Annotated in this window: 63 protein-coding genes and 1 other RNA gene (2 of these 64 running past the window's edge); 12 read left to right on the forward strand and 52 right to left on the reverse strand. The window is 37.7% G+C overall.

Annotated elements, in window-relative coordinates; genetic code table 11:
* From rpsN to rpsL, 18 genes are all read right to left on the reverse strand, one after another.
* A protein-coding gene (rpsN, locus tag BN8061_RS01995) for a 30S ribosomal protein S14 (RefSeq protein WP_068596029.1) crosses the window boundary here: on the reverse strand, positions 1-29 show its beginning. It extends 241 nt beyond the left edge of the window; the window shows 29 of its 270 coding nt (coding positions 1-29); its start codon is at positions 27-29; its stop codon lies beyond the left edge, outside the window.
* Positions 30-34: 5 nt separating this feature from the next.
* Positions 35-595: a 50S ribosomal protein L5 gene (gene rplE / locus BN8061_RS02000; protein WP_068596031.1), complete on the reverse strand. Its 561-nt coding sequence runs from the start codon at positions 593-595 to the stop codon at positions 35-37.
* A 2-nt stretch (positions 596-597) separates the two neighbouring features.
* On the reverse strand, positions 598-912 hold the full coding sequence (gene rplX / locus BN8061_RS02005) for a 50S ribosomal protein L24 (RefSeq protein ID WP_068596033.1): 315 nt from the start codon (positions 910-912) through the stop codon (positions 598-600).
* A 14-nt stretch (positions 913-926) separates the two neighbouring features.
* Positions 927-1,295 carry a 50S ribosomal protein L14 gene (rplN, locus tag BN8061_RS02010; protein ID WP_068596034.1) on the reverse strand — a complete coding sequence of 123 codons (369 nt, stop codon included), beginning with the start codon at positions 1,293-1,295 and terminating at the stop codon, positions 927-929.
* Positions 1,296-1,303: 8 nt separating this feature from the next.
* Positions 1,304-1,561 carry a 30S ribosomal protein S17 gene (gene rpsQ / locus BN8061_RS02015; RefSeq protein ID WP_094745825.1) on the reverse strand — a complete coding sequence of 86 codons (258 nt, stop codon included), beginning with the start codon at positions 1,559-1,561 and terminating at the stop codon, positions 1,304-1,306.
* A gap of 15 nt (positions 1,562-1,576) precedes the next feature.
* The gene (gene rpmC, locus BN8061_RS02020) at positions 1,577-1,771 is read right to left on the reverse strand and encodes a 50S ribosomal protein L29 (protein ID WP_068596036.1); all 195 of its coding nucleotides are present in this window, start codon (positions 1,769-1,771) and stop codon (positions 1,577-1,579) included.
* A gap of 19 nt (positions 1,772-1,790) precedes the next feature.
* Positions 1,791-2,210, reverse strand: coding sequence for a 50S ribosomal protein L16 (rplP, locus tag BN8061_RS02025; protein WP_068596037.1), 420 nt, complete (start codon positions 2,208-2,210; stop codon positions 1,791-1,793).
* A 30-nt stretch (positions 2,211-2,240) separates the two neighbouring features.
* On the reverse strand, positions 2,241-2,960 hold the full coding sequence (gene rpsC / locus BN8061_RS02030; RefSeq protein WP_068596038.1) for a 30S ribosomal protein S3: 720 nt from the start codon (positions 2,958-2,960) through the stop codon (positions 2,241-2,243).
* Position 2,961: 1 nt separating this feature from the next.
* On the reverse strand, positions 2,962-3,381 hold the full coding sequence (rplV, locus tag BN8061_RS02035) for a 50S ribosomal protein L22 (protein ID WP_068596039.1): 420 nt from the start codon (positions 3,379-3,381) through the stop codon (positions 2,962-2,964).
* A gap of 9 nt (positions 3,382-3,390) precedes the next feature.
* Complete coding sequence (gene rpsS, locus BN8061_RS02040) at positions 3,391-3,669, reverse strand: 30S ribosomal protein S19 (RefSeq protein ID WP_068596040.1); 279 nt, start codon at positions 3,667-3,669, stop codon at positions 3,391-3,393.
* Positions 3,670-3,672: 3 nt separating this feature from the next.
* Positions 3,673-4,497, reverse strand: a complete 825-nt coding sequence (gene rplB / locus BN8061_RS02045; protein ID WP_068596041.1) for a 50S ribosomal protein L2 — start codon at positions 4,495-4,497, stop codon at positions 3,673-3,675.
* A gap of 15 nt (positions 4,498-4,512) precedes the next feature.
* Complete coding sequence (gene rplW, locus BN8061_RS02050; RefSeq protein WP_068596043.1) at positions 4,513-4,797, reverse strand: 50S ribosomal protein L23; 285 nt, start codon at positions 4,795-4,797, stop codon at positions 4,513-4,515.
* 7 nt (positions 4,798-4,804) lie between these two features.
* Positions 4,805-5,434 (reverse strand): 50S ribosomal protein L4, encoded by a 630-nt coding sequence (gene rplD, locus BN8061_RS02055; RefSeq protein WP_068596044.1) that lies wholly within the window; start codon positions 5,432-5,434, stop codon positions 4,805-4,807.
* A complete protein-coding gene (rplC, locus tag BN8061_RS02060; protein WP_068596045.1) occupies positions 5,425-6,054 on the reverse strand; it encodes a 50S ribosomal protein L3 in 630 nt (209 codons plus the stop codon). Before rplC ends, rplD begins: the two co-directional genes overlap by 10 nt.
* Positions 6,055-6,337: 283 nt before the next feature.
* The gene (gene rpsJ, locus BN8061_RS02065; protein WP_068596046.1) at positions 6,338-6,643 is read right to left on the reverse strand and encodes a 30S ribosomal protein S10; all 306 of its coding nucleotides are present in this window, start codon (positions 6,641-6,643) and stop codon (positions 6,338-6,340) included.
* Between the two features lie 11 nt (positions 6,644-6,654).
* Positions 6,655-8,778 (reverse strand): elongation factor G, encoded by a 2,124-nt coding sequence (fusA, locus tag BN8061_RS02070; RefSeq protein ID WP_068596047.1) that lies wholly within the window; start codon positions 8,776-8,778, stop codon positions 6,655-6,657.
* Between the two features lie 5 nt (positions 8,779-8,783).
* Positions 8,784-9,260 (reverse strand): 30S ribosomal protein S7, encoded by a 477-nt coding sequence (rpsG, locus tag BN8061_RS02075; protein ID WP_068596048.1) that lies wholly within the window; start codon positions 9,258-9,260, stop codon positions 8,784-8,786.
* Between the two features lie 12 nt (positions 9,261-9,272).
* Positions 9,273-9,656 (reverse strand): 30S ribosomal protein S12, encoded by a 384-nt coding sequence (rpsL, locus tag BN8061_RS02080; RefSeq protein ID WP_013598459.1) that lies wholly within the window; start codon positions 9,654-9,656, stop codon positions 9,273-9,275.
* Positions 9,657-10,103: 447 nt separating this feature from the next.
* Here rpsL and BN8061_RS02085 point away from each other — a divergent pair, with 447 nt between their 5' ends.
* Positions 10,104-12,413, forward strand: a complete 2,310-nt coding sequence (locus BN8061_RS02085) for an inorganic phosphate transporter (RefSeq protein ID WP_068596049.1) — start codon at positions 10,104-10,106, stop codon at positions 12,411-12,413.
* A 160-nt stretch (positions 12,414-12,573) separates the two neighbouring features.
* Here the strand turns inward: BN8061_RS02085 and BN8061_RS02090 are convergent, their stop codons facing one another.
* Genes BN8061_RS02090 through BN8061_RS02105 form a run of 4 tightly spaced genes read right to left on the reverse strand, consistent with a single transcriptional unit; the run spans position 12,574 to position 16,584 of the window.
* Positions 12,574-14,289 carry a phospho-sugar mutase gene (locus BN8061_RS02090; RefSeq protein WP_068596050.1) on the reverse strand — a complete coding sequence of 572 codons (1,716 nt, stop codon included), beginning with the start codon at positions 14,287-14,289 and terminating at the stop codon, positions 12,574-12,576.
* A gap of 4 nt (positions 14,290-14,293) precedes the next feature.
* Positions 14,294-15,001 carry a GIN domain-containing protein gene (locus tag BN8061_RS02095; protein ID WP_068596052.1) on the reverse strand — a complete coding sequence of 236 codons (708 nt, stop codon included), beginning with the start codon at positions 14,999-15,001 and terminating at the stop codon, positions 14,294-14,296.
* A gap of 18 nt (positions 15,002-15,019) precedes the next feature.
* Entirely contained in the window at positions 15,020-15,982 is a 963-nt protein-coding gene (locus BN8061_RS02100; RefSeq protein ID WP_068596054.1) for a glycosyltransferase family 2 protein, read from the reverse strand.
* Positions 15,982-16,584 (reverse strand): DUF4199 domain-containing protein, encoded by a 603-nt coding sequence (locus BN8061_RS02105; RefSeq protein WP_068596057.1) that lies wholly within the window; start codon positions 16,582-16,584, stop codon positions 15,982-15,984. The genes BN8061_RS02100 and BN8061_RS02105 overlap by 1 nt, the downstream gene beginning before the upstream one ends.
* A gap of 234 nt (positions 16,585-16,818) precedes the next feature.
* Here BN8061_RS02105 and ffs point away from each other — a divergent pair.
* The 3 genes from ffs to yidC all read left to right on the forward strand — a co-directional run bounded on the left by ffs (position 16,819) and on the right by yidC (position 20,485).
* Positions 16,819-16,917, forward strand: an RNA gene (gene ffs / locus BN8061_RS02110) — signal recognition particle sRNA small type.
* Between the two features lie 75 nt (positions 16,918-16,992).
* On the forward strand, positions 16,993-18,642 hold the full coding sequence (locus BN8061_RS02115; RefSeq protein WP_068596059.1) for a CTP synthase: 1,650 nt from the start codon (positions 16,993-16,995) through the stop codon (positions 18,640-18,642).
* Entirely contained in the window at positions 18,620-20,485 is a 1,866-nt protein-coding gene (yidC, locus tag BN8061_RS02120) for a membrane protein insertase YidC (RefSeq protein ID WP_068596060.1), read from the forward strand. The genes BN8061_RS02115 and yidC overlap by 23 nt, the downstream gene beginning before the upstream one ends.
* A 200-nt stretch (positions 20,486-20,685) precedes the next feature.
* Here yidC and yajC read toward each other — a convergent pair whose 3' ends face one another.
* From yajC to nusB, 3 genes are read right to left on the reverse strand one after another with little or no spacing between them, the layout of a single operon-like run.
* On the reverse strand, positions 20,686-21,006 hold the full coding sequence (gene yajC / locus BN8061_RS02125; RefSeq protein WP_068596062.1) for a preprotein translocase subunit YajC: 321 nt from the start codon (positions 21,004-21,006) through the stop codon (positions 20,686-20,688).
* 19 nt (positions 21,007-21,025) lie between these two features.
* Positions 21,026-21,475 (reverse strand): DUF1573 domain-containing protein, encoded by a 450-nt coding sequence (locus BN8061_RS02130; RefSeq protein ID WP_068597862.1) that lies wholly within the window; start codon positions 21,473-21,475, stop codon positions 21,026-21,028.
* Between the two features lie 32 nt (positions 21,476-21,507).
* Complete coding sequence (gene nusB / locus BN8061_RS02135; protein WP_094745890.1) at positions 21,508-22,428, reverse strand: transcription antitermination factor NusB; 921 nt, start codon at positions 22,426-22,428, stop codon at positions 21,508-21,510.
* Between the two features lie 93 nt (positions 22,429-22,521).
* Here nusB and BN8061_RS02140 point away from each other — a divergent pair, with 93 nt between their 5' ends.
* The 3 genes from BN8061_RS02140 (at position 22,522) to BN8061_RS02150 (ending at position 25,581) form a co-directional block, all read left to right on the forward strand.
* Positions 22,522-24,282: an ABC transporter ATP-binding protein gene (locus tag BN8061_RS02140; protein WP_068596068.1), complete on the forward strand. Its 1,761-nt coding sequence runs from the start codon at positions 22,522-22,524 to the stop codon at positions 24,280-24,282.
* 78 nt (positions 24,283-24,360) lie between these two features.
* Positions 24,361-24,732: a PUR family DNA/RNA-binding protein gene (locus tag BN8061_RS02145; protein ID WP_068596070.1), complete on the forward strand. Its 372-nt coding sequence runs from the start codon at positions 24,361-24,363 to the stop codon at positions 24,730-24,732.
* A 336-nt stretch (positions 24,733-25,068) separates the two neighbouring features.
* The gene (locus BN8061_RS02150) at positions 25,069-25,581 is read left to right on the forward strand and encodes a transposase (RefSeq protein ID WP_456293448.1); all 513 of its coding nucleotides are present in this window, start codon (positions 25,069-25,071) and stop codon (positions 25,579-25,581) included.
* Here BN8061_RS02150 and BN8061_RS11725 read toward each other — a convergent pair.
* Entirely contained in the window at positions 25,496-25,777 is a 282-nt protein-coding gene (locus BN8061_RS11725) for a GlsB/YeaQ/YmgE family stress response membrane protein (protein ID WP_235802665.1), read from the reverse strand. The two genes, BN8061_RS02150 and BN8061_RS11725, sit on opposite strands and share 86 nt — an antisense overlap.
* 156 nt (positions 25,778-25,933) lie before the next feature.
* Here BN8061_RS11725 and glmM point away from each other — a divergent pair, with 156 nt between their 5' ends.
* Genes glmM through BN8061_RS02170 form a run of 4 tightly spaced genes read left to right on the forward strand, consistent with a single transcriptional unit; the run spans position 25,934 to position 31,057 of the window.
* Complete coding sequence (glmM, locus tag BN8061_RS02155; RefSeq protein ID WP_068596072.1) at positions 25,934-27,322, forward strand: phosphoglucosamine mutase; 1,389 nt, start codon at positions 25,934-25,936, stop codon at positions 27,320-27,322.
* Positions 27,323-27,379: 57 nt separating this feature from the next.
* Entirely contained in the window at positions 27,380-28,756 is a 1,377-nt protein-coding gene (locus BN8061_RS02160; protein WP_068596074.1) for a tetratricopeptide repeat protein, read from the forward strand.
* A 47-nt stretch (positions 28,757-28,803) separates the two neighbouring features.
* The gene (locus BN8061_RS02165; protein WP_068596075.1) at positions 28,804-29,385 is read left to right on the forward strand and encodes an acyl carrier protein phosphodiesterase; all 582 of its coding nucleotides are present in this window, start codon (positions 28,804-28,806) and stop codon (positions 29,383-29,385) included.
* Positions 29,386-29,428: 43 nt separating this feature from the next.
* Positions 29,429-31,057 carry an acyl-CoA carboxylase subunit beta gene (locus BN8061_RS02170; RefSeq protein WP_068596077.1) on the forward strand — a complete coding sequence of 543 codons (1,629 nt, stop codon included), beginning with the start codon at positions 29,429-29,431 and terminating at the stop codon, positions 31,055-31,057.
* Positions 31,058-31,061: 4 nt separating this feature from the next.
* Here BN8061_RS02170 and BN8061_RS12010 read toward each other — a convergent pair whose 3' ends face one another.
* The 25 genes from BN8061_RS12010 to BN8061_RS02290 all read right to left on the reverse strand — a co-directional run bounded on the left by BN8061_RS12010 (position 31,062) and on the right by BN8061_RS02290 (position 55,601).
* Complete coding sequence (locus BN8061_RS12010) at positions 31,062-31,610, reverse strand: sugar transferase (RefSeq protein ID WP_068596078.1); 549 nt, start codon at positions 31,608-31,610, stop codon at positions 31,062-31,064.
* Positions 31,611-34,118: an exopolysaccharide transport family protein gene (locus BN8061_RS02180; protein WP_068597864.1), complete on the reverse strand. Its 2,508-nt coding sequence runs from the start codon at positions 34,116-34,118 to the stop codon at positions 31,611-31,613.
* Between the two features lie 5 nt (positions 34,119-34,123).
* On the reverse strand, positions 34,124-34,942 hold the full coding sequence (locus BN8061_RS02185; protein WP_068596080.1) for a polysaccharide biosynthesis/export family protein: 819 nt from the start codon (positions 34,940-34,942) through the stop codon (positions 34,124-34,126).
* Positions 34,932-36,041 (reverse strand): glycosyltransferase family 4 protein, encoded by a 1,110-nt coding sequence (locus BN8061_RS02190; RefSeq protein WP_068596083.1) that lies wholly within the window; start codon positions 36,039-36,041, stop codon positions 34,932-34,934. Before BN8061_RS02190 ends, BN8061_RS02185 begins: the two co-directional genes overlap by 11 nt.
* On the reverse strand, positions 36,028-36,774 hold the full coding sequence (locus tag BN8061_RS02195; protein WP_068596085.1) for a glycosyltransferase family 2 protein: 747 nt from the start codon (positions 36,772-36,774) through the stop codon (positions 36,028-36,030). Before BN8061_RS02195 ends, BN8061_RS02190 begins: the two co-directional genes overlap by 14 nt.
* The gene (locus tag BN8061_RS02200) at positions 36,765-37,877 is read right to left on the reverse strand and encodes an EpsG family protein (RefSeq protein WP_068596091.1); all 1,113 of its coding nucleotides are present in this window, start codon (positions 37,875-37,877) and stop codon (positions 36,765-36,767) included. The genes BN8061_RS02195 and BN8061_RS02200 overlap by 10 nt, the downstream gene beginning before the upstream one ends.
* Entirely contained in the window at positions 37,878-38,867 is a 990-nt protein-coding gene (locus BN8061_RS02205) for a glycosyltransferase family 2 protein (RefSeq protein ID WP_068596093.1), read from the reverse strand. It lies immediately after the preceding gene.
* The gene (locus BN8061_RS02210) at positions 38,868-39,932 is read right to left on the reverse strand and encodes a glycosyltransferase (protein WP_068596095.1); all 1,065 of its coding nucleotides are present in this window, start codon (positions 39,930-39,932) and stop codon (positions 38,868-38,870) included.
* 3 nt (positions 39,933-39,935) lie between these two features.
* On the reverse strand, positions 39,936-40,484 hold the full coding sequence (locus tag BN8061_RS02215; protein WP_068596096.1) for a serine O-acetyltransferase: 549 nt from the start codon (positions 40,482-40,484) through the stop codon (positions 39,936-39,938).
* Position 40,485: 1 nt separating this feature from the next.
* Complete coding sequence (locus BN8061_RS02220; RefSeq protein ID WP_068596097.1) at positions 40,486-41,631, reverse strand: glycosyltransferase; 1,146 nt, start codon at positions 41,629-41,631, stop codon at positions 40,486-40,488.
* A complete protein-coding gene (locus BN8061_RS02225) occupies positions 41,631-43,139 on the reverse strand; it encodes a hypothetical protein (protein WP_068596098.1) in 1,509 nt (502 codons plus the stop codon). The genes BN8061_RS02220 and BN8061_RS02225 overlap by 1 nt, the downstream gene beginning before the upstream one ends.
* Positions 43,140-43,167: 28 nt before the next feature.
* Positions 43,168-43,761, reverse strand: coding sequence for an HAD-IB family hydrolase (locus tag BN8061_RS02230; RefSeq protein WP_068596099.1), 594 nt, complete (start codon positions 43,759-43,761; stop codon positions 43,168-43,170).
* 2 nt (positions 43,762-43,763) lie between these two features.
* Positions 43,764-44,489, reverse strand: coding sequence for an SDR family NAD(P)-dependent oxidoreductase (locus tag BN8061_RS02235; RefSeq protein WP_068596104.1), 726 nt, complete (start codon positions 44,487-44,489; stop codon positions 43,764-43,766).
* A complete protein-coding gene (locus tag BN8061_RS02240; protein ID WP_068596113.1) occupies positions 44,486-45,817 on the reverse strand; it encodes an FAD-binding oxidoreductase in 1,332 nt (443 codons plus the stop codon). The genes BN8061_RS02235 and BN8061_RS02240 overlap by 4 nt, the downstream gene beginning before the upstream one ends.
* 6 nt (positions 45,818-45,823) lie before the next feature.
* Positions 45,824-46,690 (reverse strand): decaprenyl-phosphate phosphoribosyltransferase, encoded by an 867-nt coding sequence (locus BN8061_RS02245; protein ID WP_068596115.1) that lies wholly within the window; start codon positions 46,688-46,690, stop codon positions 45,824-45,826.
* A gap of 178 nt (positions 46,691-46,868) precedes the next feature.
* A complete protein-coding gene (locus BN8061_RS12110; protein ID WP_235802666.1) occupies positions 46,869-47,282 on the reverse strand; it encodes a hypothetical protein in 414 nt (137 codons plus the stop codon).
* A 24-nt stretch (positions 47,283-47,306) separates the two neighbouring features.
* Positions 47,307-47,798 (reverse strand): SGNH/GDSL hydrolase family protein, encoded by a 492-nt coding sequence (locus tag BN8061_RS12115; RefSeq protein ID WP_235802667.1) that lies wholly within the window; start codon positions 47,796-47,798, stop codon positions 47,307-47,309.
* A gap of 3 nt (positions 47,799-47,801) precedes the next feature.
* A complete protein-coding gene (locus tag BN8061_RS02255; protein WP_068596117.1) occupies positions 47,802-49,247 on the reverse strand; it encodes an MBOAT family O-acyltransferase in 1,446 nt (481 codons plus the stop codon).
* 13 nt (positions 49,248-49,260) lie between these two features.
* On the reverse strand, positions 49,261-50,184 hold the full coding sequence (locus tag BN8061_RS02260) for a glycosyltransferase family A protein (RefSeq protein ID WP_068596119.1): 924 nt from the start codon (positions 50,182-50,184) through the stop codon (positions 49,261-49,263).
* Positions 50,174-51,349, reverse strand: a complete 1,176-nt coding sequence (locus BN8061_RS02265) for a glycosyltransferase (protein WP_068596120.1) — start codon at positions 51,347-51,349, stop codon at positions 50,174-50,176. The genes BN8061_RS02260 and BN8061_RS02265 overlap by 11 nt, the downstream gene beginning before the upstream one ends.
* Positions 51,342-52,370 carry a glycosyltransferase gene (locus BN8061_RS02270; RefSeq protein WP_068596122.1) on the reverse strand — a complete coding sequence of 343 codons (1,029 nt, stop codon included), beginning with the start codon at positions 52,368-52,370 and terminating at the stop codon, positions 51,342-51,344. The genes BN8061_RS02265 and BN8061_RS02270 overlap by 8 nt, the downstream gene beginning before the upstream one ends.
* Positions 52,367-53,173: a glycosyltransferase family 2 protein gene (locus BN8061_RS02275; RefSeq protein ID WP_068596124.1), complete on the reverse strand. Its 807-nt coding sequence runs from the start codon at positions 53,171-53,173 to the stop codon at positions 52,367-52,369. The genes BN8061_RS02270 and BN8061_RS02275 overlap by 4 nt, the downstream gene beginning before the upstream one ends.
* A gap of 5 nt (positions 53,174-53,178) precedes the next feature.
* Positions 53,179-54,030, reverse strand: coding sequence for a glycosyltransferase family 32 protein (locus BN8061_RS02280; protein WP_068596125.1), 852 nt, complete (start codon positions 54,028-54,030; stop codon positions 53,179-53,181).
* A gap of 21 nt (positions 54,031-54,051) precedes the next feature.
* Positions 54,052-55,026: a hypothetical protein gene (locus BN8061_RS02285; protein ID WP_068596127.1), complete on the reverse strand. Its 975-nt coding sequence runs from the start codon at positions 55,024-55,026 to the stop codon at positions 54,052-54,054.
* A 20-nt stretch (positions 55,027-55,046) separates the two neighbouring features.
* The gene (locus BN8061_RS02290; protein WP_068596128.1) at positions 55,047-55,601 is read right to left on the reverse strand and encodes an acyltransferase; all 555 of its coding nucleotides are present in this window, start codon (positions 55,599-55,601) and stop codon (positions 55,047-55,049) included.
* A gap of 79 nt (positions 55,602-55,680) precedes the next feature.
* Here BN8061_RS02290 and BN8061_RS02295 point away from each other — a divergent pair, with 79 nt between their 5' ends.
* The gene (locus tag BN8061_RS02295; RefSeq protein WP_068596129.1) at positions 55,681-56,451 is read left to right on the forward strand and encodes a class I SAM-dependent methyltransferase; all 771 of its coding nucleotides are present in this window, start codon (positions 55,681-55,683) and stop codon (positions 56,449-56,451) included.
* 339 nt (positions 56,452-56,790) lie between these two features.
* Here BN8061_RS02295 and BN8061_RS02300 read toward each other — a convergent pair whose 3' ends face one another.
* On the reverse strand, positions 56,791-57,671 hold the 3' portion of the coding sequence (locus tag BN8061_RS02300) for an IS1595-like element ISBbi1 family transposase (protein WP_005807145.1). 28 nt of this gene lie beyond the right edge of the window; the window shows 881 of its 909 coding nt (coding positions 29-909); its start codon lies beyond the right edge, outside the window; the stop codon is at positions 56,791-56,793.

A 57,671-nucleotide genomic window follows, 5' to 3' on the forward strand; every position in this document is an offset into this window, starting at 1 on the left:
TCGCGCGCTTTCATTGATTCTTTTGCCATAACTATTATTGTTCTTTAGTGAATGGTAATCCAAACTTAGTTAATAATGCTTTTGCTTCTTTGTCTGTGTTCGCAGAAGTTACAAAGGTAATATCTAATCCTTGAATTTTCTTGATTTTGTCGATATTAATTTCAGGAAAGATGATTTGCTCGGTAATCCCAAGGTTGTAATTTCCTCTTCCGTCGAAACCTTTCGCGTTGATTCCTTGGAAGTCGCGTACACGTGGTAAAGCTGCAGTTACCAAACGATCTAAGAATTCGTACATTTTCTCACCGCGTAAAGTTACTTTTGCACCGATTGGCATTCCTTTACGTAATTTGAAAGCGGCCTCATCCTTTTTAGATACAGTACCTACTGCTTTTTGACCTGTAATCAATTCCAACTCTTCGATTGCGTAGTCTACAATTTTTTTGTCTGCTGTTGCAGCACCCAAACCTTGTGACAAGACAATTTTCTGTAGTTTTGGAACTTGCATGATCGATTTGTAACCAAACTCTTCTTTGAGAGCTGCTACAATTTCTTCTCTATATTTTGCCTGTAGGCGAGGTGAATAATTTGTACTCATCGTTAAATAGCTTTACCTGTTTTTTTAACAATTCTTGTTTTCTTTCCATCCTCCACTTTGTAACCTACTTTCGCAGCTTTACCAGTTTCTGGATCTACCAAAGCCAATTTACAGACATAGATTGGAGCTTCTTTTTCGATCACTCCTCCTTGTGGGTTTTGTGCGCTTGGCTTTACACGTTTTTTTGCGATGTTCACCCCTTCAACAATTGCTTTTGCTTTGTCAGGGAATACACGCAATACTGTACCTGTTTTCCCTTTGTGAGAACCAGATAATACAACTACGTTGTCTCCTTTTTTAATTTTTAACTTTGCCATGTTGAATTGATATTTTATAATACCTCTGGGGCTAATGATACAATTTTCATATATTCTTTGTCACGTAATTCACGTGCCACTGGACCGAAAACACGTGTTCCACGCATTTCGCCTTGTGTATTCAATAACACACACGCGTTATCATCGAAACGGATGTATGAACCGTCTTTTCTGCGAACTTCTTTTTTAGTTCTTACGACAACAGCTTTCGATACTGCTCCTTTTTTTACGTTACCCGATGGGGTAGCTTCTTTGATGGCTACCACGATTTTGTCTCCTAAAGAGGCGTATCTTTTTCTAGTTCCGCCTAATACGCGGATTACTAATGCTTCGCGAGCTCCTGTGTTATCTGCAACTTTTAATCTCGATTCTTGTTGTAACATAACTTATATTATTTAGCTCTTTCTATAATTTCTACTACTCTCCATCTTTTGTTTTTAGACAAAGGACGGGTTTCCATAATACGCACGGTATCTCCTTCGTTGCATTCGTTGGTTTCGTCGTGCGCGGTGTACTTCTTAGTTTTCAACACGAACTTTCCGTAGAAAGGGTGTTTTTGTTTTTTGGTCTCGGCTACAACAACAGTTTTATCCATTTTGTTTGATGTAACTAAACCAATTCTTTCTTTTCTTAAATTTCTTTCCATCAGTTCAAAATTTAGTGATTACTGTTGTTTTTGTTTTTCTGTTAGAATCGTCATTAGGCGTGCGATGTTTTTACGTGCATTTCTAATTTCGATTGGATTTCCGATTGGAGAAATTACGTGAGTCATTTTCAGGGACTCGTAATTTGCTTTTTCTTCAGCAATTTTTGCTTGTAATTCCTCTAAGCTAAGATTTCTAATATCTGCTGTTTTCATTCTTGTACGTTTTTAAATATTAGTTTTGGAAATCTCTTGCGACAACAAACTTGGTTTTCACTGGCAACTTTTGAGCTGCAAGGCGCAATGCTTCTGTTGCAACTTCTAGTGGAACACCTCCTACTTCGAAAAGGATACGTCCTGGTTTTACGGCTGCTACCCAATATTCTGGCGCACCTTTACCTTTACCCATACGTACCTCTGCTGGTTTCTTGGTAATTGGTTTATCTGGAAAGATTTTGATCCATAACTGTCCTTCACGTTTCATGTAACGAGTAGCGGCGATACGTGCTGCCTCGATTTGACGAGCGGTGATGAATGATTCTTCTAGTGATTTGATCCCGAAAGTTCCGTAAGCTAATTGGTTTCCTCTTTGCGAGTTCCCTTTCATCTTACCTTTCTGGGTTTTTCTATATTTAACTCTTCTCGGTGATAACATAATCTACTTGTTTTTCGTAGTTAAACTTAATTAACGTTTTCTGTTGTTTGAACGTTCACCTCCTCTTCTGTTGTCGGATCTCTTTTGTTTCTTTTGCAATCCAACTAATGGAGATAACTCTCTTTTCCCGTATACTTCACCTTTCATAATCCATACTTTGATCCCTAAGCGACCGTAGGTTGTATGAGCTTCTGAAATGTGATAATCGATATCTGCACGGAATGTTGATAAAGGAATACGTCCGTCTTTATATGTTTCTGAACGTGCCATCTCTGCTCCGTTTAAGCGACCAGAGATTTGAATTTTGATTCCTTCTGCATTCATACGCATAGCCGATGTAATGGCCATTTTGATAGCTCGACGGTAAGAAATACGATTTTCGATTTGTCTAGCGATACTATCACCTACTAAGATGGCGTCTAATTCTGGTCTTTTGATTTCGAAAATGTTGATTTGAACCTCTTTTCCAGTGATTTTTTTCAACTCTTCTTTCAATTTATCAACTTCTTGTCCTCCTTTACCAATGATGATACCTGGACGAGCTGTGGTTACAGTAACTGTAACTAATTTCAAAGTACGATCTATATAAATACGAGAAACTCCGGCTTTTGATAAGCGTGCACGTAAGTATTTACGTACTTTTGCATCTTCAGCAATCTTGTCACCGTAATCATTTCCACCGTACCAGTTAGAATCCCATCCTCTGATGATTCCTAAACGATTTCCGATTGGATTAGTCTTTTGTCCCATATTATTGATCTTCTACTTTTTGTTTATCTTCTTTAGTTCCTAAAACGATTGTCACATGGTTTGAACGTTTTCTGATGCGATGCGCTCTACCTTGTGGTGCAGTACGGATACGTTTCAATTGACGTGCGCTGTCTACGGCGATCGTTTTTACGTATAAACCTGCTTCTTCTACATCTGCTCCTTCGTTTTTTACTTGCCAGTTTGCGATAGCGCTCAATAGCAATTTTTCTAGGCTGATAGAAGCGTGTTGTTTAGAATATTTTAAGATTCCTAAAGCTTTTTGAATTTCAACTCCACGGATTACATCTGCCACTAATCTCATCTTGCGAGGAGAAGTTGGTACATTATTTAATTTCGCAAAAGCTATCTGCTTGTTAGCTTCTTTGATTTTTTCGTTACTTAATCTTTTTCTAGATCCCATGGCCTTCTACTATTTTTTTCCTTTGTTTTTAGCTCCGGCATGACCTCTAAAAGTACGTGTAGGAGCAAACTCACCTAATTTATGACCTACCATATTTTCTGTCACATATACTGGGATGAATTGTTTCCCGTTGTGTACAGCGATCGTTTGACCTACAAAGTCTGGAGAAATCATAGATGCTCTAGACCAAGTTTTGATCACGTTTTTGCTACCCGATTCTACGTTAGCCAAAACTTTTCTTTCTAATTTATAGTGGATGAATGGTCCTTTTTTTAATGAACGTGCCATAAATTATTTTTTTCTTCTTTCTACAATATATTTGTTAGACGCTTTCTTTTTCGAACGGGTTTTGTAACCTTTCGATGGTATACCTTTTCTAGAACGTGGGATACCTCCGGTTGCTCTACCTTCACCACCTCCCATTGGGTGATCTACTGGGTTCATAACCATTGCTCTTGTTCTTGGACGGCGACCTTTCCATCTAGATCGACCTGCTTTACCAGAAACTTCTAACTGATGATCTGAGTTGGAAACAACTCCGATAGTTGCTTTACACTCCACTAAAATCATTCTCACCTCTCCACTTGGTAACTTCACGATGGCGTATTTACCATCACGTGCTACTAATTGAGCATAAGTACCTGCACTTCTAGCCATAATAGCTCCTTGTCCTGGGCGCAACTCGATGCACGAGATCACGGTACCCAAAGGAATATTTTTTAGCTTCATTGTGTTACCTACTTCTGGTTCTACTGCGTCACCTGTAAAAATTTGCTGACCAGCTTTTAGACCATTTTGAGCAATCACATAACGTTTTTCACCGTCTTCATAGGCAACCAACGCGATGAAAGCTGTTCTGTTTGGGTCATACTGGATAGACTCTACAGTTGCTACTCCGTCTTTGTTGCGTTTGAAATCGATGATACGATATTTTTGTTTGTGACCTCCTCCGATATAACGCATTGTCATTTTACCAGAGTGGTTACGTCCACCCGATTTAGATTTACCTTCTACCAATGATTTTTCTGGTTTAGCACCTGGTGTTAAGACCGTAAAATCATTAACGATTCTAAAACGTTGTCCCGGGGTGATAGGTTTTAATTTTCTTACTGACATTTTTTAAATCTTATATTATCCGAACAACTCTATTTCTTGACCTTCAGCTAACTGAACGGTCGCTTTTTTCAACTTATTTGTTTTACCAATTTGGAAACCTGTTTTGGTGTAACGGGTTTTCATTTTTGGTGCAGAAACCAAAGTATTCACTTTTACTACTTGAACACCGTAAGCTTTCTCTACAGCTTCTTTGATCTGTAATTTGTTTGCTTTAGTATCTACATAAAACGAATATTGCCCTAACGCTTCGATATTGTTAGTCGCTTTTTCTGAAATTACTGGTTTTATTAATATTGCCATTTTCGTTTTATTTTCTTAAATTTTCTTGAATAGCTTCTAATGAACCTTCTAAAAACACAACTTGTGATGCATTAATCAGGTCGAAAACATTGATTTCGCTATTATTTACTACTTTAGCTTTTGGCAAGTTACGTGACGATAGGTACACGTTTTTGTTTGCTTCTCCTAAAATAAACAAGGCTTTTTTGTCTTCGATTCCCAAACCTTTCAACACATTAATGAAATCTTTTGTTTTTGGAGCTTCGAATGTGAAGTCTTCTACAATTTTGATTTCATTGTCTGCTAATTTTTGAGACAAAACAGATTTTTTTGCTAATCTTTTTTGTGCTTTATTCAATTTGAAAGAATAGTTGCGTGGTCTTGGACCAAAAACACGTCCTCCCCCTCTGAATACTGGAGATTTGATAGAACCTGCACGTGCTGTACCTGTCCCTTTTTGTTTTTTGATCTTTTTGGTAGAACCTGCTACTTCATTTCTTTCTTTAGCTTTATGTGTTCCTTGTCGTTGAGCAGCCAAATATTGTTTAACTTCTAACCACACAGTGTGTGTAGAGGGCTCAACACCGAAAATCGCTTCGTCTAACGAAACTTTTCTTCCGGTTTCTTTTCCTTGGATATTTAATACTGCTACTTCCATCTTCTAACAATTACGTATGAATTTTTAGGACCTGGGACTGCACCTTTTACTACTAAAAGATTCTTCTCAGCATCTACTTTTACTACTCTCAAATTCTGAACGGTTACTCGTTTACCTCCCATTCTTCCAGCCATACGCATTCCTTTGAATACACGAGATGGATCCGAACCAGCACCGATAGACCCTGGCGCTCTCAAACGGTTGTGTTGCCCGTGGGTTGATTGCCCAACTCCACCGAAACCATGACGTTTAACCACACCTTGGAATCCTTTACCTTTTGAAGTACCTGTGATACTTACAAATTCTCCTTCCGAAATCAAATCTACTTTAACTTCGTCTCCTAGGTTTAATGAATCTACGAATTCATCACCATAGAACTCAACCAATTTGCGTTTTGGTGTCGTCCCTGCCTTCTTGAAATGCCCTTTCAGTGCATTCGAAGTGTTTTTTTCTTTTGCGTCATCGAAACCAAGTTGGACACTTTTGTATCCATCTTTCTCTAAGGTTCTGACTTGTGTAACCACACATGGTCCAGCTTCTACGATGGTTACCGGAATGTTTTTCCCGTTTTCATCGAACAAGCTTGTCATGGCGATTTTTCTACCAATGATACCTGACATTTGTTTTAATTAAGTTAATAATTGTTTTATAATTCTATTTCAGGCAGTTGAAGTTATGATAACTTTTAGAGATTCCCTGCCTAAAATTAGCATGCAAAGATAAGAATTTATTTAAAGCATACAAATTTTATCTAAGTTATTTTCTTTGAATTGCTTAAGATATTTTTCAGTCGATTCAAATGAATTTGTAAAAACCACAAAATCAACACTTTAGCAAATATGATTAGGTTATAAAAAAAATCCGTTCGTTGCGAACGGATTTTGTTTATGATTTAAAGTATTACTACACTTTAATCTCTACTTCTACACCACTTGGCAATTCCAACTTCATCAATGCGTCTACTGTTTTGGCAGAAGAAGAATAGATGTCCAACAATCTCTTATGAGCTGTTAATTGAAATTGTTCACGCGATTTTTTGTTTACGTGTGGTGATCTCAAAACTGTAAAAATTCTTTTGTGAGTTGGCAACGGAATTGGTCCATTGACAACTGCACCTGTTGATTTTACAGTTTTCACTATTTTATCAGCTGATTTATCAACTAAGTTGTAATCGTATGATTTTAATTTTATTCTAATTTTTTGACTCATTTCTACAATAATTAAGCGTTACCTTTAGCTTTTTCGATTACTGCTTCTGCGATATTTGCAGGAGCTGGTGCGTAATGATCGAATTCCATAGTAGAAGTTGCACGTCCTGAAGATAATGTACGTAATGAGGTTACATATCCGAACATTTCTGCTAATGGTACTAATGCTTTGATTACTTTAGAATTGTTTCGATCATCCATACCTGACACTTGACCACGTCTTCTGTTCAAGTCACCCACGATATCACCCATGTTTTCTTCTGGTGTCAACACCTCCAATTTCATGATTGGCTCTAGGATTTGAGCTCCTGCTGCTTTTGCAGCTGCTTTGTATCCTAATTGTGCAGCCAACTCGAACGACAATTGGTCAGAATCCACTGGATGGAAAGAACCGTCTTTCAAGATTACTTTCATCGAATCCATTTCGAATCCAGCCAAAGGTCCGTTTTTCATTGCAGCTTTGAAACCTTTCTCGATAGAAGGGATAAACTCTTTCGGTACGTTACCTCCTTTGATTTCTGAGATGAATTCCAATCCTGTTTTTCCTTCGTCTGCAGGTCCCATTTCGAAAATGATGTCGGCGAATTTACCGCGTCCACCAGATTGTTTTTTGTATACCTCGCGGTGGTCTGCAACTTTAGAGAACGATTCTTTGTACTCTACTTGTGGTTCACCTTGGTTAACTTCTACTTTGAACTCGCGTTTCAAGCGGTCTACAATGATATCTAAGTGCAACTCACCCATTCCAGAGATTACAGTTTGCCCAGAAGCTTCATCTGTTTTTACTTGGAAAGTTGGATCTTCTTCGGCCAATTTTGCCAAAGCCATTCCCAATTTATCAACGTCGGCTTTTGTTTTTGGTTCTACTGCAATACCAATTACTGGATCTGGGAAGTCCATAGATTCTAATACGATAGGATTTTTCTCATCACAAAGAGTATCTCCTGTTTTGATGTCTTTAAATCCTACTGCAGCTCCGATATCACCAGCTTCGATACGCTCGATTGGTTCTTGTTTGTTTGCATGCATTTGGAAGATACGAGAGATACGTTCTTTGTTGCCAGAACGTGTGTTCAATACATAAGAACCTGCATCTAATCCACCAGAATATGCACGGAAGAATGCTAAACGTCCAACATAAGGGTCGGTAGCAATTTTGAATGCTAAAGCTGCGAAAGGCTCGTCTACAGAAGGTTTTCTTGACGCTGGTTCATCTGTTTTTGGGTCTGTTCCCGGAATCGCTTCTTTATCTGTTGGTGAAGGTAAATAACGACAAACAGCATCTAACATGAACTGAACTCCTTTGTTTTTGAAAGACGATCCACAAGTCATTGGGATAATCGACATATCCAAAGTTGCAGCACGTAATGCGTTGTTGATTTCTTCTTCTGTGATAGAGTTTTCGTCCTCCATGTATTTCTCCAACAAATCTTCGTCGTAAGCAGCTACTTCTTCGATTAGTTGTGCACGGTATTGTTTCACATCGTCTACCATGTTTTCTGGGATATCTACGATATCGAATGTCATACCATAGTTGTCATCGTGCCATACCATTGCACGGTTTTTTACCAAGTCTACTACTCCTTTGAAGTCTGCCTCGTCACCGATTGGCAATACGATTGGCACAGCATTAGACCCTAACATGTCTTTTACCTGCTGACATACTCCTAAGAAGTTAGCTCCTTGACGGTCCATTTTATTTACGAATCCTAAACGTGGAACTTTGTAGTTGTCTGCTAATCTCCAGTTGGTTTCAGATTGTGGCTCTACCCCATCAACTGCAGAGAACAAGAACACCAATCCGTCTAATACACGTAAAGAACGGTTTACCTCTACGGTAAAGTCAACGTGACCAGGAGTGTCGATAATGTTGAAGTGATACGCTTTGGCATCTGGCAATGGTTTTCCTTGCTCTGTTGGGAAAGTCCAATCTACAGTAACTGCAGCAGAGGTAATGGTAATACCACGTTCAGCCTCTTGCTCCATCCAGTCGGTTGTTGCAGATCCCTCGTGCGTTTCACCAAGTTTGTGGTTTTTACCTGAGTAAAATAAGATACGTTCTGTGGTTGTAGTTTTCCCTGCATCGATGTGTGCAGCGATCCCAATATTTCTTGTATATTTTAAATCTCTTGCCATTGTTATTAGAATCTAAAGTGTGAGAATGCTTTATTTGCTTCAGCCATTTTGTGGGTGTCTTGACGTTTTTTGAACGCAGCACCTTCTTCTTTAGCAGCAGCGATGATCTCACCAGCTAATTTCTGAGCCATTGATTTTTCATTACGTTTGCGAGCGTAAGAGATTAACCACTTCATAGCAGTTGAAATTTTACGGTCTGGACGAATTTCCATTGGAATTTGGAATGTAGCACCCCCTACACGACGAGAACGTACCTCTACGTGTGGCATAACGTTTGACAATGCGTCTTTCCAAATTTCTAATGCCGATTTCTCTGCATCTTCTTTGCGTTGCTCTACGATATCTAATGCATCATAGAAAATCTTGAACGCTACAGATTTTTTACCGTCTAACATTAAGTTGTTTACGAAACGTGTTACTAACTGATCATTAAATTTAGGATCTGGAAGTAAAGGTCTTTTTTTAGCTCTTGTCTTTCTCATTGTTCCTTAAATTTATTTTTTAGCCTCTTTAGGACGTTTCGCTCCATACTTACTTCTACGCTGTGTACGTCCGTTTACACCAGCGGTATCAAGTGCTCCACGTACAATGTGATAACGAACACCTGGTAAGTCTTTTACTCTTCCTCCTCTTACCAATACTATCGAGTGCTCTTGAAGATTGTGTCCTTCACCGCCGATGTACGCATTCACCTCTTTCCCGTTGGTCAACCTTACACGCGCTACTTTACGCATAGCCGAGTTTGGTTTCTTAGGGGTAGTCGTGTAAACACGCGTACATACACCGCGACGTTGTGGACATGACTCCAAAGCAGCCGATTTACTCTTCTTGGTTAGGGTTTTTCTACCTTTTCTAACTAATTGTTGAATTGTTGGCATACTAATAAAATATTCCTTTTTTTAATTAAATTTCCCATTTTTGGGCATGCAAAATTACAAAAATTATTTTCTAAAAAAAATGTTTTTAAATTTATTTCTATTGATTATCAATTGTAATGTGTAGAAAAAAGCATTTCCGAAGCTTCTCACAAATGTTTACTGAGACCTTAGGATGCTTCGATGAAAAGATTTTTAAAAAAGATTACAAAAAAACGCTTCATCAAAAAACAATATCGCATCCAATTGTTTAGGAAAAACATCACCAAATACTTCAAACTGATTTTCATCACATAATACCCTTCATTACTTTTGGATAGATTTACATTAAATAAACACTTATCCATTATTTCATAACATTTTATTAACATTAATACAAAATAATGATTCGACATTTGCTCAAAATTTTAACGCTACAATTCGATAAGTTTAGCAACTAAAAATCCCTTTATGGAAAACATCTTTATTATTATCCTCATCACATTGGTACTTTTAGCAATTCTAGACATTATGGTTGGTGTAAGTAACGATGCTGTAAACTTCTTGAATTCTGCTATTGGTTCTAAGGCAGCAAGTTTCAGAACCATCATGATTATTGCTTCTTTTGGTTTACTAATTGGTGCTATCTTCTCTAGTGGTATGATGGAGATCGCCCGGAGCGGAATTTTTGTACCGTCGATGTTTAGTTTCTACGATGTAATTCTGATTTTCCTCTCGGTAATGATTGCAGATGTTATCCTGCTCGATTTATTCAATTATATCGGTTTCCCTACTTCTACCACGGTTTCCATTATCTTCGAACTCTTGGGTGCGGCAACTTGTTTGGCACTTATAAAGGTGATCGGTGGTGACCAAGCGTTGCACACAGTAGTAGATTATATCAACACCGAAAAGGCGTCCGAAATTGTCATCAGTATTGTATTGTCTGTTTTCCTATCTTTTATCATAGGTTCGGCGGTACAATATATCACCCGTTTTATTTTCACCTTCAATTCAGAAGCGAGAATAAAACGTTACGGAGGGCTTTTGGGAGGAGTTGCCATTACCGCTATCTCTTTTTTCATTTTGATAAAAGGAGCTAAAAACCTAACCTTTATTAACGATGCTTCAAAAGCATGGATTGCCAACAACCAACTTCTTTTGATCGGAATAAACTTTGTTTTCTGGAGCATTTTTTCGCAGATTCTCATATTTCTAAAGGTAAACATCCTTCGCATTATTATCCTTATCGGAACCTTTGCTTTGGCTTTGGCTTTTGCAGGAAACGACTTGGTAAACTTCATCGGTGTGCCAATTGCGGCATTACAATCATACGATTTTTACATGGCGTCTGGAGCAACCGACCCAAATACTTATATGATGAGCGAATTGGCGAACAACAATGTGAAAGCGCCAGCATATTATTTGGTGATTGCGGGTGTCATCATGATTTTTACGCTTTGGACTTCTAAAAAGGCGAGAAATGTAATTCAGACAGAATTAAGCCTCAGTAAACAAGATGAAGGTGTAGAAAAATTCAGTCCGAACTTGCTGTCGCGCGTCATCGTGAGAGGTGTAATATTGTTGGGTAATTTCATAGATAAGATCCTACCAAAATCTTTTCAGTTGCGTATAGAAAAGCGTTTCGAAAATCCGAAAAAACAAAAAACCCTTCAAACCGAAACTACAGACGAAGAAGCTTTTGATATGATTCGGGCTTCGGTAAACCTTTTGGTTGCCTCTATTCTAATCTCTATTGGTACTTCGTTGAAGCTTCCGCTTTCTACGACCTATGTAACCTTTATGGTGGCGATGGGAACCTCTTTCGCAGACCGAGCTTGGGACAGAGATAGTGCAGTTTTCCGTGTGGCTGGAGTTTTCAATGTGATTGGCGGATGGTTCATGACTGGGATTACGGCGTTTGTGATGGCGGCTATCATTGCCCTTACGATGTTCTATGGTGGCGTAATTGGAATTTTGGGAATGATTATCGTTTTGGGAATCCTCCTTTTCCGTTCGCACAAAAGTTACGAAGACAAAAGCAAGGCGAAAGAAGAAGTTTTGGTTAGCTTTACAGAAGAAGACATCAACTCTATACAAAAGATTTTAGCCAAAAACAAGAAACAAATCGGCAAGGCTTTGTCTAAATCAGCAGACAGTTTTGCTTTATCGGTAAAAGGAATAGAGCACGAAAATCTCGGATTTTTATCAGAAAACAGAAAGAAGATAAAGAAACTGATGTTTTCTGTAGAAGAACTGAAAATTAATTTCTACCGAATACTACGCACCATGGATCTTTCGAATATCAACTCGAGCAAGATTTTCGTGCAATCGTTCGGATACATTCAGAACATTGTTATCAGTATCAATTTCATCAACAATTCTATCCATACCTATATCTTCAACAACCACAGACAGTTGAAACCCGAGCAGATAGAAGACCTGAAAGCCATCAATTCTGCCTACAAAAGACTGATGTTTTATATTTCTAAGCGATTTTTGGACGATGATTTGAGCAGTCTGACCGACGTCGAAAACCTGCGCAATTCTTTTGAAGAAGTCTTGAATGTTGCCATCAGCAACCAGATAGAACGAATTCAGCAACAAAACATTAGCCAAAAAAGTTCTACCCTGTATTTCACTATTCTTACCGAGATAGAATATACCGTAGAGCGAGTAGAAAAACTCATCAAGCTCTACAAAGGAATAGATGCACAAATCGACGCACAATTGGAAGCGCAAAGCGATGAGCAAATCCACGAGCAAAACAATGAGCAATAGCAGTTGTTGACATAACATCCGAAACAGTTGCTTTAATTGCAATTGATTTCGTTGACGCTTATTGCTGGTGTTATTTATATAATAATAAGGTTGTCCTAAAAATAAAGAAAGCCAATCAAACGATTGGCTTTCTTTATTATATCATCTCGATGGTATCTGCTCAATATTGCTGAAAATCGGCTTTCAACTGCTCTATTTTAGCAACCAATTTCGATTTTACTTCCGTATAATCTTCTGGCTTTTCTAAGGTATCGTTCACCGAAAAATAAAATTTGATTTTGGGTTCTGTTCCAGAAGGTCTGCAAGCCACTTTGCTACCGTCTTCGGTATAAAAAATCAAAACATTAGACTTCGGCACCTCGATGGTTGTCTCTTCACCAGTGCGTAAGTTTTTAGAAATAGAGGTGAGATAATCATCGACTTTCACAATGGATGAACCCGCAATCTCTTTTGGAGGATTCGCCCTGAAATCGACCATCATCTTGGCAATGAGTTCTGCACCCTCTTTACCAGGTTTTACAAGCGCAATCAAATCTTCTTGATACGCTCCAACTTTGGTATAAATGTCGATCAACTTTCGATACAGTGAACTCCCTTTTGCTTTTTCGACAGCGGCTATTTCAGCAATCAGTAAAGACGAGGTGACCGAATCTTTATCGCGTACAAAATCACCAACCATAAATCCGAAAGATTCCTCACCGCCGCCAACAAACTTCAACCTTCCTTCTTCTCTACGAATCATGTCTGCAATCCATTTGAATCCCGTAAGCCCTACCAAACATTCTACGCCAAATTGCTTGGCAATAGCATAAAATATATCGGAGGTCACAATCGTAGAACCAATGAATTCTTTACCTGTAATTTTCCCGAGTTGTTGCCATTGTTCTAGCAAATAATACGTGAGCAATGTATTGGTCTGATTTCCGTTGAGCAACACCATTTTCCCGTCCAAATCTCGTGTAGCAACGCCCAAACGGTCGGCATCTGGATCTGTACCTATCACCAAATCGGCGTTTAGTTCATCTGCCAGTTTCAATGCCATTGCCAAGGCTTCTGGCTCTTCTGGATTGGGAGATTTTACGGTTGGAAAATTTCCGTTTGGCTCTTTTTGTTCTTCAACCAAATGAAAATCTTTGAAACCTGCTTGCTCAAATGCTTTTGGTGTGATGGCAATCGAAGTTCCATGAATGGTTGTAAAAACGATGCGAACGTCTTCTCGCCCTGTTTTGTTGAAGGTCGAATTCTCGATTGCTGCATCTATGAATTTTTGATCAACCTCTGCTCCAATATAGGTAAGCAATGCATCATTACCGTCGAATTTTATAGCAGTTGGCTCAACTTTTCCTACCTCGGCAATAATCGCTTTGTCGTGCGGTGGAACAATTTGTCCGCCATCGTTCCAATAAACTTTATAACCGTTGTAGATTGGCGGATTGTGCGAAGCGGTGAGCACAATACCTGCGTCGCATTTGAAATGTCTTACTGCAAAAGACAATTCTGGAGTAGGTCGAAAACTTTCGAAAAGATAGACTGCTATGCCGTTTGATGTTAGAATATTGGCAACAATCCGAGCAAAGGTATCCGAATTGTGACGAACATCGTAGGCGATTGCGACCGATTTTGTCTTGTCTGGAAATTGTTGATTCAGGTAGTTTGCCAAACCTTGAGTTGCTGCGCCCAAGGTGTATTTGTTGAGGCGATTGGTTCCAACGCCCATTATACCTCGCATTCCGCCAGTACCAAATTCCAAATCGCGATAAAATGAGTCGTCTAATTCGTTCGGGTCATTGTCGATCAAATGCTGAACTGCATTTCGCGTTTCTTCGTCGTAGGCTTCGCTGAGCCAAGTTTTTGCTCTATCTAAACTTGTATTCATGCTTTTATTTCTTGATTACTTGTGCCTGATCAGATACTTTGGTGTCTTTACGAGGGTCGCCAATATACTGTATCAAAGCGGTGCCGCTCGCCTTTCCTATCAAAGCGCTTTTGGCATTTACAATAAAGTTTACATTGTCTTCTGCTAAGAATTCGGTGTCGTACGCTACAAAATTACCCAAATCCAAATTTGACTGATCATAAGCTTTGACCAACAATTTGTTTACTGCTCCTTGTAAATTGATTTGAGATTGATTCTGAGCTTTGATTTCTACTTCATTGGCAATGATATAGGCTTCTTCTATACGCGCCTGATCTTTTATTTTTAAATCCAATTTATCTACATTCAGCGTGCCGCTCACCTTCACATCGGTAAGTCCGGAAATTTCAAGATCTTCAAGTTCTTTGGTCACATAGAGGTATACACGATAATTGTTGTAAGTGTCGACTTCTTGCGTTTCGGATATCAAAACAATATTTCCTTTCGAATTGATTTTCAGATTATCGATGATGTTTTGATGGCTTTCGACCTCTACTCTGTTTTCGTTCCCTTGCAGTATTGTGACTTGGCAGTTACAGTCGACTTCGATTGATTTTATGTGCTCGACTGCAACCTGATGCTTGATGTCGCCTGGTCCCTCGCCATCGATAGACGAGCTACAAGCTGTAAATGAGACCAGAGCTACTGTTGAGAGTAATAGTTTTTTTATCATGTTGGTTGTTTTTTATAATTAATATATGTTGATTTGATCTTTGATGGCGTACATTTTTTTGTCTGATGTTTTACGAATAATCAACTCGCCAAGAAAAGCTGCTAAAAACAATTGAGTTCCTAAAACCATCGAAATCAACGCAATGTAAAAATACGGATTATCGGTAACCAAACGTGCAGGCGTCTTGGTGATGTAGACTTTCATCAATTTGTCCAACCCAATATACGCGGCGCAGAAAAATCCCATCACAAACATGACAGAACCCAAAAGTCCGAAAATATGCATCGGTCGATTGCCAAATTTGGAGATGAACGACAAGGTGATCAAATCTAAAAAGCCATTTACAAATCTGCTGGTGCCGAATTTCGAAACGCCGTATTTTCTTGCCTGATGCCGCACTTGTTTTTCGATGATGTTGCCATAACCATTGTATTTTGCCAAAACCGGAATATAACGATGCATATCACCATACAACTCCAAACTTTTTGCCACCTCGGCACGGTAAGCTTTCAGACCACAATTGAAATCGTGCAACTGCAAACCCGAAGTTTTACGCGCTACTGCATTGAACAATTTCGAAGGTAGGTTTTTTGTGAATTTCGGATCTTGGCGTTTTTGTTTCCACCCCGAAACAATATCGGCTTGCTTGTTGATCAGCATGCTGTAGAGATTCGGGATTTCTTCAGGAAAATCTTGCAAATCGGCATCCATCGTAATGATCACCTGGCCTTCTGCTTGGGCAAATGCTGCACTTAGCGCCTGCGATTTTCCGTAGTTTTTTCTGAAACGGATTGCCTTTATTTCTGGGTTGAATTTCGACATGTATTCGATTACCTGCCACGAGTCGTCTGTGCTACCATCGTCTACAAAAATCACTTCGAAGTTATAATCGTACTGATTGCATATTTTTTTGATACGTGAAAACAATTCTTCCAAAGAATCTTGTTCATTCAACAACGGTATTACGATAGATAGTTGCATTAGTAAACTCGTTTTTTAAGAAACTGTGAAAAGAACACCGATATGACGATGTAAAATAATAAAACAAATGGATAAAACGTAAAAAATATCTTAAAAGAAAACAAGTTACGATTCAAAATATTGTTTTCGTCACTCACTTTTTCTATTTCTTCTTTGATTGCAGGATCATTATTAGCAATAAAAGTATCCAAAAGTCCTTCTTTCAAAGCGTCTTGAGCCCATTCGCCAACCGTATTGAAAAAAATAAAAATCACGATCAAACTCAACGTTCCGCCAAGAAACAACGGAATAAAACTCTCGCGCATTCCTTCTCGAAAAGTCATCAAATCTTGCACTGTTGTTGCATTTTCTGCCTTCTTTCTGGACAAGGTAAACACTTTGTAGAACGAATATCCTCCGTACAATGGTACTACTAAAAAGGAAATGATTGCGATCGAGATGGTATAATATTGCTGAGGAGTAATGGATGCATTGAAAGTATAAATGGTATAAAAACCAAAAAACAATAGCAGTGTGAGCCCGGCTAATATGAGCCCATCTTTATAGTAAGCAACAAATTGATTCATCGCACAAAGATAAGGATTGTGTGGATAATAAAGCATTTTTGACAAATTTTATCATCGACCAACCGAGCTGTTTGTAGCAGGGCTTTCCAGCATCTTACCGATGATTCTTTTACTGGAGTTTGATATTTCAGGATTGGTTATTTTAGGTATGAAAAGCGAAGTTCAATAAATTACATCATCTAAAATCATAAAATTCAAGCAGTTGCAGAAGTGAATTTAAATTTTCTTTAGAAAGACTTTTGTATTCTGATATTATTCGTAAATTTGCACCGGCAAGTCCTACACAACCAGCTCCTGTAGACCCCTCCAGGACGGGAACGTAGCAAAGGTATACGGTCGTAGCGGTGTGATGTAGATCGCTTGCCACTTTTTTTTTAATTTCACTTCAACTATTTTTTTACCCCTATTTTTATTCGTAATTTTGCGTCCATTGATTTGTATTCAATGGAAAAAAACACACCAAAGTTCATTTTTGTTACAGGTGGTGTTACATCTTCTTTAGGCAAAGGGATTGTAGCTTCATCGTTGGGTATGCTTTTACAAGCAAGAGGATACCGTGTAACTATTCAGAAATTAGACCCTTACATCAATGTCGATCCAGGAACGCTCAACCCATACGAACATGGCGAATGCTATGTAACAGAAGATGGTGCAGAGACCGATTTGGATCTTGGCCACTACGAGCGATTCCTCAACCGCCCTACTTCACAAGCCAATAGTGTGACAACGGGACGTATTTATCAGACCGTGATCGACAAAGAGCGTCGAGGAGATTACTTGGGCAAAACGGTGCAAGTAATTCCACATATTACAAATGAAATCAAACGCCGCATAAAACTGCTTGGTAATACAGGCGATTACGATATTGTCATTACCGAGATTGGGGGAACTGTAGGTGATATCGAATCTTTGCCCTATATAGAATCGGTGCGCCAATTGACCTGGGAGTTGGGCGAAAAAAATTCGATCGTTATCCATCTCACACTTGTTCCTTACCTTACAGCATCGGGCGAGTTGAAAACCAAGCCCACTCAACATTCGGTAAGAACTTTGATGGAAAGCGGGATACGTGCAGATGTTTTGGTTACGCGTAACGAGCACCATTTGCCTAAAGACTTGAAGGCGAAGTTGGCACAATTCTGTAACGTGAAAAAAGAAAACGTAATCGAATGTTTGGATGCCGATTCGATTTATGGTGTGCCTTTTTTGTTACATGAACAAAACTTTGACGAGGTTGTGCTGAAAGGACTTGACTTGGCGCACGACCAAACTCCAGACTTTAGCGATTGGAATAAATTCTTACAAAAATCAATGCATCCGAGCAATGAAATCGAAATTGCGTTGGTCGGAAAGTATGTTTCGCTACACGACTCATACAAATCCATCACCGAAGCTTTTACCCATGCAGGCGCAGCTGTCGACACAAAAGTAAAGATACGTTGGGTCTATTCTGGTGACATTACAGAAGAAAATGTAGGCAATCTCTTGGCCGATGTCCATGGTATTTTGATCGCTCCTGGTTTTGGAGATCGCGGAATTGCAGGTAAAATAATCGCCGCAAATTATGGTCGAAGACACCAAATTCCAACCTTGGGTATTTGCCTCGGAATGCAGATAATGGCAATCGAATTTGCCCGAAATGTTTTGGGTTACGACAAGGCCGATTCTACCGAAATGGACACCCAAACTCCAGCACCAATAATTTCGCTGATGGATAGCCAAAAAAATGTAACCGACAAAGGTGGTACGATGCGTTTGGGCAATTGGGCTTGTGAACTTTTGCCAGACTCTAAAATCTATTCGATTTACGGTACAGACATCATCAAAGAGAGACACCGTCATCGTTACGAATTCAACAACGAATACAAACAAGAATTTGAAGATCAACACTTCAGACCAACGGGTATAAACCCAGAAACCGAATTGGTAGAAATCTTGGAGTACGAAAATCATCCTTTCTACATTGGTGTACAATTTCACCCAGAATACAAAAGTACTGTAGTTGCTCCTCATCCACTTTTTATTAGTTTTATAGAAGCAGCAAATCATCACTCATTAAACGAAAAGATAAATGCAAAACGAGAAAAAATTTGATTTTAACCAACTCATCGGTTTCATACTAATCGGTGTTTTATTTTTGGGATACTATTGGATGACCAAGCCAACCGAAGAAGAATTGGCACAAGCCAAAAAAGAGTTGGCACTGAAAGAACAACAGCAAGCCACTGCAACACAGGCTCAACAACCCAATAACACTGCCAACGCAACAATAGATTCGGCACAAATAGTGACCGAGGTAAAAAACATCAGCCTTGAAAACGACAAAGTGAAAATCGACCTCAATGGGTTGGGCGGACAAATCGGCTTGGTCGAAATAAAAAATCATTTGGCTTACGATTCTACCAAAGGTAAAGACGCACAACCTCTTTATCTGGTAAAAGACGGAAACAACCGTTTCAACCTTAGCTTCAAAGACAAACAAGGTAGAATCATCAATACTGCCGACTTGCCATTTAGTTCATCTGTTCAGCAAAACGGAAATGCTTCTATCGTTACCATGACGGCAAAAATCAACGGCGGTGAAATCAATTATATTTATACCTTCGATAATACCTATGGGGTAAATTTCCAAGTCAATACGCGTGGTTTGAGTACAATGACCAGCGATCAACAAGTCGCGTTGGATTGGTCTCTGAATGGCTTCAGTTTAGAAAAAGGAAAAGATCAAGAACATTATTGGTCGCACACCTACTATCGATTGAAAGATAATAAAGATGTAGAATACGAATTGTTTGGAGCCGACAAGTGGACCGAAAAAGAAAGCATCGATTGGATAGCCTTCAAACAACAATTCTTTGCCTCTATTTTATCGTTTGACGAAGGTTTGAAAAACACCTCTGCAAGCTCGGAAAACATCCCGGTTGACGACCCAAAATACAACAAAGCCTTCAAATTCAATGCTAATTTGGATTTGAAAGCTGGCGAATTGAATCATCAGTTTACATGGGATTTTGTTCCGTTGGATTACAAAGAACTCAAAACCTACAACGACAAAGACTTTCAAAACATAGTCTCGTATGGTTGGGGAATCATCGGTTGGTTGAACAAGTTTTTCTTCCTCAACATCTTTCAATGGTTAGCCAACTTAGGGCTGAAATATGGTTGGGTAATCTTTTTGATGACTATTGTGGTAAAATTGGTTTTGTCACCAATCATGTACAAACAATACCGTCAAAGTGCAATGATGAAAGTTTTACGACCAGAGTTGAACGAGTTGAACGAGAAGTACAAAGACCCAAAAGATGCCATGAAGAAACAGCAAGAAACCATGGCAATCTACCGCAAAGCAGGCGTAAATCCGTTGGCAGGTTGCTTGCCCGCATTGTTGCAAATTCCGATATTCTATGCCTTGTTCCGTTTCTTCCCCAATGTGATCGATCTTCGCGGTAAACCTTTTTGGTTTGCAGAAGACCTTACGGCATTCGACTCTGTGATTCAGATTCCTGATTGGATTCCGTTCCTTAACGGTCACTTGAGTATTTTTGCCATGTTGTACATTGTTGCCATGCTGGTCTATTTCAAAGTATCGGGGTCTATGGACAATTTTGGGAATATGCCACAACAAGAAGGAATGCCAAATATGCAATTCATGAAATACATGATGTATGTAATGCCGATTTTCTTCTTTGTTTTCCTCAACAATTATGCTTCAGGTTTGTCTTGGTATTATTTGGTGTCGAATGTCATCAACATTTTCATTATTCTTTATATTAAAAATGTTATGATCAATGAAGAAAAAATTCATGCCATTATTCAAGAAAATAAAACCAAACCTAAAAAAGAATCTAAATTCTCTCAACGCATGCAAGAAATGATGAAAAAAGCACAAGAAATGCAGGCAGAACAAGAGCGAATGAAGAGACAAAACAAAAAATAAGTTGATTTTCTGTTTATATTTTTTAGCCTTATCCTGTTTGCGATGAGGCTTTTTTGTTGTAAAAATTATTCGAAAAAGTTTTGAAAAACTCCTATGAAAAAAAAATTTCTTCCTCTAATAACGCATTAAACCCCAATCTTTAAAACACAAAAAAACCTCCAAACGGAGGTTTCTTTTATCTCGATAAATGTTTAGACTTATTATTTTTCCGAAGCAGTTTTGTAGCGTGCAACGGTAAGTTCTTTAGAAATGGCTGAGCGTTCCATTTTTATTTTTCCGGCTCCAGTTTCCAAAATAATATGATCGTCATACAGCTCTCCTACTCGCCCATGAATACCCGAAGTCGTGACCACATTATCACCTTTTTTTATTTCTTGTTGAAATAGTTTTTCTTTCTTTTGACGTTGCATGGTTGGGCGAATCATGAAAAAATACATGATGAGAAACATACCACCAAAGAGAATAAGCGTCGACCATCCCGAGCCTTCTGTTGCCGTTTGCAAAAATATAGTTTGTAGCATTATTGAATCGATTTAGTGATTATTCTACCACGTTTGCAGAAATTGTAAAGGTTTCTTGCCCCGTTGCTGTATTGGTGTTCATCGTTACGGTTTTTTGCGTTTTACCAGCAACAGAACCAGCTGTAAATTCAACTTTGATAGAGTCTTGCCCACCAACTGGAATTGGTTTGCTTGGAATTTCTGGAACGGTACAACCACAAGTAGCCGATGCGTCTTTGATGATCAAAGGACTTTTACCATCGTTAGAGATCACGAAATAGTGTTCCTTTTTCTCGTTCATTTTCACATCTCCGAAATCAAAATTACTTTCTTTCAAGGTCAAGATCGGAGCGTTTGCAGGATCAACCACAGCCTCGGCAATTGCCGCTTGTTCTTCTTCTGTATATAAATCTGTCGCACTTTCTTTTTTACATGCTGTAAAACCTAAAGTTACGCCTAAGATTCCTACTAAAATTACGTTGTGTTTCATTTCTCTGAAATATTTATTTTGTTCAAATATAATCAATTCTCGATAAGCCCTCTACCAAATTTGTTAATTTGATTTTCATTTTTCAATTTCTTTAGAGACTTATCCAGTATTCCATTGACAAAGATTCTACTTTTTTCGGTCGAATAATTTTTTGCCAATTCGATGTATTCATTTATCGATACTTTGGTTGGGATGCTCGGAAAGTATTTGAATTCGGTAATGGCCATTTCTAAAATGATCAGATCGATGGCTGCAATACGATCGAGTTCCCAATTTTCGGCCAATTCGCCAATGATTTTTTTCGTTTCGGACTGATGTTGTAAAACGCGCCGAAACAAATCGCTCACAAACTGCTCATCATCATCGTCTTTATAAACCTTGAACAAGCGCAGGTTTTCGTGGCTCTTTGCCGTAAACGATTGTATCGTATTGTATACCATAGTGTTGGCTATATGCAAATCATCTGCCCAATAAATTTGGATGCCTTCGAACCAGTCGCTCAAACTATCATTATCGGCTATGAAATCGATAAAAAATTTGGTAATAAACTCTTTATCTTCGGTTAACGATGAATTGGGATTTGCCATATAGTCTTTGTACAAATCACTTTCTACCAAACTCTTGAAAATGTTGTTTGGATAGGTATCGTAGATATCCCAAGTCAACTGGCTGTTGTTGGCATTGTAGGTTTGCAACTCGTTGTTGATTGACAAAAAATGTAGAATACGATTGTTTACAAATTTCAAGTTAGGATTCAAATCCTCTTGCGTTGGAAGGTTTTTAGTTTTGGCGATCTCAATTTTATTTTGAGCGATGTCTTTTTGGATTAGCAAGGTGTTCAATAGGTAAATATACAGGTCGTAAATTTGATCGATGCCCTGCAACATATTCTTTTCAACTATTCGCTGATTAGCATCTAATCCTTGGCAATTGAATGCATAAATATTTTGCATTACCTTTTCTCGAAGTTGTCTCCTTCCCAACATAATTTCAATGATATAACGTCTAAATTTTGGCAAAGGTACGTAAAATTGTAATTTTGCCTAGTGAAAGCTTTAAAGAAATTAAACAAATTTTTGTGGAATTACAAATGGAAAATCATTTTTGGTTTTCTATTGGTGCTGGCTTCCAACTTCGTAAACGTCTATTCGGTAAACTTCATCGGGAAAGCCTTGGATTCTGTGCAAGAGTTGTTGACCAATTTTAGCGAGTCGGGCGCTTTGGACATCGAACAGTTGAAACACGGTTTGTTGATGACCGTGCTGATGTTTGTTGGACTTAAAATACTTGCGGGCGCCATCACGATTGGCACCAGACAAATGATTATTGTGACTTCTCGCCTCATCGAATATGACCTGAAGAATGTAATCTATGATCATTACCAAAAACTTTCGCTTATCTTCTACAAAAAGAATAAAACAGGCGATTTGATGAACCGTATCACCGAAGACGTGGCATTGGTGCGCCAATATCTCGGCCCTGGAATCATGTATCCGATGGATTTGATTACGCGAACCTTGATTTTATTCTCTTTCATGGTGCAAATCGATAAACAATTGACGCTATACACATTAGCACCACTACCACTATTATCGTTCATCATCTACAGGGTCGCGATAAAAATCAACGAAAAAAGTAAAACATTACAAAAACAACAATCGGTGATTTCTTCTTCGGTACAAGACACCTTTGCTGGTATTCGGGTAATTAAATCCTTCAATACCGAAAACTTCATCATGAACAAGTACGAAGAAAATGCAGATGATTATCAAACCAAAGCGCTATCGCTATCGCAAACGCAAGCAGCTTTTGGTCCTATCATGGTAATTGTGGTAGGATTGAGTAATTTGGTCATTCTCTACATTGGCGGACAAAAATACATGCAAGGCGAGCTCACCATCGGCGTGATCGGTCAGTTTTTCATGTACCTCAATATGCTCATTTGGCCTTTCACTTCACTGGGTTGGATTACCATGATTGTGCAGCGCGCAGAAGCTTCGATGGCTCGAATAAACGAATTCCTCGATCAAGATTCAGAAATCAAAAATCGTACAGAAAATCCTACCCCAATAAAAGGCGAAATTGAATTCAGAAATGTAAGCTATACATACGAAAACACCGGCATAAAAGCCTTGGATAAAGTTTCGTTTAAAATCAACAAAGGCGAAACATTGGCGGTCATTGGTAAAACAGGTAGCGGCAAATCGACCATTGCCTTGCTCGTTGCCCGCATGATACAACCCGATAGCGGCGAAATCTTACTCGATGGCACCCCCATCGAAAGCCTGAATTTGCATTCTCTACGAGAAGCCATTGGTTATGTACCTCAAGAATCATTTTTGTTTTCAGACACCATCAAAAACAACATCTTGTTTGGAACAGACTCAGAAGACGAGGCGAAAGCCGTCTATTATGCCAAGCAAGCTATGGTGCACGACAACATCATCAATTTCGAAAATGGATACGACACCATTGTAGGGGAAAGAGGCGTAACGCTTTCAGGTGGACAGAAACAACGCATTTCGATTGCGAGAGCCTTGGTAAAAGAGCCTAATATTTTGATTTTTGATGATTCGTTATCAGCAGTTGACACCGACACCGAAGAATTGATTCTGCATAATCTAGCATCTGAAATTGAATCGAAAACCTGCATCATCATCACGCATCGCATCTCATCGGCAAAAAATGCTGACAAAATTTTGATATTGAATGATGGAAAAGTAGAAGCATTTGCGAGCCCCAAAACCTTGATGGAATACGATAATTACTACGCTACCTTGTACCACGATCAATTAAAAGAAGTTTAAATTTTCATAATTTTTCTTGTTTTATGTTAAAATTTTTATAGATTTGTTAAAATAGATACAACAAATACCACTATAAACATGAGCGAATTTGATAAAAATGAGAGTGTAGATACAGACGGTATCTATTCGAAGGTTTTAAGAGCTGGGCGCAGAACTTATTTTTTTGATGTAAGAGAAACAAAAGCCGGTGATTATTATCTTACCATTACCGAAAGCAAGAAAAACACAACCGAAGACGGTAAATTTCAGTACAAAAAACACAAAATTTACCTTTACAAAGAAGATTTTTTGAACTTCAAAGAAATGTTAGACGATACGACTTCTTACGTGTTTCAAGAAAAAGGTGAAGTGGTGATATCAGAAAAACATCAACACGATTACAACCCGAGAGCTGAGGCAAACGCTAGCGTTACCGAAGATTTTACGAATATAGATTTCGACGATATTTAAAATCGAGAAAATGGATACAAATGAAGCCGTCTCACAACTGAGGCGGTTTTTTTATATAAATAATGGATTGATTATTAGGTGATTAATATAGAATTCACTATATTTAACTACTTAATTTTCAGCGAAATGAACTATAGAATTAAAGAATATAACCAATCCCAAAACTGGTTATTTCCACCTTCGATAGAAGAATTAATTCCGACTAATCATCCAGTAAGAATCGTAAACAACGTAGTTGAGAAGATAGACTTAAAACCTCTTTTAGAAACTTACAGTCGGGAAGGTCATCCTAGTTATCATCCTAAAATGATGCTCAAAGTGATGGTTTACGCTTATATGGACAATATTTATTCCAGTAGAAAGATCGAAAAAGCCCTCAATGAGAACATAAACTTTATGTGGCTTTCTGGTAGAGAAAGCATCGACCATAATACGATAGCCCGATTTCGAAGCAATAAGTTAAAAGCCGTATTCAAAGACATCTTCAAACAAGTGGTATTGCTTTTGGCAGAAGAAAAATTAGTGAGTCTCAAACGAGTTTATACAGACGGCACCAAAATAGAATCGGTAGCTGGAAGATACACCTTTGTCTGGGGAAATTCCATCAAGACCAATCGGGAGAAAATGATCAAACAATTAGAGGATATGTGGCAATACGCGCAGTGCGTTGCTGATGAAGAAGACCAAGATCCCGAGCCACCGGAGTTCAAAAAACTTGATCCTGAAAAAGTCCANATTTATTTTAGCATAATCATTTGCCCAATTAGCGTGCGAGTTTCTTGTAGACAAAAAGCAACAACAAAGCACCTACAACCGCTACAAAAAATCCTCCCAAAGACCATTTATTAGGGTCGTAATCGAATATCAAAGTACTCAACCAACCACCTACAATAGCTCCAAGAACACCGATTACAATCGTCACAATAACCCCACCTGGCTCTGGACCAGGCGAAATCATTTTTGCAATTATCCCTGCGATAAGTCCGAAAACTGCCCAAGAAATCAAGTTCATGATTAAACCAAAAATTAAAGCTGAAATTAACATATTTATAGTATTTTAGTGTTATAATTAGTTATATATCAAAAAACATTCCTAAAGTTTTAAAATTTTATTTTATTTTATAATTTTCTATAAACCATTATGTTATAATTAGAAATCCCTTAACTTTGAAACTCAAATCAAGACCAAAAAGTATATAAAATGACTTTAATAAAATCCATTTCTGGAATTCGTGGTACAATTGGCGGACGAACTGGCGACAACTTAACCCCAATAGACGCTGTAAAATTTGCAGCTGCTTACGGCGCTTGGCAAAAAGCTAAACAACCCAACAAACAATTGAAAATTGTAATTGGCAGAGACGCTCGAATCTCGGGCGAAATGATCAGTCAGTTGGTTGCCCAAACCCTAATCGGACTCGGGATAGATGTGGTAAATCTAGGATTATCGACCACGCCAACTGTAGAAGTAATGGTTCCAAAACTGCAGGCAGACGGAGGGATAATTCTCACAGCTTCGCACAATCCAAAACAATGGAATGCACTGAAACTGCTCAACGAAAAAGGAGAATTCATCTCTGGAGAAGACGGCAAACACATTTTGGAAATCGCCGAGAAAGAAGACTTCAGTTTTGCAGAGGTAGATGACCTAGGTACACTCGAATATTATGAAACCGCAATTGATGAACATGTCGAAATGATTTTGAATTTACCCCTAGTCGACCGAGAAAAGATAGCGTCAAAGAAATTCAAGGTGGTCATCGATGCTGTAAACTCTACAGGCGGAATTGCAATTCCTAAACTTCTAGACAAACTTGGAGTAGAATACGTGAAACTTTATTGCGAACCTACGGGGCATTTCCCACACAACCCAGAACCGTTGAAAGAACACCTGACCGATATTTCGGCTAAAGTAGTAGAAGAAAAGGCAGATTTCGGAATTGTTGTGGATCCCGATGTAGATCGCTTGGCCATCATCAACGAAGACGGCTCGATGTTTGGCGAAGAATATACCTTGGTAGCTATTGCCGATTATGTGTTGAGCAAAACCCCTTCTGCGACCGTGTCGAACCTTTCGTCTTCACGAGCTTTGCGCGACGTTACCCAACAACACGGGCAAGCCTATCAACCTTCGGCAGTTGGCGAGGTAAATGTAGTAGAAAAGATGAAAGAACTCGGAGCAAAAATCGGGGGCGAAGGAAACGGAGGTATCATTTATCCAGAGTTGCATTATGGTCGCGATTCTTTGGTAGGCATCGCTTTGTTTCTCACTCATCTTGCCGAGCAAGAAAAGTCTGTAAAAGCTTTGCGCGACAGCTATCCTGCTTATTTCATGGCGAAAGAAAAAATCGAACTCACACCAGATATCGACGTGGATGATTTATTAGAAAAAATTCAGCTTGTCTATCAAAACGAGGAAATCAACACGGTAGATGGCGTAAAAATCGATTTCCCAAACGAATGGGTACATTTACGAAAATCTAATACAGAGCCTATCATCCGTATTTATACCGAAAGTACGTCAGAAGAAAACGCGCAAGCACTTGCTCAGAAAATGATTTCTTCGATCAGAAACATTATTGATAAGTAGTTGATAAATCTATTTTCGGTATTGTTTTTTAATGCAATAAAGCTATACCTTTAGCGTATGGATGAAGAACAATTCAATAATGATCTCATCGAGCAATTCGAAAGCATGATCGAGAACAACGAACAACATTATTTCGATACCGAACAGCTTTGTGAGATCATTGGCTTTTATTTGGAAGTAGGCGATAACGATTATCTGCTGAAGGCGATACAATATGCCTATACTTTGTATCCAGAAAATATCGATATCCAGATAAAAGAACTCGAATTTTTTGTGCAGACCAATCAGTTGCACCGCGCCTCTGAACGCATACAAGAACTACAAGAAATCGTCAACAGCGATGTAGACTATTTGCTGGCAGTAGCAAAATTTTGGAGTCTGAATGGTGAAGCACGAAAGGCAATTTCTTTCTTCGAAAAAGCACTCGAATCTGAAGAAGATTTGGATTATATCTACAATTGTATCGGAAACGAATATTTGAATTTGGATGAAGCCAGCTTAGCATTATTCTATTTCAAAAAAGCGCTAAAAGTAAATATCCATAATGATTATGCTTTTTATTCGGCCATGCAATGTTTCGAAGAGTTGCACCTGATCAACGAATCGATCGAATTCTTATTGCAAATCATCGACGAAGATCCCTATTACGAAGCAGCTTGGATGCAACTCGGAATTCAACATCTCGCTCAAAAGAATTTTGAAGAAGCCTACAAAGCATTTGATTATGTGACGGTTATAGATCCGCACAGCATCTCGGGTTATACCCAAAAAGCCTATTCGCTAGAGCAATTAGAAGACTACGAATCGGCCATCAAAGAATACGAAGAAACCTTGGCTTTGGATGACACGGCAGCTTTCACCTATTTGCGTATCGGCGAATGCTATCGAAAACTCAACAAACCTTACAAAGCCCTGAAATCTTTTCATCAAGCCATACAAGACGATCCGCAATTAGACAAAGCTTGGATTGCCACATCGGATTTGTACGAGTCGCTTGGCAACTTTCAAGACGCTTTGTATTATTTAGACCGAGCAATAGACCTCGACAGCGCAGTGCCAGAGTACTGGAAAAGACATGCTTATCTCAATATACAACTCGGTAAATATGAAGAAGCCGCGAACGATTATTACAAAATGGTAGACCTAGAACCGCTTAATTTTTATAATTGGATCGGATTGGTCGAAACGCTCATTGTAATAGGCGACTTCAAACGAGGAATACAGGCGGCAAAAAAAGGCTTGCAAAACTTTCAACGGGCCGAATTGTATTATCAATTGAGCAATTGTTACTATCTCGATCAACAAGAAGAAAAAGGCTTAGAAGCTTTTCAGAAAGCCATGGAACTAGACGAATCTTTGCGATTGGAGATGTACAAAAAATATCCTTACCTGAAAAGAAAAACATCGAACCAACAAGATAATCTGAATTCTTAACATTAGCACAACCCGATTTTACTTAACTTGAGGACAAATTCTACGAAATGAATTATGTGGCTCATCAAGTTTTATCGTTTTCTCGACCAGCAATACAATTGGGAAATTTGTTGGGTGAAGTCGTGAAAGGTAGAAAATATGAGCATTACCCTTCCGAGGTTCAGCAAGGTATTCTGTTGCATCGGTTTATCGACACTTTTACCGATTCGCATCCGCTTGTGCATCAATCGACCAAATTGCTACATCATCAGCAAGGCAAATATGCCCCAATTGTGGTAGATGTGCTATTCGATTATTTTCTGATTAAACACTGGGATAAATTTGTGAATGAAGAATTTAGCCTATTCAAAAACAATTGTTATACACTTTTCCAAGCCAATACAGTCCTCTATCCCACCCGATTGAATGAAATTCTGCATTATATGTTGAAGTATGATTGGTTTCTGACCTATTCGACCTTAGAAGGCGTGAGCAAAACACTGAAAAACATTAGCAAACGCACCCGTTTCGAAAATCAACTGAGCCACACCGAAGAGATTATCCAACAAAATTTAGAGAACATAGAAGAAAACTTTTTGCTATTTTATCCCGAATTGGAGAAGAATTGCCATGAATTTCTTTTTGGATAAGGTCAAATTTTCTTAGCTTTAGCCGAACAAACAAAATTGAGAAATGGACCTTACATTCAACAAAAGAGAAGATTACAACAAGCTTGAATTGGGTAAACTTAAACGTAAACTTGCAGAAGTCTATCTGGGTGGAGGACAAAAGAAAATAGATTCACACAAATCAAAAGGAAAACTTACCGCCCGTGAACGAATCAATTATTTATTAGACCCCAAAAAACCAAGTATAGAAATTGGCGCTTTGGTAGGCGATGAAATGTACGAAGAACATGGCGGTTGCCCATCTGGAGGTGTAGTGGTAAAAATAGGCTACATAGCTGGTAAACAATGTATTGTAGTTGCAAATGATGCAACTGTAAAGGCAGGTGCATGGTTTCCGATTACGGGAAAAAAGAACCTAAGAGCACAAGAAATTGCGATAGAAAACCGATTGCCTATCATCTATTTGGTAGACAGCGCAGGTGTGTATTTGCCTATGCAAGATGAAATTTTCCCAGACAAAGAACATTTTGGTCGAATCTTTCGTAACAACGCCATCATGTCTTCTATGGGAATTACACAAATCGCTGCTGTAATGGGAAGTTGCGTGGCCGGAGGAGCCTATTTACCAATCATGAGCGACGAAGCCATGATTGTAGATAAAACAGGCTCTATATTTTTGGCAGGAAGCTATTTGGTAAAAGCTGCTATTGGAGAAGATATTGATAACGAAACACTTGGAGGCGCAACCACCCACTGCGAAATCTCTGGTGTTACCGATTACAAAGCGAAAGACGACAAAGATGCTTTGGATCGAATAAAATCCATCGTAGGTAAAATTGGTGATTACGAAAAAGCAGGTTTCAACCGAATAGAATCGGCAAAACCAGCACTCGATGAAAACGAAATTTACGGAATTTTACCCATCTCTCGTGCCGAGCAATACGACATGTATGAAATCATCAAACGATTGGTAGATAATTCTGAAATTGATGAATACAAAGCAGACTATGGTAAAACCATCATTTGTGCCTATGCTCGCATCGATGGTTGGGCTGTAGGTATTGTTGCCAACCAACGCAACATCGTGAAATCTAAGAAAGACGGAATGCAGTTTGGTGGCGTAATCTACTCAGACTCTGCAGACAAGGCAACACGTTTCATTGCAAATTGTAATCAAAAGAAAATTCCGTTGATATTCTTACAAGACGTTACCGGTTTTATGGTAGGATCAAAATCTGAACATGGCGGGATAATAAAAGATGGTGCAAAAATGGTAAATGCCGTATCGAATTCTGTAGTTCCGAAATTCACAATTGTGGTAGGAAACTCTTACGGAGCAGGCAATTATGCCATGTGCGGAAAAGCCTACGATCCACGCCTGATTGCCGCTTGGCCTTCTGCACAACTGGCTGTAATGGGTGGTGAACAAGCTGCAAAAGTATTGTTGCAAATACAAGAAGCAACCTTAAAAGGAAAAGGTATTGAATTGGATGAAGTTAAAAAAGAAGAACTATTGGCGGAAATTACCAATCGATATACCAAACAGACAAGTCCGTACTATGCTGCTGCTAGACTGTGGACAGACGCTATTATCGATCCTCTGGATACTCGAACCTGGATATCGATGGGTATCGAAGCTGCGAATCACGCTCCAATTGAAAAACCATTCAATTTAGGAGTTATCCAAACCTAATTGACTAAAAAATTGTTTTGATCATATAGCCTATGTCGGACCAAAAACTCTGGTTTTGCACATAGGCTTTGTTGATTTTTACCTTATCGGGCCAAATCACTTCATCGTTGTATTTCTGCGGGTTTTCTTGCTCGGCAAGCAATTGTTCTTCGTTTCGGTATTTGAGTTGCACCGGCCCTGTTAGCCCTGGTTTTACAGTCAGTATTATTCGATCATCCCCCTGCAATTTGTCGGCATAGCCCGCTATATCTGGGCGAGGCCCTACAAAGCTCATATCGCCTATGAGCACATTATAAAGCTGTGGCAACTCATCCAACTTGAACTTGCGGATAAACTTCCCGAATTTTGACATATGGTGTTGATGATTTGCTGTACGCAGGCTTCGTATTTTGTAAATGGTAAAAAGTTTTGCCTGATAGCCTACCCGTTTTTGAAAAAAAACACCAAACTGTCTTGTATCAATCGTTGCTAGAATAATCAATAAAACAATTAATCCCGCTAATAAAATTAACAGGATTAATGCAAGCGTTTTATCGAATATGATTTTCAACATCTATCGTTTAGATTTTTTACTGAATTGCGAAAAGAATCGTTTGATTATCCCAACCCAATTGTTTTCATAATATTCATCTTCTTCGAAATAGCCGTAGCCATAACCATAACCATAGTTTACACCATAACCATACTCTGAGCCATAGCCATATCCATAGCCCATTTTCACTTGGTAATCGTTGAGCACAATCCCAATATTGGTCAGTTCTCCATCTTTATACCTAGAGTCGATCACTTTCAGGAAGTTGCGTTCCGAATAATTATGGCGGCTGATGTATAAAGTTGCATCGGCAAATTTCATCAAATCATACGAGTCAGAAACCAAGCCAATTGGCGGCGAATCGATGATGATATAATCGTAAATGTCTTTTAACTGATGAATCATTTGCTCCATCTTGCTACTCAGAATCAATTCTGAAGGGTTGGGCGGAATTGGTCCAGCTGTGATAACGTCAAGATTTGGTAATTCTGTTCGCTGGATCACCTCTTGGATGTCGATATCTTCAACCAGATAATTGGTTACCCCAACGTAATTGTTGATTTTGAAATCATCGAAAATTTTCGGCTTACGCAAATCCAAACCAATCAACAATGTTCTTTTATCACCCGCTCCAAATACCGAAGCGATATTCATCGAAACAAAGGTTTTCCCCTCACCACTGATAAATGAGGTAACCAAGATTGTTTTATTGGTAGGGTGAAGATTAGGTTTTTTGTATAAAAACTTAATATTCGATCGCACAGCACGAAAACTTTCCGAAATTCCAGATTTTGGACGATTGATAACAACCAGAGGGCTAAAGTTTCCTAAATTCCCGATCATACCTAATAGTGGAATATCGGTGCGTGTTGTGATATCTTTTATCACTTTTACCTTCGTATCGAACAACTCTCGCAACACTACATAAACAAAAGGTAGTAAAAATCCGATCAACAATGCTTTCAAATAATTGCCTTTGTGATCTGGGTAAATAGGTCTCTGACCTAAATTTTTAGCCTCATCCACTATTAAGATATCAGAAACATTTGAGGCGATTTGCAATTCGGCATTATTCAATTGGGTCATTAAATTATTGTATACCTCGTCATTAATTGCAAAACCTCTGTTTGCTTCTAAGAAGTTAAATTCTTGTTGAGGTAAAAATTGTGCTTGGTATTCGTATTCACTTAATTTGCTTTCAATATCGCGCAATTCGGTGTTCAATTTTTGTCTATGCGCCCTCACCACATTGTCGATCGAGTTTCTAGCCTCTCGAATCTTTTCATCAATCAATCTTATCTCCTCTGCTTGAGGCTGGTAAATCATCAACATCTCTTTCTTTTGATTTTCCAAGCTTTCGATCTCATTCACATAAGACATATAATACGCAACGTCTAAGCCTGCAATATTCAGCGCAATCATGTTGTTGACGCTATTGTTTGCTTTTGGAATGAGAGAGTTCAAAGAATTGATCTTGTCGATCATCATCACCCGTTGGCGATCCAACTCGGTGATGCCCGAAATGATCTCCGATTTCTTACCAGGGAAATCGTAAATACCTTCAGCTTGTTGCAAGGCAGTGAGATTGTTCGAAGCACTATCGAGCTTATTTTTCACACGACTCAATTGATCTTTGATGTAATTTTTTGTCTTATTTGCCGCAAGATTTTTCTCAGCTAATTCATTACGCATCAATACTTTTAAGGAATTATTGATGACATCAGTGGCTTCATTTAAGTTTGTTGCCGTTTTCTTTACCGATACTATATTCGAACCATTTTGAATAGGTGCAATGGTAATATTCTGAGCCGCACGACTTATTGCCTCATTCAACGTAACCAGCTTGTATGAATATTTATAGTCTGGTAGATAAGCTATATGATTTTTCTTGACCTTGAACCGATAGTTAGTCCCTTCTATCCATTGATTGTATTTTGCCACCATTGGAGTTTTTAGATATCCTTTTCGATTGATAATCGAATCGTGCTGATAGTTATAAACTCGTCCTGTTCCAGTCGCTCTCGAAATCTTAAACGTCGTCTCATTGACGGGCTCAATATAGATTTCTTGATTGATGATTTGATTATGGGTAGTATCAATTTCGATGTTATAGGGCGCATCTAATTTATAGGAGTCCGATTTTTTTAATCTTCCTTCTTCATAGTAAAACACATATCCTTGCGTTTCTTTTACCACAAAGTTATTATGTGTTCTAGAAGACATGACGTAGGACAATGTTTGGACTCTATTATTTGAACCTCCCCAAATGAAATTAATCGAATTAGAAGCGCTGGCAGCCGAATTACTGTTGATTCCACTACCTACACGAAATGTTGCAGACGACTGATAAACATTACTGAAATGCCAATTGTTGAGGTAATAGGCTATCCCTAACGCCAAAAGAATGGAAGCAACAAATAATGGCCAATGATTGATAAGTCGAGGAATCAACCGCTCAAAATCTAACGGTAATGCTTGCGTTTTTTGACTGTTTTTAATAACCGTATTTGTTTTATTCGTTTCCTGCATGTTCATTATAATTTATCAAAAAACAAATACACTCCTAAAACTGTTGCCAATACACCCATAACTGTAGTCACGACAGACAGTGGATTCAATCCTACGCCCCAAACTTTTTCTTTGCGTGGGTTGATTACGATGATATCGTTGTTCTGAACCCAATAGTACTCAGAATTCATTATCGACTCCTTGGTCATGTCAATAAATACCTGTTGAGTACCTTGAGGAGTTGTTCTTATCACGCGAATATTCTTCAGATCTTGGTAGATATTTCCATTTCCGCCGCCTGATCTACTCAAAGCTTCTAACATAGAAAGTGTTCTACGGTTAGTAGAGTAAGTCCCGTTTGCACCTTCACCGACTATAGTATATTCAATACCAGCCAACTCTACATCTATAAAAGTTCCTTCTGGTGTATAAATTTTATAAAACTCTGTTTTGATCTTCTCTCGAGCTTGTTCGATAGTAAGCCCTTCTAAATGAATTTTACCAATCCTAGGCAACTCTATCGTTCCATCTTCTCGCACGTATACCCCTCTATTTGTATTTGTATTTGTATTTGTATTTGTATTTGCTCCTCCAGAAGTAGAATTATTTACGATAAAATCACTTAAAATCCCCATTGAGCTTGGCTCTCTCGAAGAGACTTTAATCAGAATATTATCGTATTTCTGAATGTGATATGTTGGTCTATTAAAGTCTATCATTCCTTTCTGATCCAATTTCAATCGCTCATCTGGCTGTATCAACTGAATGTCTTTTAGCGATATACAGGATTGAATTGACAGTAAGAACAGAAATAAAAAAATCGGATTAAATAATTTATTTTTCATTAAGGCTTAGTTTTAACTTTTTCTTTTTCACTAGGTAATGTATAATGGCTACAAAACTAAAAGATAATATCAAAGATAACAAGAAAAAAAGATTGGGCTCCATTCTCCGTAAAAGAAAGCCTAATACAATGAACACCACATTCACTACACCAATGAGCAGACTGGTTTGTTTATGATTCAACCCTAAAAAAATCAGTTGATGATGGATATGATTCTTATCTGGACGGAGAGGGTGTTTCTTGTTGAGTAAACGAATGGTAATGACCGAAACTGTATCAATAATCGGGATCGCAAAAATATACAATCCAATAACGGGTGCAGTCGTAAGATGAAAATTTGGCTGTGAACTGATGTAAAGGAATCTAATCAACAAGAACGTTAGTATAAACCCTATTACCATCGATCCCGTATCACCCATAAAAATTTTATACTTTTCTGATAAATTGAATCGTAAAAATCCCAACAAAGCAGCAAGTACTGCTACTGCTAATGCACCTGCTGAATAATCGTACAAACGATAAAAAATAATAATAAAAGTAGCGCAAATAATAATACCAACTGTACCTGCAAGCCCATCAATCCCATCGATAAGATTATAAGCATTATTGAGGATAATAAATACAAAAACAGTGAACAATACACTGATCAGATAGGGCAGTTCGTAAACACCAAATAAACCGCCAAATGTTGAAATTTGAATTCCAGATCCAAAAATGATCAACAACGAACTGATGATTTGGGCATATAATTTTTTATCAGGAGCCACGACTAATAAATCATCCATCAACCCTACAAAAAACAAAATGGTAATGGACGACAAAAAGAACGAATAATTGTAATTAATTTCTGATGAAAAGATAGAATAAGCGATTACCAATGCAAAATAAATAGCAACGCCACCTAAAGTAGGAATTTTCTGGAAATGAGAGCTTCGATGCCCAGGAACATCCATCAATTGTTTTCTGTGACTCACCCTGATAATTTTTGGTATCGAAATCATTGTAATCATCAAAGAAACAAGGAATGCTCCAACCACATTGATATAGATAGGCGAGATATTCAACGAGTAGAGGTAATCTAGTATTTTAAAGCTTTCCATATTTCTTTAGACCGTTAAATGCCCAACAAATTGTATAAAACACCGAACTGAAAACATTCAAATTCAAGTATCGGTAATATACATCAAATTGTTTGAACGCAATTTTAATTTTGTTACGCGAGACTGAATTGTCACGTATTCTATATATGCCAAGCGCTTCATTCAAAGCCCTCGCATGAGGGATTCTTCGCATTATATCCAACCACATCGCATGATCTTCTCGCAAAGGTACATCGGGAATTTTTACTAAACCAACTTTTTCTTTATCATAAAGTGCAGTTAACATAGGAATAGGACAATTGTACAGCAAACGCTTGAAATCTACATAATCAACAGCTTCGAAATCTGGCAGTATTTTCACCAATTCATCATTTACCCGCTCGTAATTACTGTACACCAAAGCTTCGTTGTGTTGCTGCAAATAATTGATACTTTTTTCTAAAAAATCTTCTTTCCAAAGATCATCACTGTCAATAAAAGTGATGTAACGACCTTCTACTTGCTTCAGCCCCTGGTTTCTAGCCTCCGAGGCTCCAGAATTATGATTTAAAACGATCAATTTTATTCTATCGTCGGCTATTGATTTTATGATTTTTACCGAATCGTCGGTCGAACAATCGTCCACAACCAACCATTCCCAATCGGTAACCGTCTGTGCACTTATCGATTCATAGGTCTGCTTGATGAACGCTGCAGAATTGTATACTGGTGTAATGATTGATACTAACGCCATAGACCGTAAACCGCTGTTGGATGAAAAAACGTTCGATAATTTCCAAAATTTGACTTATGCCCTTGTTTTATTTGCAACCAGAAAAACAATACAATGGTATAGGTGAAAAAAGAATAAAATACAAAATTCCGTGTTACTGAAATATTCTTCAAATTCACCAATACTCGACAAACAACCAAACCTAAAAATACGGTATAATAACCTGGCAGTCGAATACCAAAAATACCTTTCCCTAAGAAGAAGTATAAAACAACGCCCATTAGAAATAAATTACGAAAGGCAATATAAAGTTCGTCATCCTCTGTATTTTTATTGTAGAGCATGATTGCCCCTACCGTCATCAATTTTACAATATCCCCTACTGCAAACTCGCCCGTTTGCATCAAATCGCTTTCGTAGGATTCGTACTTATCCTGACCTACTGGCATGAACTGCATAATGGTATCAATTATACTCGTAAGCCCGGTAAAATTTGCTATAATCGCGACGATTACTGCTACTCCAATTACTGGAGTCGACACTCTAATTTTCACTATCCAATAGGCTAAAACAAAAACAATTATGGACTCGTGAAATTGATAGCCGATCGTGATACACAAGAGAAAATGCCAAATTTTCCTATCGATTACATAACGTACACTATACATGGCGATAGCGTTTGCCAATCCTTGTCTGATGTGCACATGCTCTTCGAAAAAATAGTTGGGTATCGAATACATCAACAATGCTAACATTGGATAACCTGCATAACGATAAAATGTCGAGGATTTGAGCATCAACGAAACCGTCACAACAACCAAAGTCAACGCACCAAAATCAAACCCCATCGAATACAAAAAGTAATTCAGATAAAGATACCCCGATTCCATCCCTACCAATTCGCCAAAGCGTGCAATATCTGAAATGGCAGTCTCACCAATCATCTTAAAGGTTTCAAAATATGCAACCCAATCCGGACTAAGGGCATACCCCATTCCGGCCGTGAGAATCATAATCAGTACAATAAGCCGATAATACAACTTATCGATAATCATATCTTTAGACACTTCTTGTATAGCGCCAATGGACAAAATCAATACAATGAAATTGTATATAAAACTCATTTAGATTTTTTTTAATAGGTCTAAATTGATAAAAGATAAATAATAATAAATTCTTTTATTTAATGGCAAACTTACTATATATTTCGAATCAAAGCGTTGTAAATTTTTGATTTTCTGTACCGATAATCCATTCGACTTCAAAAAAACTTTCAACCGATCGATCATTTCCGACCTCAATTTTCGGTCTTTTACATAGGCAACATAGCCCAAATATGAATAATATCCTTGCAGAATCTGAAAGCGTTCCAAATCTTTTCTGAAATGCTGATAGGAACTCTGCTCGAAATAATTGGTTACATTTTCGATAGCCAAAAACATATCCAGACCTTTTTGGGTATGGGTTTTCGTAATAGAATTTTGGCGTTCGAAATATTTATAATAAGGCTGATTGATTTTCGAGATAATCATAGAATCTAAAACCAATTTCGGAATCAATTCGATGTCTTCGAAATGAATTCCTTTTCGGAAACGATGCTTTTCGAACAAAGAACGCTTAAACAATTTGTTGCACGCAAAACAGCTCATCTCACCAAAAATCGTCAGATCTTCTTGCAAGACAATTTTCTCGGGAAGTTGCGGCGATTGCGGTAAATCTCGAAATTCTTTTCCGTCTTCATCAACCTTTACCAAATTACAAAAAACAATATCGGACCGATGCTTTTCTGCCAAACCAAGCATCGATGCTAACATCTGCAAATCGATATAATCATCCGAATCAACAAACGCAATATAATCGCCTTTTGCAGCATCCAATCCAAAATTTCTCGCATCGCTCAACCCTCCATTTTCTTTGTTGATGACAAGCACGCGCTCATCTTTTTGGGCATATTCTTCTAAGATTCGGTGCGAATCGTCTTGCGATCCATCGTTTACAACCAACAGTTCAAAATCAGAAAAAGTCTGATTCAGAATAGAATCGAGACATTTCGGCAAATACGCTGCGGTATTGTAAACCGGCACAATGACAGATATTTTGGGCGATGAGTTCATTTATAATTTTTCAAAAATGGTTTCGTATTGTTGAATAATGATCTGCTTACTAAAACGCGAATAAATGCTCTGCTTGATTTCTTCTGCCGAATGTTTTTGGGCTAAAACGGAAATGATTTTCTTGGCAAAGCCTTTTGTATCTGCAATCGAGTGGATTTCACCATTGACTTTGTTTTGAATAATCTCGGAGATTCCGCCAAGACAATTGTTCGCCAAGCTGTAGGTGCCACACGCGCCAGCCTCTAACAACACATTTGGGAATCCTTCGTATCGCGAAGAAAGCACAAACAAATCGGCTGCTTGCAAGTAAAGAAACGGATTCGCAACATTGCCAATAAAACTCACTTTATCGAGTTTCAAGTCTGCTTTTTGTTGCAACAAAGTTGCTTTATAGGCGCCGTCACCCAAAATCGTCAGCCAGATTTTCTCTTCCTTCAATTCGTTCATCACGCGCAACAGCAAATCGAAGCCTTTACGTGGCGAAAGATTTCCGATTGCCACAATATTTTTAAAATTCGTGTCGAATCCTACCGCCGTATTTTCTCTTCTCATTCGATCAATCAAATCGAAATCAACCGGATTATTGATTTTCACAATCCGATTTTCTGCGATTCCGAAATTTTTTATCAAATCGGCTTTCATATCATCGCTTTGCGCAATGATTTGATGAAAGTTGTTGTAAAATCGGTAAAAAAACAAAATTTCTTTTCGGGTCACATGTTGCGAAACAACGTTGGTCTCTCGTGTGATGAATTTGGTTTTCTTGAAAAACGGAATCAGCGGCGATAGAAATGCCGAAATCTCGCCCCAACCTGTGAAAACAATAGCAGGCTGGAGTTTTTTTATCAAAGGAACAATTTTAAAAATCGAATAACGAATTCGCGAAACCTTCAATTCGATAATTTCGACATCCTCTTTCAGATGATTCAGGTAATGCCCTTCTTTTTTGAACAACACCAGTTTCGGGCAAAACTTTGTGCGATCCACCTCGTTACAAAGCGTTGTAATCACTCGCTCTGCGCCACCCTGATTGAGGTCTGGCAATATGAATAGTATTGTTTTCAAAGCCTAATCGATTCTGTTGTTGATGTATCCTTCGGTTGCTTTTTCATTGAGTATAATGCGCATCGGATTTCCTACCACAATCGAATTGTCGGGCACATCGCGTGTTACATAGCTATTTGGCGCTATCAGAACGTTGTTTCCTATCGTAATTCCTCCAACAATCACCGCATTTGTTCCCACCCAAACATCATCTTTCAGCGTTGGATACCCTTTCGATTCGCCACGATTGGTTTGTCCGATTGTCACACCGTGAGCTAAATTACAATTCTTCCCGATTTTCGCTTTGGGATTCACCACAACATGTCCCCAATGCCCCAAATGCAAACCTGCACCGATTTCGGTTTTGGCCGAAATTTGATAGCCGTATTTTATAGAATATCTCCTCAACAATAATCGATAAAAGAATCCTAACGGATGTTTCATTGGGTATTGTTGGGCTTTTCGCAGAAAATAGATAAAACGAAAACCTGGACTCATAAATCCTTTGAACAAAGGAGCGTTGGTCCAATATCCGAAATTTCTATAAAAATCTTTCTGAATAATTGTTTTCATCTTAAAGGTTTAAATATTGTTCGATCGAGTTCACGGCATTCTTCAGTTCAAAAGGTAAGGCTTTTGCCTGAATTTTTTGTTGATATTTTTCAGCCTCTTCGGGATGTTGGATAAAAAATTTCATTCCGTTATAGATTGCCTCTTCTGAATTGTCGACGATATAACCCAATTCGCCGTCTTGCAGCATTTCGCTCACGCCCGAAACATCGGTGGCTATAATTGGTTTTGCCAATGTCATCGCCTCGAACAACACCGTTGGATAACCTTCGTAGCGCGACGACAAAATATAATAATCTGCTTGGGTGAAATAAGGGTATGGATTTTCTTTGAAGCCGATCAAATGAGCTGTTTTATTCACTTGTAGTTCATCTACCAATTTTTTGATATTCGGAAAATCGTAGCCATCGCCAACAATCCAAATCTGATGTTGGAATCCCTCATCCAACAAACGGCGATGCGCTCGCAACAATCGATCGAAACCTTTTTGCGGAAAGACTGTTCCGATCGAAAGAAACGTTGGTTCGCTTTGTCTTTTCTGTATGTCGCAAGTCGCTGTTGACAAACGCTTGATTTCTTCCACGTCAATCGGATTGTAAATGCGAACAACTTTGCTTTTTTCTTGTTCGGACGATGCCAAATCTAAAAACAATTGTTTGATTTTCTCTGAAATCACCAAAATGCGATCAAATTTGAAAAATGTTTTCAATCGATCTTCGGTGTATTCTGGAATGTTGGAGAGATCGTTATGAATCCAAACGATTTTCTTTGACGAACGAATGGGCGAATTTAGAATTTCATCGGCCATCCCGTGAATTGCTGCAAATTCGATATCGTAGTTTTTCTGGGGTAAAATGAATTTGTACAACAATTTCGGAAATCGCTTCAGCATAGCTTGATAAATAACTCGAAACGCTTTTTGAGGAATATCTTGAAGTCGATTTGTTGTAATCATTTCGCCTTTGTTCAGGTAATAAACCTTGATCCAAGATGGAACATCTTTTAGGTATTTTCCCGAGTAGAGGTTCAACAACAGGTCGATTTCGTATTGGTCTGGCGAAAGATTTTTCAGAAAAGTGACCAATACTTTTTCGGCACCCCCATGACGAAGCGAGCCAATACGTATTAATATTTTCTTTTTATCTCCCATTATTTTGCAGTTGATTTTCGCTTATAAAGATAAAAATCCCGCCCGGAAGGTTTGAATTTATAGATTTTATCCAAAATCGGGTTATCGGACTTGGCGACATCGGCAATCTTAAATTCTTTGATCAATTCGTAATCATCATAGATGGATATATCTGCCAATTCTCCTTTGAACATTGGCTTGAAATCTTCTAAAATATAATCTGGTTTTGCCTTGTTAATCAAATTAGAGAACCCTACTGCTTTTCCATTTTTCACGATATTTTCATCGGTCAGTCGTTTATCTACCAAACCTACATAGTCTATTACCTTTAATTTTGAAAAATAAGGAATATACCCTGCTGGTTCTAAAAAAATATACTTATTCTTATTTGGTTCTATCGAGTCCAGATATAATCCTATTTTACGTGCATGATTCCACTCACCGTGACCAGTCGCAATAGAGTGTACCGCCTGATAAGCTGTAAAAGGAATAAATACGAGTAAAAAGTAGGCAACAGCAAATGTTTTGTATCTGTCCGAATCTAAAACTAGTGCGATAATTGGTAAAAACAAACAGATTTGTGGAATCCAGTAATACCAATCGAACCAAGAATTTGCCATTCCGAATATGAGCGTTTTAATGATTCCGAACACAAATAAAAATCCGATAACTTTTTTGCGTTGCGTGTCCCATTTCTCTGCCAAAACATAGAGGCATGCAGAAGAAATGATGAACAATAAAATCGTAGAAAAATTATAAATCGAAGTTGGAAACTTAATCATTCCAAAAAAATTTGGCCCAAAAAATTTGAAAGCTGCCCAACGCTGTGATATGGAAGGCATTTCATAATTGTTTTTTTTGGAAGTGATGGTATTGTTTACAATTTCGCCAAAATAAAACCAATTGAAAGCAAGCGTTGTAAGTATAGCTAAAATTCCACCCAGCATCAATGCTGTATTCCATTTGCGTTGTTGAATGCAGTCAAAAACAAACAGAACCCCAAGAAATATACACGTGTCTATCCTTGTCCACAAGATAAAAACCGGGAGCAGGATGAACGCCCAATTTTTTCTTTCTACCAATCCAAATTTTATCAATGCCATGTAGAGAAAGAAAAGTAAGCCGAATTCCATCCCTAAAATAGAAATTTTTATAGCCGGAGGTAAAAAACTAACAAAGAGGATAAACAATATCACTTGATTGGTAGATGAAAACAACAATTTCCCCAACCAATAAATTCCGATAGTCAATAGAATAGTGTTGAAAATCAATAATGGATACACGAAATTTTCCTGGCCAAAAATTGATTGAAATATAACGCCAATAAACACATATAAATGAGTCGTTGAAGCCGAAATTTTTTCTGCTCCATTGTAGCCATACACGCCATACTCCATAATATTACGGGCTACACGCCAAGAAATCAGTGCGTCTTCCTGTATGTGTTTAGTAAGAAAAAATAAGGTTTTCAACAATATGATGATGACAGAAGAAATTAGAATTTTTTTCTTGTTTAAAATTTCATTCATTGTTTAGTTTTTTTAAGACAAATATACATTATTCATTGAACGACTTAAAATATTGCTTTTGAGCCAATTCGAACATCGCTTTATCGCCAGAGGTGTCACCGTAAGCCAATATTTCGTCGTACATTTTTAGGTCGATTTCGTTCTGGATACGGCGTGCTTTTTCTTCGTAATTGCAATTAGGCGTTGCAAAACTCCCCGTAAATATTCCGTTGTCATTAAATGCAGCTTGCGTACAAATGAGTCCGCAACCAAAATATTCTGCGAAAGGCTCTAACCACAAATCTGTGGAGGCAGAAACGATGTATTTATCGTGATAATTGTTGATAGCCTGTAGAAAGTCTACTGCTTTTGGTCTTAGGATTTTATCTTTATTTTCTTGAAAATAGCGTTTTGCCAACAGCGAAATCTCTGCTTTGGAATAACCTTTCAGAAAACGAGCAATAAAAGCTTCTTTTACTTTCGAAGAATCTTTCAACTTCAGTTTTGCCAGCACAAATTGTGGCACAAAACACAGATAAACAGCACGATAGCTATCAGGGAAGCTAAAATGTAAAAAATCGAACAGAGTGTCTACTTTGGTCAAAGTTCCATCAAAATCGAATAGGTGTAATTGTCGTTGCATGCTCACATTTTCAGTTTCTTGAAAATCACCTCTGGAATGTTGCGAATAATGATCATAATTACCCACCAAATAGGCGTTACATAGACAAGGTTGCGTTTCTTTTTGTATGCTTTATAGATGAGGTTGGCCGCCTGCGTTGGACTGGCGGTCAAAGGTTTTGGCGTTTCGATATCGACCGTCATTTTGGTATCCATAAATCCAGGTATTACCGAGAGAACATGCACGTTTTTATGGTACAAATAGTTGCGCAAACCTGCCAGATAAGTCGTAAAACCTGCCTTGGCACTCCCATAAACAAAGTTGCTTTGACGACCACGTTCACCGGCAACCGAAGACAATCCAATAATCGTTCCTTTGGATTTCAATTCCATTTTCTGGGCAAAATGATTGATCAAAACCATTAATTTCGCATAGTTGATGTTCACAATTCTGGTCGTATTATCATCGTTATACAAACCGTTCTCGCTATCCAAACCTAAGTATCCGGCAGCACAAAAAAGCAAATCAGATTCGATCGAAGCAATTTTGTCTAAGGGTTCGTCTTTCATCAAATCATAAGCAACAACTTCGCATGGTTGCTGGTATTTCACCCAATAATGCTGAGCCAATTTTTGCCCTGCCAAAGGATTGGAACTGAATAGATAAACCATTGGAAAACGTTCGCCTTCGGTGAGAATTTTCTCGACGAATGCTTTGGAAATATCAGAATTAGAACCGATAACTATCATAGCTTATTTTTAGAATTTGTTGCAATGCGCTGATTTTGCAATGAATCGAATTTGTTACTATCTACATTTTGAAGATAATCGGTGAGCGAAGACCTCGACATGGCATCTTTGGTACGGTAAATACGCCCGCCATATTGCTCGACCAAATCGTCTAAGCGACGAACAAGATTGGGCAATTCTTTATTGATTTTGAAGTCTAATGCTAAGGTATAACCTGCAAACGGGAACGAATTGTAAGCGTTTGGGTTGTTTGCACCAAATAGCTTCAACACCACCAGAAACGAACCATTTCCGCTGCGGGCGATGGTTTCCAAAATTTTACGCATCCCTTCTTTAGCGTTTTCTTTCGGAATCACAAATTGGTATTGAATAAAGCCATTTTTACCATAAATACGGTTCCAGTGATGCACCGCATCTAAAGGGTAAAAAAAGCTTTCGTAATCGATAATTTCTTTCCGATGTTTTTTGAATTGTTTGTTGAAATACAACCAGTTGAATATTTTGATACTGAAAGGATTCAGTACAAAATTCGGGAAATTAAAAGGAATATTGAGCGTATGTTTCTTTTTGATTTTGAAAGGATTAGCTTTCAGCTTTACAGGCAGTTCTTCGAGCTTGGCATGTTCGCCACGCAGCATAATCGATTTGCCCAATCCTTTTCCTTTTTGGAGGCAGTCGATCCAGGCAACGGTATAGGTCCACGATTCCGATTCGTCCATTAATCGATAGATTTCATCCAAGTTTTTCGCCTGTATCGCTTCGTGTTTGATGTAAGCCGTCTCTACTTTTTTCAACCTAAATCGAGCCGATAAAATAATGCCGGTCAATCCCATACCGCCAATCGTTGCCCAATACAACTCTGAGTTTTCTGATGCCGAGCAACGCTTTATTTCGCCATTATCGATCATCAGATCAAAATGAATCAAATGTTCTGAAAAACAGCCGTCGATGTGATGATTTTTACCATGAACATCGGAAGCAATCGCGCCACCAAGCGTAATGAATTTTGTGCCCGGGGTAACGGCAATGAAAAAACCTTCTGGCAAAACGACTTCTATAATCTCTGACAGCAACACACCGGCTTCGCATTCTATAATACCATTTATCCGATCGAAATCGATAAAATGATTCCAGTTTTTGGTAGAAATGATATGATCCTGAAGTGAAGCATCGCCATAGCAGCGTCCTTTACCTCTGGCAATGATATTTTCTGCCGACGCCAACGATTGTCTGAATTCTTCTATTGAACTTGGGCTGGATACCTGAGCGACAATTTCTGGATAATTGCCCCAGTTGCTTACGCGTTGTTTGCGACTTTTGTTTGTCATTTGATTTTATTTGAAATAAATAAGTAGGGTAAACGATACGACCCATGCCAAAAATATCATTTGCAAAAACACATCTTTGTAAACCATTTTGGTTGGCGATTCGGTTTTGTTGAATACAATTGTTTGCTGTAAATACCGAAGGATTGCCAAAACAACGAAGACAAAGGTATAAAATACATAGTGGTGAAATCGCTCTTGCACCTCATCTGCCAAAACAAACATCACATAAAACACAATGGTTATACTACAAGTAACCGCCAAAGCCGTATTGAGATAACTTTTGTTGTAACCTTCTAATGATTTTCTGGTGTTGCCTTTGATTTCTTCATTGAGTACCTCACCTCGGCGTTTGCCCAATGCCAGAATGAGCGCTAATGAATAAGTGAGAACAACGGTCCAATCGGATATGGGAAGACCAGTAATGTATCCGCCCAAAAACACGCGCAAAAGAAAACCAAAAGCAATGATATTGACATCGATTACGGGGATGTGTTTCCAACCGAAAGAATAGCCGATATTGAGTCCGAAATAGACCAAAACGATGACCAAAACTTTCCACGTGGCGAAGTACCAACACAGACCAATAGCCACCGTAAAGAGAAGAGCCATAACAATCAGGGCATTTTTTGGCGCAATTGCTCCACTTGCCAAAGGTCTATTTTTCTTTTCTGGGTGTAGCCTGTCGGCTTCGACATCTCTATAATCGTTGAGGATATAGACACAGCTAGATATGAATGAAAAAATCACAACCCCAAGAATCGCAGGAAAATAATATTCGGACATCAACAGTTTACCAGAAAAGAATACTGGTAAAAAAACGAAGACATTTTTCACCCATTGGTGAACGCGAATGAGGTTTAGAAAATTTTTCAATGCATTTAGGTTTTGGCAAAGTTAAGTATTCTTGTGTTAATAGATGGATAGGACGAAAAACAAAATTACACGAGCTGTTGAATCTATAACACCCTATCTATCAACCTACAAATGATTTTACAGCTTGTTTTATATTGGTTTTGATGTTGTTTTATTTTCACAGCAATACCCAACTTATTTACAATAAATTCTGATTTTTGATATAGTCTATAAAAATTTCATTAAACTTTTCAACTGCCTGTTGATTCAGATGATTCGAATCATAGAAGTCGAGCGTATCATTCAAATCTATAAGCTTCTGAAAGTTTTTGTATCTCCCATAAGTGTTTAATATCGAATCGACCTCATCAGAATTTGTTCTTGAGTTGTAGAGTCGATTCGTAATTGGAGCTTGAATAATGATGTATGGAATATTTTTATTCTTTAAAAACCTTACGTTTTTTTCGAGGTATTGAAGTTGAATTGGATTTATATACCATGCTCTACTCTTTTCTTCCATCATAGGATTTTTACGAAACGCGGTTTCGACAAAACCTCCCCAAATATAGCGATCATCATGTCGTAAGAACTCCTCATTAAAGGCGTCGCTCAATCCTACGACCTGTCTAAAACTCCCCTAAATGGTAGAATTAAGAACACTAATATTTTTTATTACTGCGAGAGTTCTAATATAATTCAAATCAATTTTATTGTTGGCCGCCAGATCAAGCGCAGATTCAACTCCATCTAATTCTAATGCGCCGTCATAAGATTCGAGCACAACCAATTTTGGGTTTAACTGATCGAGGTACTGATTCAATAATACATTTGCTTGTATACGAGTTTGAGCACTTGAACCAAGATTGAACATTTGCAATCCATGTTTCTCAAAAACTCTTGTATCAAATCCGCGATAAGCATGAGAAGATCCTAAAATCAACAAATCGATATCTTTATAATTTGGAATTTCTTTGACACGTGTATTCAGATGTCCATAACAACCTATACAGTTTCTTACATTTTTCGCCATGAAACTAGGCATCATCCAACTCCACAAACATAAAACCACTATATAAAACAATATAGCAAATAGTGTAAATTTGATGAGGTTCTGAATAAACTTTTTCATGATTTAAAATTGAAAATAGATAAACGGACTTTCATTTGTTTGCATAAACAAACCAATGATAAGAATGATAAACGCATAAAAACACCATCTTACCAAGCGTGGTTTATTCGAAAATATTTTCTCGATTCCATAGTTATTCTCTCTTCCAAACCATTCTACAATCATAAGAAATGCTATCAAAACAAGCGTTGCTACAGCGGCTTTATTTAAACTTGGGAAGCTAAACAAGGTAGACGAAAACATATGCTGTATGTATTCTAAGGCATGTGTTACATTCTCTGCTCTAAAAAAAATCCACGCCAAAACTGCTAGATGAAATGTTACGAGCATCTGAAAAGTTTCTTTTAAACTAGGCAAAACTTTAGCTTTTGCCACAATATCCATATTATTTCGGTTGGTTTTCATGATAATAGAAGGCATGATAAAAAGAGCATTTAATCCACCCCAAACGATGAATGTCCAATTGGCGCCATGCCAGAAACCACTGACCAAAAAGATGATAAACGTATTTCGGATTCGCATCCAGTTTCCGCCTTTGCTTCCACCAAGTGGTATGTACAAATAATCTTTGAACCAGGACGAAAGTGAGATGTGCCATCTGCGCCAGAATTCTGCTATATCTCGTGAGAAATAGGGAAAATTAAAGTTTTTCAAAAGATCAAATCCCAGCATTCGCGCCGTTCCCAAAGCGATATCTGAATACCCGGAAAAATCACCGTATATCTGGAAGGTAAAAAACAGTGCACCCAAAAACAATTCGCTTCCGGAAGCAGTTTCATAATTTGCAAAAATTTGATTGGCATAAATAGCCGAATTATCGGCAATCACCATCTTCTTAAACAACCCCCAAAGGATTTGTCGCATACCGTCGGTCGCTCTTTCATAAGTAAATTTTCGAGCTTTCTGGATTTGAGGAAGAAGGTGGGTCGCTCTTTCGATGGGTCCTGCCACCAACAACGGAAAGAAACTCACAAAAAGTGTGTAATCGATCACATTTCGAGTGGGTTTTATTTTATCATTATAAATATCAAAAACATAAGATAATCCGTGGAATGTATAGAAAGATATTCCGACAGGTAAAATGATGTTCAAGGTTGTAAAATGCGGCTGAAATCCGATGGATATTAATAATTCGGCAAAGGAATCAATAAAGAAATTATAGTATTTGAAAAAGCCGAGAAAACCGAGATTTAAACCGACACTTAAAATCAGCCAAAACTTCTTCCGGGCTTTGTTTTCTGCTTCATGAATTTTAATTCCGGAATAGTAATCCAAAGCTGTAGAGAAAGCCAGCAAAAACACAAATCGCCAATCCCAACAACCGTAAAAGTAATAACTTGCAACAAGTAAGAGCAGGTTTTGCCATTTATAATTTTTCTTGTTCATTGCCCAATAGACAATGAAAACGATGGGGAAAAATATTGCAAAACTTAATGAGTTGAAAAGCATACAAGATAAATACTTATGATTTTATGCTTAAATATAGAAAACTTAAAGGCAGTGTGAATATACTGAGAATTTTGAATAACGGATGTTTCAGCTCACCTTGAATAGTTGATAATGTATTATTACTCTTTAATGCAAAAACCTGATATCCAATCAGATTTCTGAATAGAGCCTTCGGATAAGCCAATAACTTCAATCCGTAACTGTTGAGAAATGACAAATGGCCTTCTTTCAATCCATAAACATTTTTACCCGTCCACCGAGTGTTGGAAACTGAAGCTTCATCGTTTTCATCCTTTAGGTAATAGCGAACAATTTTATTGATAAACCGTGTCTTAAACCCTTTGGAATCGTATTCATTAAAAAGCACAGATTGTGGTATATAGCCTTTGTCGGTATATTTAGAAAAATCCTTCCCTTCGATTAGTTTTTGATAAGTTTTCGAAATAAAAATTCCATTTTTATCGCCTCTTACCTTGTATTTGTACCGCATATCGAAGATACTCCCATCGAAACCATCATTCGGGTATTGATCTCCGACAATATTTCCCTGCTCATCTACAGATAATCCCATGACCGCAACAAAATCTTGCTGATTTTCTATTTTTTCGGCTTCGGTGAATAAGATTTCTAATGAATCTGGCGGATATTTATCATCAGAATCGAAAACCATGTGGTATTTTGTATCAACTTTTCTGATTCCCTCCAAAACGGTGAGAAACTTATGCTGATTCGGATGGTAATAGTAGGCTATAGGGAAAAATGCCTCTTGCTTGAAAGCCTCGACCACCTCTTTTGTGTTGTCTGTCGAACCATCGTCCATGATGATCCATTGGAAAGCTTTGAAGGTTTGCGACTGCAATGAATCAAAAACCCGATGCAAAGTAGCTGCCCGATTGTATGTTGGCGTGATGATGGTAATTTCTGGTTTATTTTCCATTTTTCAGTTGGTATTGGTTTTCGAACACCGCGATTACTTCATTATAAATTTTTTGAGCATCGAATTTTTCGGATGCATTTTCTGCTCCTTTTTTCAAGCGTTCGACTAAAGTTGGCTCGGTTAAGAATCGTTTCATGACGTTGTAAATCTCATCTTCATCAAAATTTACCAACAAACCATCTTCATCATGCGAAATCATTTCTGGTATTCCTCCAACATTGGTACTGATGATGGGTTTGCCCAAACCCAAAACTTCTCCTACTATCAAAGGATAGGACTCGGACCGTGAAGGTAAAATAAAAAAATCTGAGGCTGCAATATACGGATATGGATTCACTTGGGTGTCCAACATCTTGAAGGTTTGCTCTACTTGCGCTTCTCTTATTTGTTTTTTCAGATTATCCATTTCATTTCCGCCTCCGATTACCGCTATCGAATGAGGAAATCCATCATCTAAAAGCCTTTTGTGAATTCTAATCAACACATCGTATCCCTTGCGACTATGCAATCTCCCAACCGAAGAAAAAACAGGTCGTAATGGGTAATCTACTTCAAAAAGTTTCGATTTTTCTCTGGCTTCCTGAATATTGATCACGTTATAAATCACCGAGCTTTTGGGGTAACTCACCTTGTATAAATCTTTTATAACTTGTCTAGTCTGAGCAGAACCAAAAATCATCCAATCAAATCTTTTCATCAATTCGATTCTCTTGTTCACTCTAGCTTGATTGTTGTCGTAACTCACATCGGAATGAAACCAACCGATTTTTCGTGATTTTTTGTTAGGCGAATTCAAAACCCATTCAAATTCAGCATAGCCGGGCGCTACTTCAATATCGAATTCATCTTTTACTTTTAGCTTGTACAAAACAGCTGGAAATTTATCATAAAATGCTAATTTCAAACGCCGTAAAGCAAGCTGAACTTTCTGAATCAAAGGATTTTGACTGAAATCTTCTTTTCCTTTGGCAAGTGTAATGAGCCGAATGTCTTTCGGGATTTCGGATCGGAGTTCGCCTTGGTAAAGATTAAGCATCAAGGTCAAATCGAATTTATCCTTAGGTAAATTCCTTAACAAATCAAGCACCACACGCGGCACACCGCCCATTTCTAAGGAGCGTAATCGAAAAAGTACTTTTATCTTAGGTTGTTTCATATTAATCATCTACTGCTGCACCTAAATTACGATATTGTTCTTTAAACTTATCGGCCCATTTCTTCCATTCTGAATATTGGGCATCGGGATGGTTTACTTTTTCTAAAAAAGTCTGAATGTATTCATCCGAAAAATCTTTAGGATAATTTTCCATCGCATCGAATTCGCCTTCAAACCAAGCTTCGTTCAAAATATAATTCATACGATTAACGTCTAAATGATACCCGTATTCATGATAAGAACCAGTAGCCGAAGATTTGAAAGTGGTTTTTAAATATTCTTGATGGGTACGCGCAAAGATGGAGCTTTTATTTTGGTGATACCAAACCGCTGCATTACGCAATTGTTGCTTCTCATCCACTCTTCCTTTTGCGTCTTTCCAAATGGCCAACCAATAATCTTTTCGATACAAACCCATCAAAATCGAATTAATCGCCCAATATTTTCTTTTGGTGGTATTATCTACTAATTTTAATTTATACAGCATTGTAAAAAACTTGTATTTATTGTACATGAACAAATCCATGATCAACTTATTCGATGTAAATAATTTTTGGGGTTGCGCTTTGGTGACAAAGTGATTTAATTTTTCCAGTTGCAAATATTGATCATCGGCATAATTTCCAAGCCATCCTAATTTTAACAAAGGAATATTGAACTCCTTCATATTCTTTACCAGCTCATCCAAATTCACCGAAGCTGTAAACCAAACGTCGTCCTCGATTACCAATACATAATCCGCTGCATTAGAAACCGTTTGGTACCATAAATCCGTCGGAATCTGAAATCCATCGATTTCAGTACCTTTTTCCAAGTTTTCTTCAATAGCCTTCACTTTTCCATCGTACTGTGAAGACTTCAGAAATTTGATTTGTGGATAAGTAATATGCAATTTATTCAAGTATTTTTCAGGCGTTCCATCGTCCAAAACCTTGATTTCGTAAACTCCTTCTACATTTTGTAAAATAGATTTTAAACAACGATCCAAGTAATGAGGACGATTAAACGATTTAATTACAATACTAATCATCTTAATTTTCTCATCATTTTTTTGAAAAATGTGTTTTCCTTCGCATAAATATAGCGAGGTAAATTATCGATTTCATTTATGGGCTTGCCATACAGCATATTTATTTTTCTTCTTTTACATGTATCCAAAAGCACCTGATGCCAATTTGAATTGAGTTTTGATTTCTTCGATTTATCTTGAGAAACACCTTTGTCATGAATACGATACAAATATTGAAATGTGTCGATGAAATAGAAATCACCTTTTTCATACAACTTCAAATACAAATCTTGATCAACCGCCGATGTTAGGGAGGAATTAATCCCTTCGGTTAACTCATAAATATCTTTTCGAAATGTAAAAAAATGTGCTACTTCAAAGTTAATATTAAAGAAATATTTCTGATTATTTTTGATCTTTTGAGTAAAAGTGAAATCTCCTATTTCAGTTGATTCTTCATTGATCAGCTTTATTTTTGAATAGGTAGCAATAGTCTTTTCGTTATCATACATAGCTACAGCCTCTTCTATTGCTTGAGGAAGTAATTGATCATCGGGGTCTAAAAACCCACAGATTTCACCTTTTGCAAGCTCAACACATCTTCGTTTGGTAAAACCTACTTTTTTATTTTCTTCGTTCTGTACCAAATGAATACGAGAATCTTTTTGAGCCAATGCTAACAATTTTTCATAAGAGCCATCTGTCGAATAATCATCAACAATTACAATTTCAAAATCTTGAAAGCTTTGCTCATTGATCGAAGCATAACACCTTTCAAAATAATTCCAATTATTATAGTGTGCAATAAGAATAGAATAGACCATTTTAATTATTGGTAATTTATTAATATCGGTAACACATTATTGTCATGTATAATATGATGTCTGTATTTTAAACATAACAGAGCCCAAATTTGCGATAGTATATGTAATAATTTAATTGGATATCCTTCATTCCTACCTTTAATATCTCCTGGATTAGCTTTTAAAGCTTTTTCATAATAATCCATCCTTCTTAATAACTCTAAATACCATTGGGTAGTAAATGGAGTATTTGATTTACAAATAAAACCACCTGTTCCAACACAATGCCTGTAATAATAGTATAAATCTTTATCAATAATTCCTTGCCCACGTCCCATTCCTCTTCCATGTAGTTCTGTATATCCTAATACCCATTTATCTGAGTATTTATCAATTTTATTAAAAGATTCTACCCAACTATTTTCATTAAATTTAATATCTTGATATCCACCCCCATGAAAATGCATAAAATAACATCGTAAATAATCAGACTTATGCACTAATGATAAATAATCGTATGCTGGATGAAGAGGATGTTCTGGTAATATATATTCATGTAGATTTTTAGGAGTAATAAGTTTAACCTCTACACCAGAATTATCTATAAGTGATTGATAACCTCTTTTGCGATTTTCGGACATCTCGTTATCACCAGTCCAAAAACAATATATTACCCGATCAACTTTTGATTCTATACCAGGAAAAGGTTCGTAATCATTTTGTAAAAATAAACCTGGATATCTTTCTTTATTATATTTATATTTAAAGATTTCTTGTCTTTTAATACGCCAATTTTCTCTTAATTGATATAAAAATTGATATGTTTTAGCAAAATTATTTTTTGCTATATAACTTAATTTATTTCTTAAATATCCCATTTTATTATAAAACTATATAGTTTACCAATAACATCCATTTTCAACTTTATTAAATCCTTTTGGTTTTTCGTCCGCAAAAACCCATCCATTACCTCTTAAAGAAGTATAATGTGTCCATTCTTCCCAGCGCTTTCCTTTTATTCCAAATAATAATTGGGTTACCCCCCCTAAATGAATTGCTTGTTTTCCTAACTTTTTTATATAGCTTGCCAAAGGTAGCCCATAGGCTCCACAACCTAATATTGCCACATCAAAATCAACTTCATCTATTTGTTTTTTCATATCATCTAGAGCATCAAACCAAGTCACATAATTAGTTTTTTCGTCTGCTATAGACTGAACGGCTTTAATTGTTAATAAATCAAACTGAGGTAAAACATCTTGATCTAAATAAATATTAGATCTATTTTTATATTGTGCTTTAATCGTTTCTTCAAAAGGATGAATTACCAAAACTTTTTTTCCTTTTAATGCGTTTGACCAAGGATTAGAAAAAAACCAAGGTTCTAATTCTCTAATATTACATAATTGTACATCATGAGGTATAGTAGGTATATATAACTCCAATTCATTCCAAACGCCTAATACATCCAATTCTTTTGCTGACTCTAAATACATCTCTACAAAACGAGGAAGTAATGTCTTATCATTAGGAAAGAAGCCAGATAGTTTACATAAATTATCTAAGTATTTTGAAGAATCATTCCAATTGATTCCTATTTCACCTACTAAATATTTGTAAATTCCAACAACATCATTTGGTATTTTATCAATTAATAATTTATTTACAATTGCTCTCGATTCTGTACTACCAAATCGCGCAACCATCATAGGTTTACCTTCTATAATTTTTTGAAAAAGTAGATCATTCGTTTCTCTATTTTTACTTTCAATCTTAAAATGTTGATAATATTTATTTTTTCTTAAAAAAAAGGGTCTTGTTCTGTTACCAATTCTATATAAATAATGGAAATTATTTTCAGTTATCAAATTCATATTTATAATCTATAAAATCATTAAAGAGATATTATTTTATGTTCTTGTTTATTAACTATGACCGAATTCGCCGGAACATCTTTGTGAATCACACATCCGGCTCCTATGACGACATTATCTCCAATGGTGACACCTTTCAGAACGGTTACGTTGGTAGCAAGCCAAACATTATTACCTATTTTTACAGGCGAAGTAGAGAATTCATAATGATTGGTTTTAATTACTCCATTAAAAATATCAATTTTGTGGTTGTTGTCATAAATTTTTACATTTTCACCAAAAAGGCAGTTTTCCCCAATAGAAATTGACTCTAAAGCGACAATAGAGGTATATTTGTTGAAGAATGTTTTTTCGCCGATTTCTAATTTAGCGTTATTCCCAACAGTAATATTAACTTCGGAATTAAGTTTTACGTCGTCGCCTATTGTAATTTTTTCTGCATTTTGGTTAAGCTCGAAATAATGAATATCGCCTAAACGCAAGTTTTTCCCAATAAAAGATTTTGGGTGATTTAAAAGTGGAGCTGTATAGTAAATTTTTAATAATTTCCTTAAGATATTGACAAAAAAAATCATCCTTTAAATAGAGCTTATAATATTTACAAATATAGATGTTTCGCCATAAATTGCATATTTTTACACAAAATATAATCTTATGGGAGAAATATCTCGTGTTGGTAAAACGTTCATTGCCTATCTGAAAAGACCTTCCCTGTATCCCGAATTGGGCCGAAAAATTGTTAAAATTCTTTTTAACAGGAAAGCTTCATTCAAAGGGAAGGAAAAAACGCTGGATTGGGCTTCTAAAATTGCCATTTCAGAAGCTGAAGCAGTAGAAAAACTTTTTGGTAAAAAAATGCAGAATTTTTCTGAAATTTTTCCCTCTGATTTTGTAAATGCAACCGCAAAACAAAACGCCTGCCCGATAAAAATGGGTGGTGCAGGTGCTTTGGGACTCATCTATGAAGCCTGCGAATTTACCAAAGCCAAAAATGTTTTGGAAACCGGAGTTGCTTACGGCTGGTCGTCTCTTTCTGCTTTGAAATCGCTTGAAAAAAGAGGGGGTACACTCTACAGCAGCGATATGCCTTATCTAAGTCAGGATGGCGATCAATTCGTCGGATGTGTGGTTCCAGAAAATCTGAAGAAAAACTGGAAACTCTACCGTTTTGCTGACCGCGAATCTCTACCTAAAATCTTCAGTGAACAGCAAGAATTTGATGTGGTGCATTACGATTCTGACAAGGCGTACAGTGGCATGTCTTGGGCATACTCACAGCTTTACCCGCGCCTCAGAATGGGCGGTGTTTTTATCAGTGATGACATCAATGACAATTCAGCATTTCAGGATTTTTGTGAAAAGAACAACATCCAGCCTACGGTTGTGGATTATGAAGGCAAATACATCGGGATTTTCATCAAATAAATAGATTCCTTAGTTAGCATTTCCGTTCCAGTTTACAAATGTGAAGAGTTTCTAGAATAATGTCGGGATTCTGTAAGGTTCAGAAACTTTTGAAAATCTGGAAATTATTTTGGTGAATGATAGTTGCTTTTGTTGTAATGTTATTCGAATGGTTGATCGAGACATTCTTGCCTATTCTAAAAGTTGTCGTTGGCGAAGTGTTCAACAAATTGTTAAACCCTAAAATAAAATCATTCGATATCTTACTGCTTTGTGAAGAAAACAAACTTCTTTGATAAGGAACAACAAAAAAGTTAATTGCATTTTTCAATTTGAAAAATATCTTTTCTGATTATCCGTTTATGCACCTGTTATATTCGCAATTACTAGTCTGTCAAAGAGTTTGTCTCCAAAATACCGTCTGTTTAATTTGTAAATAAACTCGTTGAGATACAACTGTAAGTATTTCCTTTTGATTTTATGGTAGTTGCCCAGCAATGTCCGTTTTGCATTACTGATTGCGATATGCACCCATTTGAGTGTTTCCTTGGTGGTTTTGGCGTCTGATTTCTCGGTGACGTGCAATTCCACCAGATCGGAGATGTCAACGTAAGAAGTGCTTTTGTCCGAAAATACGATGGCATCATCCTCCATGCAGTCCCTGACCACGCCGTTGATTCCTTCACTTTGATGGCTATCCAGTACCCTGGCCTTGAAATAACGCACATGCTTCTCCTTTTTGCCCGTTTCGATATCTTCCAACGGGGTGCTTTCGGCCATCACCGCAACGTTCTGCTTTCCCTCGGCTCCCCGGCCACGTGTACCCTTGCCTCGCTCGATTTCCTTACTGGCCACCGAAAAGTAACCCTCATCCAGTTCTATCATCCCTTCCAGTGTATACCTTGCATCCCGGTTGCCCATCGCCCTGCGGAGTTTGTGTACCATCGCCCATACCGGTTCGTAACGCTTCAATCCTAATTGCTTCTGGAGTTCGTTGGTGGAGAATCCCTTTTTTGTGCAACTCATCAGGAACATCGTTTTGTACCACACCAGAAACGGCAGCTTGGAGCTCTCCATGATCGTACCGCTGCGCAACGAGGTGCGGAAACGGCAACCTTTGCATTCATAACTCCATTTACCCTGTAACCAATAATGGGAAGTGCCCCCGCATCGCTTGCAGACAACCCCTTCCTTATCACGCTGCTCCTTGAAATGCAAACGACAATCTTCCTCCGAACCGA

It is taken from the genome of Vaginella massiliensis, assembly GCF_900089075.1.
GTDB lineage: Bacteria > Bacteroidota > Bacteroidia > Flavobacteriales > Weeksellaceae > Weeksella > Weeksella massiliensis_A.

Coding starts and splice junctions, on each gene's coding strand:
- rplE (WP_068596031.1), bottom strand. CDS start 595: ATGAGTACAAATTATTCACCTCGCCTACAGGCAAAATATAGAGAAGAA.
- rplX (WP_068596033.1), bottom strand. CDS start 912: ATGGCAAAGTTAAAAATTAAAAAAGGAGACAACGTAGTTGTATTATCT.
- rplN (WP_068596034.1), bottom strand. CDS start 1,295: ATGTTACAACAAGAATCGAGATTAAAAGTTGCAGATAACACAGGAGCT.
- rpmC (WP_068596036.1), bottom strand. CDS start 1,771: ATGAAAACAGCAGATATTAGAAATCTTAGCTTAGAGGAATTACAAGCA.
- rplP (WP_068596037.1), bottom strand. CDS start 2,210: ATGTTATCACCGAGAAGAGTTAAATATAGAAAAACCCAGAAAGGTAAG.
- rpsC (WP_068596038.1), bottom strand. CDS start 2,960: ATGGGACAAAAGACTAATCCAATCGGAAATCGTTTAGGAATCATCAGA.
- rplV (WP_068596039.1), bottom strand. CDS start 3,381: ATGGGATCTAGAAAAAGATTAAGTAACGAAAAAATCAAAGAAGCTAAC.
- rpsS (WP_068596040.1), bottom strand. CDS start 3,669: ATGGCACGTTCATTAAAAAAAGGACCATTCATCCACTATAAATTAGAA.
- rplB (WP_068596041.1), bottom strand. CDS start 4,497: ATGTCAGTAAGAAAATTAAAACCTATCACCCCGGGACAACGTTTTAGA.
- rplW (WP_068596043.1), bottom strand. CDS start 4,797: ATGGCAATATTAATAAAACCAGTAATTTCAGAAAAAGCGACTAACAAT.
- rplD (WP_068596044.1), bottom strand. CDS start 5,434: ATGGAAGTAGCAGTATTAAATATCCAAGGAAAAGAAACCGGAAGAAAA.
- rplC (WP_068596045.1), bottom strand. CDS start 6,054: ATGTCAGGTATCATTGGTAGAAAAATCGCCATGACAAGCTTGTTCGAT.
- rpsJ (WP_068596046.1), bottom strand. CDS start 6,643: ATGAGTCAAAAAATTAGAATAAAATTAAAATCATACGATTACAACTTA.
- fusA (WP_068596047.1), bottom strand. CDS start 8,778: ATGGCAAGAGATTTAAAATATACAAGAAATATTGGGATCGCTGCACAC.
- rpsG (WP_068596048.1), bottom strand. CDS start 9,260: ATGAGAAAGACAAGAGCTAAAAAAAGACCTTTACTTCCAGATCCTAAA.
- rpsL (WP_013598459.1), bottom strand. CDS start 9,656: ATGCCAACAATTCAACAATTAGTTAGAAAAGGTAGAAAAACCCTAACC.
- BN8061_RS02085 (WP_068596049.1), top strand. CDS start 10,104: ATGGAAAACATCTTTATTATTATCCTCATCACATTGGTACTTTTAGCA.
- BN8061_RS02090 (WP_068596050.1), bottom strand. CDS start 14,289: ATGAATACAAGTTTAGATAGAGCAAAAACTTGGCTCAGCGAAGCCTAC.
- BN8061_RS02095 (WP_068596052.1), bottom strand. CDS start 15,001: ATGATAAAAAAACTATTACTCTCAACAGTAGCTCTGGTCTCATTTACA.
- BN8061_RS02100 (WP_068596054.1), bottom strand. CDS start 15,982: ATGCAACTATCTATCGTAATACCGTTGTTGAATGAACAAGATTCTTTG.
- BN8061_RS02105 (WP_068596057.1), bottom strand. CDS start 16,584: ATGCTTTATTATCCACACAATCCTTATCTTTGTGCGATGAATCAATTT.
- BN8061_RS02115 (WP_068596059.1), top strand. CDS start 16,993: ATGGAAAAAAACACACCAAAGTTCATTTTTGTTACAGGTGGTGTTACA.
- yidC (WP_068596060.1), top strand. CDS start 18,620: ATGCAAAACGAGAAAAAATTTGATTTTAACCAACTCATCGGTTTCATA.
- yajC (WP_068596062.1), bottom strand. CDS start 21,006: ATGCTACAAACTATATTTTTGCAAACGGCAACAGAAGGCTCGGGATGG.
- BN8061_RS02130 (WP_068597862.1), bottom strand. CDS start 21,475: ATGAAACACAACGTAATTTTAGTAGGAATCTTAGGCGTAACTTTAGGT.
- nusB (WP_094745890.1), bottom strand. CDS start 22,428: ATGCAAAATATTTATGCATTCAATTGCCAAGGATTAGATGCTAATCAG.
- BN8061_RS02145 (WP_068596070.1), top strand. CDS start 24,361: ATGAGCGAATTTGATAAAAATGAGAGTGTAGATACAGACGGTATCTAT.
- BN8061_RS11725 (WP_235802665.1), bottom strand. CDS start 25,777: ATGTTAATTTCAGCTTTAATTTTTGGTTTAATCATGAACTTGATTTCT.
- glmM (WP_068596072.1), top strand. CDS start 25,934: ATGACTTTAATAAAATCCATTTCTGGAATTCGTGGTACAATTGGCGGA.
- BN8061_RS02160 (WP_068596074.1), top strand. CDS start 27,380: ATGGATGAAGAACAATTCAATAATGATCTCATCGAGCAATTCGAAAGC.
- BN8061_RS02165 (WP_068596075.1), top strand. CDS start 28,804: ATGAATTATGTGGCTCATCAAGTTTTATCGTTTTCTCGACCAGCAATA.
- BN8061_RS02170 (WP_068596077.1), top strand. CDS start 29,429: ATGGACCTTACATTCAACAAAAGAGAAGATTACAACAAGCTTGAATTG.
- BN8061_RS12010 (WP_068596078.1), bottom strand. CDS start 31,610: ATGTTGAAAATCATATTCGATAAAACGCTTGCATTAATCCTGTTAATT.
- BN8061_RS02180 (WP_068597864.1), bottom strand. CDS start 34,118: ATGCAGGAAACGAATAAAACAAATACGGTTATTAAAAACAGTCAAAAA.
- BN8061_RS02185 (WP_068596080.1), bottom strand. CDS start 34,942: ATGAAAAATAAATTATTTAATCCGATTTTTTTATTTCTGTTCTTACTG.
- BN8061_RS02190 (WP_068596083.1), bottom strand. CDS start 36,041: ATGGAAAGCTTTAAAATACTAGATTACCTCTACTCGTTGAATATCTCG.
- BN8061_RS02195 (WP_068596085.1), bottom strand. CDS start 36,774: ATGGCGTTAGTATCAATCATTACACCAGTATACAATTCTGCAGCGTTC.
- BN8061_RS02200 (WP_068596091.1), bottom strand. CDS start 37,877: ATGAGTTTTATATACAATTTCATTGTATTGATTTTGTCCATTGGCGCT.
- BN8061_RS02205 (WP_068596093.1), bottom strand. CDS start 38,867: ATGAACTCATCGCCCAAAATATCTGTCATTGTGCCGGTTTACAATACC.
- BN8061_RS02215 (WP_068596096.1), bottom strand. CDS start 40,484: ATGAAAACAATTATTCAGAAAGATTTTTATAGAAATTTCGGATATTGG.
- BN8061_RS02220 (WP_068596097.1), bottom strand. CDS start 41,631: ATGGGAGATAAAAAGAAAATATTAATACGTATTGGCTCGCTTCGTCAT.
- BN8061_RS02225 (WP_068596098.1), bottom strand. CDS start 43,139: ATGAATGAAATTTTAAACAAGAAAAAAATTCTAATTTCTTCTGTCATC.
- BN8061_RS02230 (WP_068596099.1), bottom strand. CDS start 43,761: ATGCAACGACAATTACACCTATTCGATTTTGATGGAACTTTGACCAAA.
- BN8061_RS02235 (WP_068596104.1), bottom strand. CDS start 44,489: ATGATAGTTATCGGTTCTAATTCTGATATTTCCAAAGCATTCGTCGAG.
- BN8061_RS02240 (WP_068596113.1), bottom strand. CDS start 45,817: ATGACAAACAAAAGTCGCAAACAACGCGTAAGCAACTGGGGCAATTAT.
- BN8061_RS12115 (WP_235802667.1), bottom strand. CDS start 47,798: ATGAAAAAGTTTATTCAGAACCTCATCAAATTTACACTATTTGCTATA.
- BN8061_RS02255 (WP_068596117.1), bottom strand. CDS start 49,247: ATGCTTTTCAACTCATTAAGTTTTGCAATATTTTTCCCCATCGTTTTC.
- BN8061_RS02260 (WP_068596119.1), bottom strand. CDS start 50,184: ATGGAAAATAAACCAGAAATTACCATCATCACGCCAACATACAATCGG.
- BN8061_RS02265 (WP_068596120.1), bottom strand. CDS start 51,349: ATGATTAATATGAAACAACCTAAGATAAAAGTACTTTTTCGATTACGC.
- BN8061_RS02270 (WP_068596122.1), bottom strand. CDS start 52,370: ATGATTAGTATTGTAATTAAATCGTTTAATCGTCCTCATTACTTGGAT.
- BN8061_RS02275 (WP_068596124.1), bottom strand. CDS start 53,173: ATGGTCTATTCTATTCTTATTGCACACTATAATAATTGGAATTATTTT.
- BN8061_RS02280 (WP_068596125.1), bottom strand. CDS start 54,030: ATGGGATATTTAAGAAATAAATTAAGTTATATAGCAAAAAATAATTTT.
- BN8061_RS02285 (WP_068596127.1), bottom strand. CDS start 55,026: ATGAATTTGATAACTGAAAATAATTTCCATTATTTATATAGAATTGGT.
- BN8061_RS02290 (WP_068596128.1), bottom strand. CDS start 55,601: ATGATTTTTTTTGTCAATATCTTAAGGAAATTATTAAAAATTTACTAT.
- BN8061_RS02295 (WP_068596129.1), top strand. CDS start 55,681: ATGGGAGAAATATCTCGTGTTGGTAAAACGTTCATTGCCTATCTGAAA.